This is a genomic window from Streptomyces sp. ISL-12, assembly GCF_018614415.1.
Lineage (GTDB): Bacteria > Actinomycetota > Actinomycetes > Streptomycetales > Streptomycetaceae > Streptomyces.
In genome coordinates this window covers 1-49,862 of the sequence record NZ_JAGGOO010000080.1, presented here as the reverse complement: position 1 = coordinate 49,862, position 49,862 = coordinate 1, and the positions used below count along the sequence as shown (strand labels likewise).

41 protein-coding genes and 1 pseudogene are annotated in these 49,862 nt (G+C 72.1%); 18 read left to right on the top strand and 24 right to left on the bottom strand.

What is annotated here, in order from left to right:
- From J7I94_RS22545 to J7I94_RS22525, 5 genes and pseudogenes are all read right to left on the bottom strand, one after another.
- Positions 1 to 474, bottom strand: a pseudogene (locus tag J7I94_RS22545) (D-alanine--D-alanine ligase A); the annotation flags it as partial.
- An 81-nt stretch (positions 475 to 555) separates the two neighbouring features.
- Positions 556 to 1,137: a sigma-70 family RNA polymerase sigma factor gene (locus J7I94_RS22540; protein ID WP_215169339.1), complete on the bottom strand. Its 582-nt coding sequence runs from the start codon at positions 1,135 to 1,137 to the stop codon at positions 556 to 558.
- A gap of 249 nt (positions 1,138 to 1,386) precedes the next feature.
- A complete protein-coding gene (locus J7I94_RS22535) occupies positions 1,387 to 2,166 on the bottom strand; it encodes a M15 family metallopeptidase (RefSeq protein ID WP_215169345.1) in 780 nt (259 codons plus the stop codon).
- A gap of 89 nt (positions 2,167 to 2,255) precedes the next feature.
- Entirely contained in the window at positions 2,256 to 3,485 is a 1,230-nt protein-coding gene (locus tag J7I94_RS22530; protein WP_285442719.1) for an MFS transporter, read from the bottom strand.
- Positions 3,486 to 3,707: 222 nt separating this feature from the next.
- The gene (locus tag J7I94_RS22525; RefSeq protein WP_306522339.1) at positions 3,708 to 4,499 is read right to left on the bottom strand and encodes a DUF3152 domain-containing protein; all 792 of its coding nucleotides are present in this window, start codon (positions 4,497 to 4,499) and stop codon (positions 3,708 to 3,710) included.
- A 365-nt stretch (positions 4,500 to 4,864) separates the two neighbouring features.
- Between J7I94_RS22525 and J7I94_RS22520 the strand changes: the two genes are divergently transcribed.
- Both J7I94_RS22520 and J7I94_RS22515 read left to right on the top strand, forming a co-directional pair.
- Positions 4,865 to 5,992: a serine hydrolase gene (locus J7I94_RS22520; protein ID WP_215169332.1), complete on the top strand. Its 1,128-nt coding sequence runs from the start codon at positions 4,865 to 4,867 to the stop codon at positions 5,990 to 5,992.
- 227 nt (positions 5,993 to 6,219) lie between these two features.
- A complete protein-coding gene (locus J7I94_RS22515; protein WP_251075560.1) occupies positions 6,220 to 7,203 on the top strand; it encodes an NAD(P)-dependent oxidoreductase in 984 nt (327 codons plus the stop codon).
- Between the two features lie 548 nt (positions 7,204 to 7,751).
- On the opposite strand, the gene J7I94_RS22510 is transcribed toward J7I94_RS22515, so the two are convergent.
- Positions 7,752 to 8,213 (bottom strand): DUF3237 domain-containing protein, encoded by a 462-nt coding sequence (locus J7I94_RS22510; protein WP_215169331.1) that lies wholly within the window; start codon positions 8,211 to 8,213, stop codon positions 7,752 to 7,754.
- A 510-nt stretch (positions 8,214 to 8,723) separates the two neighbouring features.
- On the opposite strand from J7I94_RS22510, the gene J7I94_RS22505 reads away from it, so the two are divergent.
- From J7I94_RS22505 to J7I94_RS22495, 3 genes are all read left to right on the top strand, one after another.
- Positions 8,724 to 9,350: a hypothetical protein gene (locus J7I94_RS22505; RefSeq protein ID WP_215169329.1), complete on the top strand. Its 627-nt coding sequence runs from the start codon at positions 8,724 to 8,726 to the stop codon at positions 9,348 to 9,350.
- A gap of 85 nt (positions 9,351 to 9,435) precedes the next feature.
- The gene (locus tag J7I94_RS22500; RefSeq protein WP_215169327.1) at positions 9,436 to 10,134 is read left to right on the top strand and encodes a response regulator transcription factor; all 699 of its coding nucleotides are present in this window, start codon (positions 9,436 to 9,438) and stop codon (positions 10,132 to 10,134) included.
- A gap of 189 nt (positions 10,135 to 10,323) precedes the next feature.
- Complete coding sequence (locus tag J7I94_RS22495; RefSeq protein ID WP_215169325.1) at positions 10,324 to 10,683, top strand: peptidase inhibitor family I36 protein; 360 nt, start codon at positions 10,324 to 10,326, stop codon at positions 10,681 to 10,683.
- Between the two features lie 76 nt (positions 10,684 to 10,759).
- Here J7I94_RS22495 and J7I94_RS22490 read toward each other — a convergent pair whose 3' ends face one another.
- Together J7I94_RS22490 and J7I94_RS22485 are read right to left on the bottom strand one after the other, a co-directional pair.
- Entirely contained in the window at positions 10,760 to 13,159 is a 2,400-nt protein-coding gene (locus J7I94_RS22490; protein WP_215169323.1) for a fibronectin type III domain-containing protein, read from the bottom strand.
- A gap of 157 nt (positions 13,160 to 13,316) precedes the next feature.
- Positions 13,317 to 13,904, bottom strand: coding sequence for a helix-turn-helix domain-containing protein (locus J7I94_RS22485; protein WP_215169321.1), 588 nt, complete (start codon positions 13,902 to 13,904; stop codon positions 13,317 to 13,319).
- Between the two features lie 84 nt (positions 13,905 to 13,988).
- On the opposite strand from J7I94_RS22485, the gene J7I94_RS22480 reads away from it, so the two are divergent.
- Positions 13,989 to 14,942, top strand: coding sequence for an NAD(P)/FAD-dependent oxidoreductase (locus J7I94_RS22480; RefSeq protein ID WP_215169319.1), 954 nt, complete (start codon positions 13,989 to 13,991; stop codon positions 14,940 to 14,942).
- Positions 14,943 to 15,200: 258 nt separating this feature from the next.
- On the opposite strand, the gene J7I94_RS22475 is transcribed toward J7I94_RS22480, so the two are convergent.
- The 4 genes from J7I94_RS22475 to J7I94_RS22460 all read right to left on the bottom strand — a co-directional run bounded on the left by J7I94_RS22475 (position 15,201) and on the right by J7I94_RS22460 (position 18,477).
- Positions 15,201 to 15,854, bottom strand: a complete 654-nt coding sequence (locus tag J7I94_RS22475) for a GNAT family N-acetyltransferase (protein ID WP_215169317.1) — start codon at positions 15,852 to 15,854, stop codon at positions 15,201 to 15,203.
- Positions 15,854 to 17,500: an MFS transporter gene (locus J7I94_RS22470; protein WP_215169315.1), complete on the bottom strand. Its 1,647-nt coding sequence runs from the start codon at positions 17,498 to 17,500 to the stop codon at positions 15,854 to 15,856. Before J7I94_RS22470 ends, J7I94_RS22475 begins: the two co-directional genes overlap by 1 nt.
- A gap of 159 nt (positions 17,501 to 17,659) precedes the next feature.
- On the bottom strand, positions 17,660 to 18,199 hold the full coding sequence (locus tag J7I94_RS22465; protein ID WP_215169313.1) for a CAP domain-containing protein: 540 nt from the start codon (positions 18,197 to 18,199) through the stop codon (positions 17,660 to 17,662).
- A complete protein-coding gene (locus tag J7I94_RS22460) occupies positions 18,196 to 18,477 on the bottom strand; it encodes a hypothetical protein (RefSeq protein WP_215169311.1) in 282 nt (93 codons plus the stop codon). The genes J7I94_RS22465 and J7I94_RS22460 overlap by 4 nt, the downstream gene beginning before the upstream one ends.
- A 378-nt stretch (positions 18,478 to 18,855) precedes the next feature.
- Here J7I94_RS22460 and J7I94_RS22455 point away from each other — a divergent pair, with 378 nt between their 5' ends.
- The 4 genes from J7I94_RS22455 (at position 18,856) to J7I94_RS22440 (ending at position 23,850) form a co-directional block, all read left to right on the top strand.
- Positions 18,856 to 19,644: an ABC transporter ATP-binding protein gene (locus tag J7I94_RS22455; RefSeq protein ID WP_215169308.1), complete on the top strand. Its 789-nt coding sequence runs from the start codon at positions 18,856 to 18,858 to the stop codon at positions 19,642 to 19,644.
- Positions 19,644 to 22,217, top strand: coding sequence for an ABC transporter permease (locus J7I94_RS22450; RefSeq protein ID WP_215169306.1), 2,574 nt, complete (start codon positions 19,644 to 19,646; stop codon positions 22,215 to 22,217). Before J7I94_RS22455 ends, J7I94_RS22450 begins: the two co-directional genes overlap by 1 nt.
- A gap of 84 nt (positions 22,218 to 22,301) precedes the next feature.
- Entirely contained in the window at positions 22,302 to 23,264 is a 963-nt protein-coding gene (locus J7I94_RS22445) for an ATP-binding protein (protein ID WP_215169304.1), read from the top strand.
- 10 nt (positions 23,265 to 23,274) lie between these two features.
- The gene (locus tag J7I94_RS22440) at positions 23,275 to 23,850 is read left to right on the top strand and encodes a TetR/AcrR family transcriptional regulator (RefSeq protein ID WP_215169303.1); all 576 of its coding nucleotides are present in this window, start codon (positions 23,275 to 23,277) and stop codon (positions 23,848 to 23,850) included.
- A 606-nt stretch (positions 23,851 to 24,456) separates the two neighbouring features.
- On the opposite strand, the gene J7I94_RS22435 is transcribed toward J7I94_RS22440, so the two are convergent.
- Positions 24,457 to 25,302, bottom strand: a complete 846-nt coding sequence (locus J7I94_RS22435) for a helix-turn-helix transcriptional regulator (RefSeq protein WP_215169301.1) — start codon at positions 25,300 to 25,302, stop codon at positions 24,457 to 24,459.
- Positions 25,303 to 25,465: 163 nt separating this feature from the next.
- On the opposite strand from J7I94_RS22435, the gene J7I94_RS22430 reads away from it, so the two are divergent.
- Both J7I94_RS22430 and J7I94_RS22425 read left to right on the top strand, forming a co-directional pair.
- Positions 25,466 to 26,263 (top strand): SDR family NAD(P)-dependent oxidoreductase, encoded by a 798-nt coding sequence (locus tag J7I94_RS22430; RefSeq protein ID WP_215169299.1) that lies wholly within the window; start codon positions 25,466 to 25,468, stop codon positions 26,261 to 26,263.
- A gap of 120 nt (positions 26,264 to 26,383) precedes the next feature.
- Complete coding sequence (locus J7I94_RS22425; protein ID WP_215169297.1) at positions 26,384 to 27,094, top strand: GNAT family N-acetyltransferase; 711 nt, start codon at positions 26,384 to 26,386, stop codon at positions 27,092 to 27,094.
- A gap of 24 nt (positions 27,095 to 27,118) precedes the next feature.
- Here J7I94_RS22425 and J7I94_RS22420 read toward each other — a convergent pair whose 3' ends face one another.
- Positions 27,119 to 27,376, bottom strand: a complete 258-nt coding sequence (locus tag J7I94_RS22420; RefSeq protein ID WP_215169295.1) for a hypothetical protein — start codon at positions 27,374 to 27,376, stop codon at positions 27,119 to 27,121.
- Positions 27,360 to 27,710: a hypothetical protein gene (locus tag J7I94_RS22415; protein ID WP_215169293.1), complete on the bottom strand. Its 351-nt coding sequence runs from the start codon at positions 27,708 to 27,710 to the stop codon at positions 27,360 to 27,362. The genes J7I94_RS22420 and J7I94_RS22415 overlap by 17 nt, the downstream gene beginning before the upstream one ends.
- A 220-nt stretch (positions 27,711 to 27,930) precedes the next feature.
- Here J7I94_RS22415 and J7I94_RS22410 point away from each other — a divergent pair, with 220 nt between their 5' ends.
- Positions 27,931 to 28,092, top strand: a complete 162-nt coding sequence (locus J7I94_RS22410; protein WP_215169291.1) for a hypothetical protein — start codon at positions 27,931 to 27,933, stop codon at positions 28,090 to 28,092.
- Between the two features lie 143 nt (positions 28,093 to 28,235).
- Positions 28,236 to 29,219 (top strand): VOC family protein, encoded by a 984-nt coding sequence (locus tag J7I94_RS22405; protein ID WP_215169289.1) that lies wholly within the window; start codon positions 28,236 to 28,238, stop codon positions 29,217 to 29,219.
- A gap of 87 nt (positions 29,220 to 29,306) precedes the next feature.
- On the opposite strand, the gene J7I94_RS22400 is transcribed toward J7I94_RS22405, so the two are convergent.
- Both J7I94_RS22400 and J7I94_RS22395 read right to left on the bottom strand, forming a co-directional pair.
- Positions 29,307 to 30,404, bottom strand: coding sequence for a zinc-binding dehydrogenase (locus J7I94_RS22400; protein WP_215169287.1), 1,098 nt, complete (start codon positions 30,402 to 30,404; stop codon positions 29,307 to 29,309).
- 12 nt (positions 30,405 to 30,416) lie between these two features.
- Positions 30,417 to 32,051: a long-chain-fatty-acid--CoA ligase gene (locus tag J7I94_RS22395; protein ID WP_215169285.1), complete on the bottom strand. Its 1,635-nt coding sequence runs from the start codon at positions 32,049 to 32,051 to the stop codon at positions 30,417 to 30,419.
- Positions 32,052 to 32,664: 613 nt separating this feature from the next.
- On the opposite strand from J7I94_RS22395, the gene J7I94_RS22390 reads away from it, so the two are divergent.
- Together J7I94_RS22390 and J7I94_RS22385 are read left to right on the top strand one after the other, a co-directional pair.
- Positions 32,665 to 32,952 (top strand): hypothetical protein, encoded by a 288-nt coding sequence (locus J7I94_RS22390; protein ID WP_215169283.1) that lies wholly within the window; start codon positions 32,665 to 32,667, stop codon positions 32,950 to 32,952.
- 41 nt (positions 32,953 to 32,993) lie between these two features.
- A complete protein-coding gene (locus J7I94_RS22385) occupies positions 32,994 to 33,137 on the top strand; it encodes a hypothetical protein (RefSeq protein ID WP_215169281.1) in 144 nt (47 codons plus the stop codon).
- Between the two features lie 34 nt (positions 33,138 to 33,171).
- Here the strand turns inward: J7I94_RS22385 and J7I94_RS22380 are convergent, their stop codons facing one another.
- Both J7I94_RS22380 and J7I94_RS22375 read right to left on the bottom strand, forming a co-directional pair.
- Positions 33,172 to 33,894 carry a response regulator transcription factor gene (locus J7I94_RS22380; RefSeq protein ID WP_215169279.1) on the bottom strand — a complete coding sequence of 241 codons (723 nt, stop codon included), beginning with the start codon at positions 33,892 to 33,894 and terminating at the stop codon, positions 33,172 to 33,174.
- Complete coding sequence (locus J7I94_RS22375; protein ID WP_215169277.1) at positions 33,891 to 35,192, bottom strand: sensor histidine kinase; 1,302 nt, start codon at positions 35,190 to 35,192, stop codon at positions 33,891 to 33,893. Before J7I94_RS22375 ends, J7I94_RS22380 begins: the two co-directional genes overlap by 4 nt.
- A 181-nt stretch (positions 35,193 to 35,373) precedes the next feature.
- On the opposite strand from J7I94_RS22375, the gene J7I94_RS22370 reads away from it, so the two are divergent.
- A complete protein-coding gene (locus J7I94_RS22370) occupies positions 35,374 to 37,884 on the top strand; it encodes an FtsX-like permease family protein (RefSeq protein ID WP_215169275.1) in 2,511 nt (836 codons plus the stop codon).
- A 201-nt stretch (positions 37,885 to 38,085) separates the two neighbouring features.
- Here J7I94_RS22370 and J7I94_RS39365 read toward each other — a convergent pair whose 3' ends face one another.
- The 5 genes from J7I94_RS39365 to J7I94_RS22345 all read right to left on the bottom strand — a co-directional run bounded on the left by J7I94_RS39365 (position 38,086) and on the right by J7I94_RS22345 (position 48,316).
- Positions 38,086 to 39,291 carry an RICIN domain-containing protein gene (locus tag J7I94_RS39365; protein WP_215169273.1) on the bottom strand — a complete coding sequence of 402 codons (1,206 nt, stop codon included), beginning with the start codon at positions 39,289 to 39,291 and terminating at the stop codon, positions 38,086 to 38,088.
- An 85-nt stretch (positions 39,292 to 39,376) separates the two neighbouring features.
- Positions 39,377 to 42,427, bottom strand: coding sequence for a hypothetical protein (locus J7I94_RS22360; RefSeq protein WP_215169271.1), 3,051 nt, complete (start codon positions 42,425 to 42,427; stop codon positions 39,377 to 39,379).
- Complete coding sequence (locus J7I94_RS22355; protein ID WP_215169269.1) at positions 42,424 to 43,281, bottom strand: type VII secretion system-associated protein; 858 nt, start codon at positions 43,279 to 43,281, stop codon at positions 42,424 to 42,426. The genes J7I94_RS22360 and J7I94_RS22355 overlap by 4 nt, the downstream gene beginning before the upstream one ends.
- Before the next feature lie 406 nt (positions 43,282 to 43,687).
- A complete protein-coding gene (locus J7I94_RS22350; protein ID WP_215169267.1) occupies positions 43,688 to 44,728 on the bottom strand; it encodes a sugar-binding transcriptional regulator in 1,041 nt (346 codons plus the stop codon).
- 222 nt (positions 44,729 to 44,950) lie between these two features.
- Positions 44,951 to 48,316, bottom strand: coding sequence for a right-handed parallel beta-helix repeat-containing protein (locus tag J7I94_RS22345; RefSeq protein ID WP_215169265.1), 3,366 nt, complete (start codon positions 48,314 to 48,316; stop codon positions 44,951 to 44,953).
- A gap of 98 nt (positions 48,317 to 48,414) precedes the next feature.
- Between J7I94_RS22345 and J7I94_RS22340 the strand changes: the two genes are divergently transcribed.
- Complete coding sequence (locus J7I94_RS22340; RefSeq protein ID WP_285442718.1) at positions 48,415 to 49,656, top strand: S8 family serine peptidase; 1,242 nt, start codon at positions 48,415 to 48,417, stop codon at positions 49,654 to 49,656.
- The last annotated feature ends 206 nt before the right edge of the window (positions 49,657 to 49,862 follow it).

The following is a 49,862-nucleotide window of genomic DNA, read 5'->3' as shown; positions in this document are numbered from 1 at the left end:
GTCCTGGCCGACCGCCGAGGCCAGCACGCCCGAGCCGACGTACGGCACCCCGGACAGCTCAAGGAGCCCCTGCAGCGTGCCGTCCTCCCCGTAGGGGCCGTGCAGGACGGGGAAGACGACGTCGACCTCGCCGAGCGCCTTGGGCACCGAGCCCGGTTCGCTGTAGACGACCTCGCGGCTGGCGGGGTCGACGGAGAGCACCACCGCGCTCTCGACCGAGTCGGCGAGCTGCTCCACCGTCGGCGTGCGCCGCTCGGTGATCGCCATGCGTTCGGGCTCGTCGGCGGTGAGGGCCCACCGGCCGTCCGTCGTGATGCCGATCGGCAGGACCTCGTACTTGGTCCGGTCGAGGGCGGCGAGGACGGCGCCGGCGGTGACCACGGAGATCCCGTGTTCGGAGCTGCGCCCGCCGAACACGACGGCGACCCGCGGCTTGCGGGACGGCTGCGGATGCGAGGAGGTGGCTTCAGCCATGTGATGTGCTTCTTTCGCTCGGTCGCTCGTGAAAACAGGGGTGAGGGGGAAAGCCGCGGATTCGAATGGGTCGGGGCCCTGTCACACAGCCATGTCCCGGGTGACGCCCCGAGTCACCAGTGCCGACCTCAACGCCCTCACCGCGTGGTAGGAGCGTGACTTGACCGTTCCACTGGGGATGCCCAGCTCCTCCGCCACCGTGCTGATGCTCAGGTCGAGGATGTAGACACGCTGCAGGATCTGCCGGTGGTTGTCGCTCAGGTCTCTCATCGCGTCCCGGATGATGAGCTCGGTGAGGACGGAACGGGTGTGGTCGGTTGCTTCGTGGTCATCGGTCTCCACGTCGGCCGCAGCTTCGAAGCGGCTCCCGTGTGACCGGAACTCGTCTATGGCCAGATTCTTGATGACGGTCTTCAGCCATGGTTTGACGCGCAACTCTCGTTCCGGCCTTCTGCGCAGCTGTAGCCAGGCCCGCAGCATGGCCTCCTGCAACAGGTCCTCGGCGCGGTGCCAGTCACCCCCCAGCTTGTGGTGAGCGAACCGCCGCAGGTCGGCGCCATGTTGCTGATACATGCCGACGATGGTGTCGGACGACTCGACATCGAACGTCGCATCGTCCTCGGACTTCTTTTCTGACGGCAACTCTCTGACCTCCTCGTGCACCCCGAATTCCCGCTTGGAGGTACTCGCAAGTTTCTTGTCATCTCATTGAGTCGCTGCTTGTCAGGACTGGATGACATCGGACGAGAGGTCAGTTGTCTTCGATATCGAGAACGGTGAGCCTCACAGAACGCGATATTACTGAGGGTGCCCGGCGCCCATCGACGGATGAGCACTGATTGGTCATCATGTGAGCACTACCGCGCTGTGCCTCCCCCTTGGTGGGGCAGGCGCAGCGCGCTAGCGACGGCGTCAGCCGCTCAGCGAGGCCCGGGAGACGGGGAAGTCGAAGTAGGTCGCCGGGAAGGGCTCCGCGGACAACGTGAAGTGCCACCACTCTTCGGCGAGGTTCACGAACCCGACGGACTCCAGCCCGGTCTTCAACCGCATCCGGTTGGCTGCCTGCGTCGCGCCGACGCGGGGGTCAAGGGTGTGGGACAGCGTGTCGAAACAGTCGAAGCCCGTACCCATGTCTATGGAGTTGTCGGGGAATCTCTGCTTCGCGGGCGCGTAGCACGGGACGAGTTTCTCGCCGGGTACGTAGGGGCGGGTGGTCGTGACCGGCAGCTTCACCAGCGTCAGGTCCACCGTGCTGCCGCGACTGTGTCCGGACTTGGCCGCGATGTACCCGTCGGTGAAGAGATCCGACTTCTCGACCTGCGGGTAGAACTCGTCTTTCATCAGCTCGTCGTCGAGGTCCTCGGCCCAGCTGACGAACTGATCCACGGCGCGCTGTGGCCGGTAGCAGTCGTACACCTTGAGGCTGTATCCCTGTGCGAGGAATTCCTGCTGTGCCTCCGCAAGGGCCTGGGCCGCCGCAGAAGTGAGGATGCACAGTGACTCGTCGTAGCCGGCTATCTTGCTGCCGACGAAATTGTGAGTGGTGTAGTACCGAATGTCCTGAAGAATTGACGGAGCGACGTCCTTCAGCGACACGAATGCGGCCGGAGCTGTCTCGTCCGTGGCGGCCTGCGCCTTGCCGGGCCCGCTCAGGGTGGTCAGGAGAATGGCTGAGGCAAGGGCGAACAGCATAGTGAAACGCCGGATTGTGTTGCTCTTCTTGGTGGTCACGATCGAATACTGAACATCATGTGGCGAGTCGAGGCAACCCGACCTCGTATTCACGACGCCCGCTCGGGGATCAGCTTTCTCAGTCTGGCGAGTGGCGCCAGTGAAAGGCCCATGACCAGCAAACCGAAGAGCTCGGTCGATCGGACGAGGCCGTAGCGGCCGGCCAGGATCCCGGCGGCCAGTACCGGCACGCACATCGCCAAGTAGGTGATGGTGTACACGGCGGCCATCAGACCGGCCCGCTCCGTCGCGTCCGCGGTGGCCGTCACAAGGCGTACACCGCCCTGGAAGGCAGGACCGAAGCCGAGACCGGCGATCGCCGTGCCCGAGTAGAGGACGGCACCGGAGTCGATGTGCACGGCGACGAGGGTGACGCCCACTCCGCAGGCGACCAGCAGCGAGCCTCCCAGAGCCGTCCGTTCTGCCGCTGCTTGCCGGGTGAGCAGGACGGCCGGCACCGCGCAGGCGGTGAGCACGGACACGATCAGCCCGTTGCTCACCGACGATCCGGTGACCCGCTGGATCAGGTCGGGCCCGAGGGACAGATAGAAACCGCCCAGTGCCCAGACAGCGACGAAGACCGGAGCCGTGAGCATGAGGGCGGGACGGGTCGACCGAGGTGTCCGTACCCGGGGGCGCAGGGAGCGCAGAGCACCGGGCCTGCGGGCCCCCGGCTCGGGAACGAAGAGCAAGCCGACCACCTGTGCGGCCATGGCGGCGAGCAGGACGGCGTACACGACGCCCGTGCGGGCGGGCCAGAGATCCAGCAGCACACTGGTGACGAGGGTCCCGGACGCCATGCCGACGAGCGGAGCCACGCTCACGAACAGGGCCCCTCCTCGCTCCGTGACGTCCAGCAGGGCGGCCCCCAGAGAACTGGTCGCCGCTCCGGTCGCCAACCCCTGCAACGTCCTGGCGACGACGAGCGAGGTCATGCCGTCGGCTTGCAGGAAGAGCAGCATCGACAGCGCTTCGAGCGCCAGGGAGCCCCAGATGACCGGACGCCGACCGACGTGATCGGAGAGTGCGCCGACCGTCAGCAGCGATGCCAGGACGCTCAGGCAGTACGCGCCGTAGATCAGTGTGATGGCACCTGACGTGAGGTGCCATCGCATCTGATACTCGTGGTACAGGGGCGTGGGGGCGCTGGACGCCGCGAGGAATGTGACGAGGACGACGGATAAGAAGACAGCCGCGTTGCGGTCGCGCGTCACCTGTCTGTGCGGTCGCACTGGTATCGGTGACACGCGGACCGTCTGCTGGCTCAGCTCATGCGGCATCGCGTTCCTTCTTGCAGGCAGGGGCAGGCTTCCGGAAGCCGTAAGAGGGGGCCCGGGTGCGTACACGGGGGCGTGAACGCGTCCGTGCGGGCGTTCACGGTGAGAACGGGCGGAGTCGGAGGACGGTTCACTCCGGGAAGGGGCGCGCCGCACAGCGGTGACGGTCATGCTGTGTGGCAGGTGTCCGAGTACGCGGTACCCGTCCGTTGCCGTGCCGGCCGGTCAGGCTGTCGGTGGGCCGCTGATGTACACGCCGTCGCTGTCGTAGGGCCAGGCGTTGGCCGTGCAACCGTGCAGACCTTTGATCTGCTGCATCATCACGGGTGCGGGTCGTTGCTCCCCGGGGCATGTCTCGTGGCCGTGGCCGAGGCGATGCCCCACCTCGTGGTTGATGATGAGGGCCCGGTAGTCGTGCAGGGAGCCGTCGAACTGTGGTGATCCGAGCATCCAGCGCTTGAGGTTGACCACGACGACGGAGCCCACCGAGCAGTTGACCTCGCCCTGGGTGTCCAGGCCGGCGGCCCCGCAGGTGGCGTCGACCGTGCCGGGCGAAGCCACCTGCACGGTCAGTTCCGCCGGCTCCGAGGAGACCAACTGGAACGCCTGGCCGCCGGCCGTCCAGCCGCGAGGATCGGCCAGGACGGAGTTGATCTCCCGGGCCGTGTCCGCCAGGGACAAGTCCAAGGAGGTCTCGACCTGCACCCGGTACCTCATGGGAGTGCCTGATCCGACCGGACCCAGGCTCTCCTGAGCGGTGGTGAACTCTCCCGATCCGGTGAGCGGCACAGTCGGGGTCGGGGTGGCTGTCGATGGCGTCGGCCGCGGGGTCTTCGCCGGCCGAGCCTGTGCGGTCGGGACGTCGGGCGGGGTGCTGACGGCGTCGTCGGCAGGAGGTGTCTGACCTTGGCACCCACTCGTCAGGGGAACGAGCGCCAACAGCGCACAGCCCAGTAGCGCGGCGTTGAGCCGCCCCCTCTTGAGGTTCTTGGTGCGATCGAACAGGTGTCGCCGCATGGTTTCTCCCTTGGAGCGCGAGGTGCGCTGGTGTGCGGAAGGTGTACGCATGGGCGTAACGGCTCGGGGTGGTACGAGGTTCAACGTGCTTGATCCTGCGGCTGGCGCACTAAACCCACCCTGCGTGAGACGACGGACCGCAGTCCGCGGGGTCCCTCGGATCGAGTCGAGCAGACCTCTTCTGAGCGGTCACATCTGAGCGGGGGGCTGGCACCACCGTGATACACGGGCCGGCCCCCTCGCCCGCCGGGCCGCGTACGCACATGCTGATCACGGCTCCGGATCAGTGTCTGACGCACTGACTACCAAGGAAGGACCCGTCGTTGATGACGCGACACATTCATCGCTTCCGCGGAAGCGTCCTCATGAGGGTGACCACCGCGGCGGTCCTGGCGGGAGTTCTCGCCGGCAGCGCACTGCCCGCTCAGGCGGTCACTCAGCACGGTGGCCGGTCGGCGGACCTGCGCCGACTGCAGGACCTGGTGCACGAGGACGGGTTCCCGGCCGCCCTGGCCGCGGTGAGAGGCCGGTGGGGACAGACGTCGGACCTCACCGCGGGCGTCGGCGAGCTGCGCGGCCGTACCGAGGTCCCCGTCGACGGGATGGTCCGAGCGGGCAGCAACACCAAGACCTTCACCGCGGTGGTGGTGCTGCAACTGGTGGGGGAGGGCGTGGTCCGTCTCGACGCCCCGATCGAGGACTACCTGCCCGGACTGGTCCGAGGCGAAGGTATCGACGGCAGCCGTATCACCGTGCGTCAGCTGCTGCAGCACACGAGCGGGCTGCCCGACTACGTGTCCGGCCTCGACGACTTCTTCGCGATCCGCGACACCCACTACGAACCGACTGAACTGCTCGACCTGGCGCTCTCGCGGAAGGCGCACTTCGCACCCGGTACGCGGTGGGAGTACAGCAACACCAACTACCTGCTGGCGGGGCTGCTCGTCGAGGAGATCACCGGGCGCACGGTGGCGGAGGAGATCACTCGCCGTGTCATCCGCAAGGCCGCTCTGCGGCACACGTACTTCCCCGCTCCGGGGGAGCGAACCATCCGTGAAGCACATCCGCACGGATACCACGCCACCGCCCCCGGCGCTCCACTGCGTGATCTCACCGTCTTCGACCCGTCCTGGGCAGGGGCGGCGGGACAGTTGGTCTCCACACCCCGTGATCTCAATCGTTTCTTCACGGCGCTCATGGACGGAAAGCTGCTGCGGGCGGAGCAGTTGCGCCAGATGCGCACCACGGTCGCGGCACCGGGCACCTGGCCCGGTGCCCGGTACGGGCTCGGCCTGTTCAGCACCCCGCTGAGCTGCGGAGGCCTGGTCTGGGGCCACGGTGGTGACATCCCGGGATACGAGACGCGGGGAGGAGTCACCGAGGGCGGACGCGCGGTGACCGTGGCGGTGACGGCCTTGCCGTCGGCGGTACCGGAGCCGGAAGCCGCGGCCGCACACGTGCTGGACTTCGTCGACCGGGCACTGTGCGGGTGACATCGCGAGGGCGTGTCGGCACGGCGGAGGGACACGGCGCACGTCCCTCCGCGCGCCGACTCGCAGTCAGTCGCCGAGCGGCGGTCGCGAGCCGCTCCGCGGTCGTCCTGTGACGCGCTTCATGCGAACCGTGGTTCGTGACGCACCGTTCAGGCAGTGGCATGACCAGATGTCGGCCGTGGCGGCTCCGGCCTCCGCCCGCGTGGCACACGAATCGGAAGTAGCTGATGCACACCATGAAGGACGGCGCGACCGTGTGGCTCCCATACCCCCGGGAGCAGATTCCCGGCCTGCCGGACGACTTCACCTACGGCCACTGGGACGGCTCCGGTCCGTTGCCCGGGGATCCGGGTGAGGTCCGGTTCCTCACGGGACCCCCAGCGCCGGGCGCGGACCAAGCGCTGCGGACGGTGCTGCCCCGCATGGGCCGACTGGAGGTCTTTCAACTGCTCAGCTCGGGATACGACTACGTGATGCCGATGCTGGACGACATGCCACCCGGCACGAAGCTGGTGACGGCGCGCGGAGTGCACCGTGAGGCTACCGCGGAGCTGGCCGTCACCCTTCTGCTGGCGCTGTGCCGCGGGCTCGACCAGTTCGCCGTCCGGCAGGCCGAGGGACGCTGGCGCCCTGAACCGCGGACCACTCTGGTCGGCAAGCGGGTACTGGTCGTGGGGTACGGCGCCGTGGGCGCGACCGTCGCGGCCCGGCTCCGCGCGTTGCGCTGCGAGCCGGTCCTCGTGGCCCGCAGCGAGCGCACCACCCCAGCGGGACATGTGCACGGAGCGGAGCAGTTGTCCTCGCTGCTGCCCACGGTGGACGCGGTGGTGCTGTGCGCACCGCTGACGGAGTGGACCCGTGGCATGTTCGACGCGGACACCCTGGCGCTGCTGAGGGACGGAGCCTTCCTGGTGAATGTCGCGCGCGGGGAACTGGTGGACACCGGCGCCGTCGTCCGGGAGGTGCGCGGCGGCCGGCTCCGGGTCGCGCTCGACGTGACGGACCCGGAGCCCCTCCCCGGCGGCCACCCCCTCTGGAACCTGCCCGGCGCGCTGATCACTCCGCACGTGGCGGCGTTCACGGACGCGTTCCCCTCGATGTCCGTGGAGTTCCTCTGCCGGCAGTTGCACCGATACGCGCGGGGTGAGGAGTTGGAGAACGTCGTCCTGACGACGACAGCCGGGCCTCTGGGCGGTGAGCGGGCTGCCTAGACACCCGCGGACCGCCGCCGCGCGCCTCGGCGCGCCGGAGGCGGCAGAACCGGACACGGAACTCGCGCAGGTCCTTGGAAACGTCGAGCGCGGCGGGCACGAGACCCCTGGTGCTGCTCGGCCGGCCTTCGCACGCTCTCGGATACGGGCCGAGTCGCCCGCGGCCGCGCCCGGCGACGGCGGTGCGGCGGGCCTTGTCGCCCGACCGGTCACCGGTGGTGTCTCGTTGTCCGCACAATGACGGGTGCCGTCGTGAGGAGTACCTCCATGACGACTGGCGTTACGGCTCGCCGACGTCTCATCCGAGGCGTTTCCCCGGCCGTCGCACCGACACTGACGGCACCGGCACCCTGACGGCACCGGCACTCCTCGCCGTGGCCGAGCTGACTCAGTCCCGCGCGACGAGCGGGCGAGTTTCGCCGCGGCCTATGAGAGGTGCGCGAGAACCTCTCAGCCACATCCCGAACTGTTTCTCCCGCGGCTTCCGCTCGCGGGAGAAACAGGAGGAACCGGCGTCGGGCGCCACCGGGGCCCGCGCCAGTGACCCATCAGGAGAGGGCGACGCTGTACACCCGGAACTCGACGCGCAATCCGGGCAGGAGTCTTCCTTCACCGACGAACACCGTCTGGTTCACCCAGGCGTACCGCTTGTCCCCGGTTTCCATACGCGGTGTGATCATGAAGTACTGCTCACCGAAGGCGGTCGGTTCATCGCCGCCTGAGAGGACTGCCTTGATCCCTCTCGTCATCTCGATGAGCCCGAAGTACTGGACGTAGATGGCCGCCCCGTCGTGGGTGTCGAACGTGCTGCGCACGTCGACCCGGGCGTAACCGTCGTCGCCCACGAGCAGCCAGTCACCTCCGCCGGCGGTGATGGTTCCCTTCAGCCTGTCTCCTGTGATCCCTCCTCCCACTCCCTCAGCGATGACGCGGTCGCCGAAGGGACCGTCACCGACGGGCTCTGTGGCGAGGTCGACGTAGAAATCGAACTCCTTGACCAGGGTGGCCATGTCTTTCTCCTTCTTGGCGCAGTGAGTCGGACGCGCCGCGGGAACCCCAGCACATGCGTCGGATCAGCACGGACAGGGCCTCGTCGGGTGTGGTCATCGTGGCGATGTGCCGCGGCGCGTCGTCCGCCCCCGCTTCCCCGCAGCCGCTGTACAGAACAGCGCGGTGAACGGTGTGACAGCGCTCCACCGGAGCCGGAGTCTCAGCACACACCGCCGTCACCGGCCTGCGCACTCATCATGCCTGTTACTCATGCTCCATCAGGACCCGGATAGTGCTCACCACTGCTCAACACCGGGGCGCGCGACGGGCGACGGTCCGGCGAAGTGCGCCGCTGAACCGGCCGTCGGGAAAGGGCCAACACGTATCAACTGTTCGAGCGAGGTGACAACCCGGTCATGGGTCGCTGCTGCTGCGGCATCGAGTCCCTGGGCCGGTGCATGGTGATCAGACATTCCATGACGAGGGCACAGCCTTGAACGGTGTTCCCTCGACTACGACGAGGAGATCTCATGCTTACCCATCGCCGTTCCCGTGCGCGTCTGCTGGCCGCTGTCGTCGTCGCGGGCGTAGCGCTGCTCACGGCCTGTGAGGGCGACTCCGACCAGGACACTGCCGCGAGTGAGGTGTCGAGCACTGTCTCGGCCCCGGCGTCGGCGTCCGCGTCGTCATCCGCGTCCGCGGCGGACGGCGGGGAGACAGCGGCATCGGGTGACGGTGCGGCCGCGAACTCCTCCCGGCAGCAAGAGGGCTACGCGGCCGACGAGGACTCGGCTGCCGACGACAGTGCGGCCGACGAGGACGCCGCGGCGGACGACCGTGCCGGCGGGGTGAGCGGTGGGATCAGTGGAACGTTCGCCGGCGGCACGATCGAGTACTTGGCGCCGGGCACGTACATCGTGAGCGCCTCCGGGAAGGACCAGCAGTTCTTCGTCTCGGACAGCACCGCTGTCTACGGGGCGGGAACGCTGTGCGGCAGTTACAGCACGCGTGCGACCACACGGTGCTCCCTCGGCGACCTGGAGGCGAGCACCAGCAGCGGGTCCGTTGCCGCGGACGTGGTGGTCAAGCAGGGCGTCGCCACCCGGATCACCGAGCGCCCCGCGCCGGACGAGGGTCCGGCCGCAGACGGGCAGTAGTGTGCGCGGCGCGCGGGCATAACGGTTTTCGCCCGGGTCCGGCGGACGTCCGGTCACCGGCCCGGGCGCTGCCGATACTCGCCGGATGGCTCGCGTGCTGCTGATCGACAAGGATCCCGCGCTGTGTGACGAGGTGCGACAGGCACTCCTGCCCCTGCACGCCGAGGTGTTCGTCGCGTCGACGGGGCAGAGCGGACTGGCGAGTGTCCGGCAACGCTGTCCCGACCTGGTGTTGCTGGGCGCGGACCCGCCGGACATCAGCGCGGTGGACGTCTGCCGCGGCATCCGAGCGGCAGGCGCACTGCCCGTTGTCTTCCTGTCCGCACGGGAGGACGACGATGAGGCCATAGCAGCCTTGGACGCGGGAGCGGACTGGTATCTCGTCAAGCCCGTGGCTGCTCGCGTGCTGCAGTCCTATGTCGCCGCGGCTCTGCGACACCTCGGCCGGGTCCGGCCGGAACGTGCTCCGGCGGAACGGTACGGTGCCCTGCTCATCGACCGCGTCGCGGTGGAAGTGACCCTGGGCGGCCGGCGTATCCCCCTCGCCCACTCGGAGCGCATGCTGCTGTTCGCCCTGTCCGCGGCGCCGGACCGGGTGTTCAGCCGCGAGGACCTCCTGGCGGTCACAGGCGGAACCGACGGTGGTACGAATCCCCGGAACATCGACTCCTGTGTGAAGCGCCTCCGGTCGAAGCTGGGACAGTCACGTGGTGCGCCGGGCTTCATCGACACAGTGCGGGGACGGGGGTACCGATTCCGCGCGCGTCAGGACGGCTGCCTTTGACCGACGACTCACGGGAGCCGCTCAATACCTGCTCGCCAACTGCTCATCGGTTGTTCTTAGTTCGGTCGCGGCCGCCTGGCCCGAACGTCGGTCGTCGACACTGATCACCGGGGAGCACCGACTTCTCCACATCCCGTTCCGGGACCCCACGACGCGAGAGAGGCGTTCTTGATGAGCAGGATACGCAGCATGGTACGCACGTCCGGAGCCGCATCGTTCGCCGCCGCACTGCTGATGACCGGGGCGTCGGCCGCCTCGGCGTCGACGGACGTGGCGGCGTGCCCCCGGCCCACCCCCACGGTGGCCCCGATATGTGTCTTCGACGGAGCCGACTTCACCGGACTGCTCGAGAACAGGCTGGTGTGGACGCCCGTTCTGCCCGCCGACAAGAACGACAAGATCTCGTCGGTCATCAACGATTCCGACTACCGGCTCCGTGTCTTCGAGGACGACAACTACCAGGGAGCCTGGACCGAGATCGGCCCCCACCAGAGCTGGGTCGCTCCTGCCGAGTGGGACAATCGCATCTCCGGCTACTTCATGTACTGAGCCGGGCCACCCGCGCTGCGCAGACCGAGGGGGCGCGAGCCAGTACGTGACTGGCTCGCGCCCCCATGGCCTGTTGTCAGGAGTGCGTGTACGGCACGTCCGGGAAGTCCAGCCGGGCCTGCTCCAGCTGTGCTTCGTACGCGTCCGTCCACCCGAAGGCGGTCTCGGCCTGCTTCTGCAGATCGGCGCCGGCGGCCCCGCTCCAGAAGTGCACGAACTCGCCCATGTTCATGTCGCGGACGTAGGAGCCGTTGTGCTGGGCGAACTGCTCGGCCGTCAGCCGGAAGAACGCGTCGAGTGCCTCGCCCTTGCCGTGGTCGCGCCAGATGGGCAGGAACCAGTCACGGAACCACGCGGTGTTGGCTCGCGGATAGTTGTCGGTCTTGGCGATGGCCTTGCTGTACCAGCTCTCGGCGTCGGCGGTCAGCCCGGCTCCGAGGTAGGCGTCGTACTGGTAGATCTCCGCCCACTTGCTGTCGCCCCAGAGGCCGAAAGCGGGTGATCCGTTGACGCCGTAGGCCGAGAACTCCACGATGTGCGCGATCTCGTGCGACGTGACGTTCCGCGCCTGGGTGTCGGTCTCGCTCCAGTCAGCGAGACCTATGTCGATCACGTTGCGGTAGTCGTGGGACGCGTCGAAGACGTTCGAGGGGTGACCACCGCCGTACTTGCCCTTGTGGAAGATGGCGGCGAGCTGCGGGTTGCTGAAGCTGCCGTAGTTCTGCTTGGTGTACTTCCACAGCTTGGTGACGTAGCCGTTGAGCCAGGTCTGCGAACGGTCCATGTCATCGTCGAAGTAGATCGCGACGTCGTCGTTCTCGTGGACCTTGTCGAGCAGTTGGACGTGCTCCAGCCAGTGCTCCTGCCAGGTGGCCGGCATGGCGCTCGACGGGGTGGTCACGCTCACCGGCGTGGTGTACGCGGACTGACCACCGGCGTTATCCGCCCGCAGACGGTAGTGGTAGGTGGTGTTGCCGGTCAGACCGAGGTCCGTGTACCGGGTGGTGCCGTTCGGCACGACCCGGGACCAGTCCCAGTCGGTGCCGTTGAGGGAGCGCTCCAGCCGGAAGGACTGTTCGAGACGGGAGTTGTCCGTCCAGCTCAGGACGGCCTGGTCGCCGGAGACGGCCTTCACGGACAGGCCGCTGGGTGCCTCGGGGGCGTCGATCTGGGAGCCGGAGTTGCCGGTGCCCGTCAGTTCCCACTCGGCCACCTGTGTCTGGCCGGCACCGTTGTTGGCGGTCACGTCGAGACGGAAGTAGCGGTAGGAACGGTCGGTGCCGACCGTGTAGGACTTCTTCTGGTACCGGCTGGTGAACCATTCACCGCTGCGGGTGTCGAGGTCGGTCCACGTGGAACCGTCGACCGAGCCCCGCAGGGTCCAGTTCTTCGGGTCCCTCTCCGGACTGTCGTTCGCGGAGGTGACGGTGTAGCCCGTCAGTCTGGAGGTGCTGGCGGGCTGGTACTGGAGCCACGTGGTGGTGTGCTGCGTCAGGTACTTGGTGTACTCGCTGTTGTCCGCGGCCCGCTCCCCGCCCTCCGCTCCGCCCGTGGCGTACTGGTCCGTGACCTTGCCGGGCAGGTCGGTGATGTCGAACACGCCCACCGACAGCTCGGCGGTACCGGAGTACTCCGACAGCCCGTTGCCCGCTCCCACCGCGCGGACGCGGTAGGCGTAGGCGGTGTCGGTGTCCAGCGCGGGATCGGTGTAGGTGTGCACGTCGGCGCCGGCTGTGGCCAGTGGCTCGAACGGGCCGCCCTCGACGGAACGCTCGATCTGGAAGCCGGACTCGGCGTAACCGGTGTCGTAACTGGAGTTGTCCGCCCAGTCCAGTACGGCGGCGTCACCGTCCAGCGTCGCGGTCAGCTTGGAGGGGGCCGCCGGGACGCCGTTGCCGCCCGCCCAGAGCTCCCACTCCGCGAGCTGGGAGTCGGACGAACCGTTGGTCTCGCTCACCACGAGCCGATAGTGGGTGTAGGCCGTGCCGGGCGTGACGCTGAAGCCCCGGGTCTGGTTGCGCGCGGAGAACGTCTGGTTCGTACGGGTGTCGATGACGGTCCAGGTCGATCCGTCCACGGAGCCCTGCAGCGTCCAGTCCTTCGGGTCCCGGTCGGGGGCGTCGTTGGCGGAGGTGAGGGTGTAACGGTCGATCGTCGCGGCGGTGGCCGACTCGTACTGCACCCACATCGCCGATCGGATGGTGAAGTACTTGGTCGTGATGTCGTCGTCGATCAGCATCGACTCCGACTCGGCTCCGGTCTCCTTGTACTGAGCGGTGATCTTGCCGCCGTTGCCGGTGATGTCCGTGCCCGGGTCCGGCGCGGTGGTCACCGTCGCGGTCCCTTCCTCGGCGTGGGCTCGGGCGGTGTTGGTGGTGAGGAGTGTGGCGCCGACCGCTGTGGTGAGCAGTGCGGCCGTCAGAGGTCTGACGCTGGATCTGAGTCGGCTGCCGGAGCCGGCGGGGGAAAAGCGCACCTCGGGTCCTTTCCGTATGTGTGGCTGTGCCACTGCGGAAACGGATCAGGGGGCGCCTCGGTTTACCCGCGGTGGTGCCTTCGCCGATGTGCGGGACCAATCGTGTGCCAGGAACCGCCGAGGGCCGGTGTGCCGTGGACAGCGAGGCCCGTCCGGGTCACTTCCACGCCTTCACGCGCACGCGCTCACCCTGGGCTCCGAAGAGGCTGAGGAACTCGACGGGCTGATCGCCCAGGTTGCTGAAGGCGTGCGGGAGACGTGTGTCGAACTCGGCGGCTTCCCCGGCCTGGACCACGAGTCTCTCCCCGCCTGCCGTAATACCCAGTCGTCCGAACAGGACGTAGATCCAGGTGAAACCCTGATGGGTGTGCAGTTCCGGCGCCTCGGCGTCTGCCGGGCCCGCCGGCAGAACGTGCTTGTGCGCGTGCGGACCTCCGTAGTGGCGCACCAGCGGGATCGCCGTCCGGCCTTGCTGGGCGACGGCGACCGGGCGCAGATGGATGCGGGGGTCACCGGTCTGGGGGGCACCCACCAACTCGTCCAGCGGCACGTTGTACGCGGCCGCCAGCGGCAGCAGCAGATCAAGGGTGTACTTGCGCCGGCCCGACTCCAACCGGGACAGCGTGCTCGGGGAGATGCCGCTGATGTCGCTGATGTCGTCCAAGGTGGCCTGATGCTCATGCCGCAGTGCCCGCAGGCGTCCGCCGACCGACTGCAGGAAACCCTCTACCTCGTCGTGGTTCACCCCCTCATCTTGCCAAGTCGGCAAGCGGCCTTGGACGCGCCCGCCCGACGGCCGCAAGATCACCGGCGAACGGAAGGAAACACCATGACCGACGAACACATCCTGTACGACGCCGCTGTCATCGGCGCGGGCGCGGCCGGCCTCAACGCGGCGCTCACTCTCGGGCGGGCCCGGCGCTCCGTACTGGTCATCGACGCCGGGCAGCAGCGCAACGCCCCGGCACGGTCGATGCACAACTACCTGGGGCACGAGGGCATCACCCCCACCGAGTTCCTGGACATCGCGGGACGCGAGGTCTCCCGCTTCGGCGGGGAGCGCGTGACCGCCTCGGTGACCGCCGCGGCGCGTGAGACGGAGACGAACTTCCGCCTCGAACTCGACAACGGCGCCACCGTACGCGCGCGGCGGCTGCTCCTGGCCACCGGACTGGTGGACGAGCTGCCCGACGTGCCCGGCATCGCCGAGCGCTGGGCACGTGACGTACTGCACTGCCCGTACTGCCATGGGTGGGAAGTACGGGACCAGCCCATCGGTGTTCTGGCCACGAGCGCGGTGGGCGTGGAACAGGCGCTGCTGTGGAGCCAGTGGAGCGACCGGGTCACCCTGCTCGCGCACACCGGGCCGGTCCTCGACGGCACCGCACGCAAGCGCCTGGCAGCGCGCTCGGTGCGGGTGGTCGAAGGCGAAGTGCGCTCGCTGGACGTCGTGGACGACCGGTTGACGGGGGTGCTGCTCGCGGGCGGGCAGCGCGTCGACCTCACGCGGATCGTGGTCGCCCCCCGTTTCACCGCCCGCGTCACCGGGTTGGACGGGCTGGGCCTGGAGGTCACGGACTGGGAGATGTTCGGGCAGGTGGCCGGCAGTTTCGTGGCGGCCGGCCCGCAAGGTGCGACCAGCGTCGCCGGAGTGTTCGCGGCGGGCAACGTCACCAGTGTCACCGAGACGGCGATCGGTTCCGCGGCGGCCGGGCTGAAGGCGGCGGCCGGGCTGAACCTCGACCTCATCACCGAGGACACTCAGCGGGCCATGACCGTCTGACGGCCATCCCGTGAGCGGGGGCACGGGAGCCGTGGCCCCCGCGCCGCGTGCGGCACCTGACGGTTCACGAACGCCGACGGGTACGGGTCAGGCCGCGGCCACCGCGGTCCCGTCCGGTGTGCCGACCGGACGGGACCCCGAGCCGTACGGCGCGGTGTGTCGTCGCGGCCGGGTCCGGCGGGCACGCGGCGAGGGGCGACGCCGTAGAGCCGGTGGTCGTGGCACGTCGACCTCCCGCCGGTGGACCTTCGGCGCCGGTCACACCGACGTCGGAAGGGGGAGGTCGTCCGGTGCGGCCCCGTCCCGCCGCGGCAACGGCAGCCTCACGGTGCACTGGCTTCCCTGAGGGGTGACGACACCGCCGAGCACCCGGGCCAGCGCCAGGGCGGGCCGGTTGTCCGACAGCACCAAGGCGTGCAGCTCGCCGTGCCCGCGCTGCCGGGCGACGGCCACCGCCCGCGTGACCAGTGCCGTCCCGAGTCCCCTGGACTGCCAGGTGTCGTCGATCAGGAGGGCGAGTTCGGCGGGGCCGCGACCGGCTTCACCGGCGGCGGAGGAGCCCGGCGTCCGGTCGGTGTACAGGACGTGCGTCACGGCGACGACGTGTCCGGGAGCACCGGCCGGGTGGGTGACCCAGGTGAGGCCGGCCGACGGAGCGGCCAGAGCGCGCCACTCCGCTGCCGTGAGGCGCTGTCTGCCGGAGAGGTAGCGCAGCATGAGGCTCTGCCGTGAGCAGCGGGCGTGCAGGGCGTTGACGTACGGCAGGTCACCGTTGGCCGCGAGCCGCGTCCGGGTCGTCGCCCCGTCGCGCAGCCGGGTGGCCCACCCCGTGGCGGTGTCCGGCTCGGCCGGGGGGACGGCTGTTCCCCGGACGGCCGCGTTCCGCAGGGACCCCGTGGTGGCGCCGCCCATCAGGAGCCCTGCCGGTGCGGGGTGCCGGAGAGTTCCACGGCCGGGACGGGACGTGGGGGAGGGACGCGACCGGGGAAGGCGGGCGGTGACGGCCGGGACGGTTCCGGCATCCAGCGCGCCGTCACGACCACGGCGACCCCCACGGTGACCGAGGCGATGAGGAAGCCCAGCCGCATGGCGTCCACGTAAGCGTCCTGAGCGAAGGTCCGCAGGTGCGGCAGGGCGGCACGCAGCGACGCGGGCAGGGCCGGGTCGGCGGCGAGCGCGTCGAGGACGCCGAAGGTGTGGGTGAGGGACTCCGACGCCGTCTCCCGCACGGCCGCGGGCAGCGCACCCGCCACCTCGTCGAGCGTGTTCCGGTAGGCCGCCGACACGGCGGACCCCAGCACGGCCACACCGAGCGCCGAACCGATCTGCCGCAGAGCGTTGCTCAGGCCGGCCCCCGCGGCGGCCTGACCGGCGGGCACGCGACTCGTCGCCGCCGTGGTGGCCACACCGAGGACGAGCCCCATCCCGAGGCCGGACGCGGCGAGCACAGCCTCGTAGATCCACAGCGGCGTGTCGGCGGTCACGAAAGCCTGGCCCAGGCAGGAGCCGCCGATCAGGACCAGGCCGTTCGACACGGTCACCCGGACACCCACCAGGTCACGCACCCGGCCGCTGAGAGCGGCTGCCAAGACGGTCCCCACGGCGATCGGCAGGGCGCTCAGACCGAGCTGCATGGGGGAGAACCCGCGGACCCCCTGCGCGTAGAACACCATCAGGAACGTCCCGCCGGTGAGCGCGAAGTACGCCAGGGCCAAACCCAGCGTGCCGACCGCGAAGGCGGGGTCGCGCAGCAGCCGCACGTCAACGGCGGGGGCCGCGGCACGCCGCTCGTACCGGACCAGCGCCGACAGCAGCACCACGCCCGCCCCCAGGGGCAACAGCGTTCCCCCGCCGGACCACTGCCCGCTCTCCCCGGCGTGAATGACGGCGTAGACGACCAGGCCGGCACCCCCGGCGGAGAGCACGACACCGGGAACGTCGACGCGGAGGCGGCCCGGGGCGCGGGAGCCGGGCACCAGGAGCAGCAGCATCGCCGCACAAGTGATCACGACCGGCACGTTGACCAGGAAGACCGAGCCCCACCAGAAGTGCTGGAGCAGCATCCCTCCGGTCAGCGGACCCAACGCGATGGACAGTCCGCCCAGCGCCGACCAGACACCGATGGCCCTGGCGCGCTCCTCCTCGTCGAACATCTCGTTGATCAACGCCAGTGACACGGGGGGCACCACCGACCCGCCGACACCCATCACGGCTCGCCACAGGACCAGCTCACCGGGGGTTGTGGCGAACGCCGCCAGGGCCGATGCCACCGTGAACACAGCGAGCCCGGCCAGCAGCACCCGCCGGTGTCCCCAGACGTCGGCCATGACGCCCGCCGTGAACATGAGGGCCGCGTAGCACAGGATGTACGAGTCGAGTACCCACTGCAGCTCCCCGTTGGACGCCGAGAGATCGGCCTGGATGGTCGCCAACGCCACGTTCAGGATCGTGTTGTCCATCATGACCACGAGGAAGCAGCTGCCCAGCGCGACCATGGAGAGTGCGCGCCTGCTGTCCGTGCCGTGGACGGTGGCGCGGACGGGGCGGAAGGCAGACATAGGAGTCCCGGGGTGGTGGAGTTCGGTCGACCGGACGGTACGGCGGTCCGCGAAGCGGAAGAGCCCGTCAAAGACGCGGCATGTGCTCACGCTATCCGTGAGATTTTCCTTGCCTCCGCGAATTGAGCAGCAGATGAACGGAAGTTGAGACGGTGCGGGTCACACGTATCCGAAATTCTGTGTCCACATGGGACCCAGCGAGGTGACGCACACGCCGACGCCGATCACACGGAACTCCCGGCGCAGGATATTGCGCCGATGCGGGGGGCTGTTCATCCAGTCGGCGACCACCGCTTCCGGCGTCGGCTGGCCGAAAGCGATGTTCTCACCCCCGGGCAGTGGGAAACCGGCCGCGAGCATGCGTTCCGCCGGCGAGGTACCGTCCGGAGCCATGTGGTCGAAAAAGCCGAGGCGGACCATTTCCGCGCTGTGACCGCGGGCGGACGTCCGCAGCCGCTCGTCACCGACAAGGACCTCCAGGCCTCGTGCGACACGCTCCCGGTTCACCAGCACGGAGACCGGATCTTCCAGCAGACGTCGTACGGCACCGCCACCGACGGTGGACGCGTCCGCCGTTCGACGAGGCCGCGGCGGGCTGTCCTGGTCTCTCGCGGCGGGTCCGCCCAGGAAGCGGATGCGTCCTTCGCCGCCGTCCCACTGGGAATCCCAGTCGTCCGCGTCCGGGGCGTACATGCTCATCCCTTGAGCCGGTCCACCACTTCCTTGGCTTCCAGCAGACCCGCCCCCGTGGCCTCGCGGTACTTCTTCATCGCCGAGATGTCGTCCCCGGCACGGACGAGGGCGGTGACATCCGTCGGCACGAGTTCGTCATCCGGCACGTTCCCCTGCTTCAAGAGGAGATCGATTTTCTGCTCCAGGCGTATCATTCGCCGGTCCAGCCGGCGTGTCCGGTTTTCCAGCGTCGCCATCGTGGTGAGGCCCACGAGGATCGCGAGAAGGCCTGTGAGGACGTCCATGTGCAACCAGTTTCCTTCGAGCCCGGTAAGGGACCTTGCGGGCGGACGGCTGCACATCGTATCGGGCACGGGTGCGATCGCGAACGGCTCGCGCGTGCGCTGACGCTGCGGGCAGTGCTCATATTCCGCTCACTCATTGCCCAGCCGCGCCGGCTCCCGGGAACGGTGCGCGCTCCTTCCAGCGGCCCCCTCCCCAGGGAGGAGTCCGCCCCCCGACGAGCTTGCGCCGACGCCCGATTCCCTCCTCCCTGCGGCGGAGCCCGTCCACCTCCTCGTCTGCGTGGCGGAGCCGCCGAACAGCCGCCGGGACGGAGGTTGCCGCCGCGAACCGCGGGTGGACTGTGAGGACCACTGACCGAACCGACAGAAGGTCCCCGCATGCTCGGAGCACGCAGCCGCACAACGCCCCCCGGCACGCCCATCGGAATCGACTCCACCCGCAGTGCCGTACGTCTGACCCAGGTGACCAAGGCCTACGGCCGCGGACCGGCCGCGGTCGTCGCGCTCGACCAGGTCAGTACCGGCATCACCGCCGGCACCTTCACCGCCGTCATGGGGCCCTCGGGCTCGGGCAAGAGCACCTTCCTGCACTGCGCCGCCGGATTGGACCAGCCGACGTCGGGGGTGGTGCAGCTCGGTGGGCAGGACCTCGGAGACCTGGGGGAACGGCAGCTCACGGAGTTCCGTCGGACCCGCATCGGGTTCGTCTTCCAGGCGTTCAACCTCCTGCCCTCCCTCACCGTGGAGCAGAACATCACCCTTCCCCTGCGACTGGCCGGGGCCAAGGCCGAGCGGGAGGCAGTGCACGCCACCGCCTCCGCCGTGGGACTCACGGGGCTGCTGGACCGGCGCCCCGCCGAGCTGTCCGGGGGCCAGCAGCAACGCGTCGCCATCGCCCGCGCCCTCATCACCCGTCCTGAGGTGATCTTCGCGGACGAGCCCACGGGCGCACTCGACCCCGACACGGCCGAGGAGATACTCGCCCTGCTCCGGCAGGCGGTGACCGACCTGCACCAGACCGTGGTGATGGTCACCCACGATCCGGCCGCCGCCCAGCGCACCGACCGGGTGATGTTCCTGGCCGCCGGCCGTGTGGTCGACTCCGTCGACACACCGTCCGTGGCCCAGGTGAAGAGCGTCCTGAGTGAGCTGCGGAGGAGGTACTGATGCTGCGTCTGGCCCTGGCCACCTTGCGGTCGCGCGGCGGTGCCTTCGCCGCCACGTTCACGGCGCTGCTGCTGGCGGCGGCCGTGGTGAGCGCCTGCGGGGTGCTCCTCGAATCGGGGCTGCGCTCCGCACTTCCGCCGGAACGGTACGACAAGGCCCCGGTGATCGTGGCCGCGAGCCAGTCCGTGGAACTGGAGGTCGAGTCCGCCGACGGATCGGCCTACCGAAGCGCGCAGCCCCTTCCCGAACGCCCGCGCCTCGACGCCGCCCTGGCCGGCGACCTCGCCGCGCTCGACGGTGTCGAATCGGTCGTGCCCGACCGTCGCGCGACAGTGCGTCTCCTGGCGGGGGACCGGTCCGTCACCGGCGCCAACGGCGCCGTGCCCCAGGCACACACCTGGCAGAGCCGGGTCCTGGGCGGCTTCCGTCTCACCGAAGGACACCGCCCCGAGGGGCCCCGACAGGTCGTGCTGGACACCGACCTGGCCGAGCGGGCCGGTCTCCACGTCGGCGACGACGTCCGGCTGATGTCGGCGGCCGCGCCCCGCACCTTCGAGGTCACCGGCCTCGTGGCCCTCGACGGAGGCCGCACACCGCGGCAGTCGGTGCTCTTCGCTTCCACCGCCGCGGTCGAGGGGCTGTCACCGGCCGCGCGCACCTCGGTCGACGCGTTCGGTGTGCTCACCGCCCCGGGCACTGCCGCGGGGCAGGTCGCCTCGGAGGTCGAAAGGACACTGAAGGACACGAACGCGTCCGTGTACACGGGCGAGGGGCGAGGCGAGGCGGAGTTCACCGATGTGGCGGTCGGCGCGGCCACCCTGGTGGAGCTCGCGACCGCGATCGGCGGCAACGTCCTGCTCGTGGCGGTCTTCGTACTGTGCGCGACGACATCGCTCGCCATCCGGCACCGGCGCCGGGAGATGGCTCTGCTGCGCGCGATCGGCACCACCCCGCGGCAGCTGCACCGTATGATCGCCGCGGAGTCCGCCGTGGCCGGCCTGGTCGCGGGGCTGCTGGGCTGCCCGCTCGGCGTGGGCGTCGTGTACTGGCTCAGCGACCAGTTCGCCGGGCGCGGGATCGTGCCGCCGGACTTCCAGCCGGTGGTCGGACCGCTGCCCTTCCTCACCGCTGTGACGGCCACCGTCCTGACCGCGGTGGGAGCCTCCTGGTTCGCCGCCCGGCGCGCGGCGCGCATCCGCCCCACCGAGGCCCTGCGCGAGGCGACGGGCGAGCCCGACCGCCCCAGCCGCGGCCGACTGGTGACCGGCGGGGTCCTGCTCGCGCTGGCGGTGTCCGTACTGGGCCTGGGCCTGGCCTACCGCACCGACTTCCTGACCTTGGTCGGTATGGCGAACTCGCTGGTCCTGCTGCTCGTGACAGCGGCAGCGGTCCTCGGTCCGCAGCTGGCCCGCGCCGCCACCGCCGTGCTCGCCCCGCTGCTGCTGCGTACCGGCGTCGCCGGCTGGCTGGCGGCGGCCAACTCCCGGGCACGGGCCGCCCGGACGGCGGCGGCGGTCACCCCGCTGGTCCTGTCGGTGTCCTTCGCCGCGACCGTCGTCTTCACCCAGACCACCCAACTCGACCGGGCGGCCCACGAGATCCGTTCGGGAACAGTGGCCGACCACGTGCTGACCTCCACCTCGGGGGTCTCTCCCGATCTGGCGCAGCGGGCCGCGGATCTGCCCGGGGTGTCGGCCGCCACCGGGGTGGTCCGCTCCAAGGCCGTGGGCGTGGGCTCACTGCTCGGTACGGAGGAGACCGTGTCCCTGACCGCGCAGGGCCTCCAGCCCGCCGCTCTGTCCGCCACGATCGACCTGGACGCCCGGGAAGGGAACCTCTCCGCCCTTGCCCCGGACACGGTCGCCCTCAGCACGACGGCGGCGTCGTGGCTCGGCCTGGAGGTCGGGGACCGGGCTCATCTGTACCTCGGGGACGGCACTCCCTTCACCGGCGAGGTGATCGCCGTGTACGGCCGGGGACTCGGCTTCGCCGATCTCACCTTCGACCACGACCTGCTGCTGTCGCACACCACCGCGGGCGTCGACCAGTCGGTACTGGTCCGATCGGCATCCGGGGCCGGCGACGTCGCGGAAGAACTCTCCGCCCTGGCCCACTCGTATCCGGGCACGGCCCTGAGCGGCGCGCTGGCGGTGGACGACCTGGTGGCCGAGCAGAGGGCCATGGCGTGGGTGAACTACGTGGTGGTCGGACTGATCATCGCCTACACCGCGCTCACCGTCGTCAACACCCAGGCGATGAACACCGCCTCCCGGCGCCGCGAGTTCGCCCTGCTGCGGCTGACCGGGACCACCCGTGCGCAACTGCTGGGGATGGTGCGCCGGGAGAGCGTGGCGGTGGTGATCACCGGGGCGGTCCTGGGAACGCTCCTCGCCGTTCCGCCGCTGTCCTTGGTCGCACTCGCCCTGACCGGAGGGCCGTTCCCCACGGTGCCGGTACCGGGCTGGCTGGCGATCGTCGGCACGACGGGTCTGCTGGCGGTGGCCGGGGCGATGCTGCCCAGCCGGCTGATGCTCCGCGCCCGGCCGGTGGACGCCATCGGGACGAAGGAATGACCGCGTGACAGGCGGCCGAGGGGCAGTGGCGAGCTGACCGCAGGAGTCCCCTGCCGGCTCTTACAGGTGAGTGATCCGATGCACATGAGGGAACAGCCTGTGTGTTCACCGGGCGGTGACACGGTCCACGGCGAGTTCTCGGACGCCCCAGGACTCCTCTTCGTCGGCCGGACGGAGGAGCGTGCGGTGTTCCGGTCGGCGCTTCGCGGCGAGCGCGAAGCGCCGGCGGTGCTCTACCTGCACGGCATGACCGGTTCCGGGAAGAGCGCGTTGCTGAGGCGGTTCGCCCGTGACGCCGCCGGCGCCGGCCGGACGGTGCTCGAAGCCGACGGAGGCCGGTTCGCCGCACCGCGAGCCCTGACGGCCGCTCTGGGGAACATCGAGGACCTGACCGGTCCCGTGCTGCTCGTCGACGAGGTGGACCGGTGCGAGGGGCTCGCACCGTGGCTGCGCGAAGGCATCCTGCCCGCCCTGTCCGAGGACGCGATCGTCGTCCTCGTCGGCCGCCGGAGCCCCGAACCGGCCTGGACCGCCGATCCCGGATGGGCCCGCCACGCCCGCACGCGCCGGCTGACACGCCTGGCGGACGACGAGGCGGACCGGCTTCTCGACAGCCTCCTCGTGCCGAGGCCGCTGCGCACCGCCGTCAAAGCGTTCGCCGCGGGCCACCCGCTCGCCCTGCGTGCCGCCGCGGCCGACGCACTGACCCGTCCCGTCCCCGTCGCGGGGACGGGGACGGGGACGGCATGGTCGCCCGCTCCGTCGACCACCTCTTTCCTGTTCGGCCGCCTCGTCGGCCCGGCACCCACGGCCCTGCAACGCAGGACACTGGCCGTCGCGGCCGCCGCGAGGGTGGTCACCGAGGGGCACCTGCGGGCCGACGTGGGGAGTCAGGCCACGTACGCCTTCCAGTGGCTCCGCACCCAGCCCTACACGACACCGGTGGCGGAGGGTCTGCGGATGAGCGAGGTGCTCGTCCACGTCGTGCTGGCCGAGAGGGCGCGGCAGGACGCGTGTCGCGAGGGCACAAACTTGCCTTACTGGTAAGTTAAGGTTCATGAGTCCCCGGAAAAGCACCCGCAACCAGCTCATCGCCAGTGCCGAGGAGGTCTTCTACAGCCGAGGCATCGGTGCCACCAGCGTGGACGTCGTCGCGCAGGAAGCCGGCGTGTCCAAACCGACGGTGTACGCCCACTTCGCCGGCAAGAGCGAACTCGCGGCGACGGCACTGCGTCACCGGCACGACCAGGCGGCCGCGGAACTGGCGGACTGGCTGGCCGGAGTGGAAGAACCCGGCGACCGGCCGCAGGCGGTGTTCTCCTGGCTGGCTCACCGGTACCGGACCAAGGGCAGGCGAGGCTGTGCCTTCCTCAACGCCGCGGCCGAGACGGTCGACCCCGAGGACCCCGTGCACCACGCCGTCCGGGCGGAGAAGCGCTGGCTGCTGGACCTGCTCACCACCTTGTGCGCCGAGGCCGGTACGGCGGCGCCCGAACTGCGCGCCTCCCAACTCCTGCTGCTCATCGACGGAGTGGCGGGGCGCGTGGTCGTCGAGGGGCCACAGGCCGCCGCGCGGGCGGTGAGCGACGCCGCGGCCGCCGCGGCCGTGCTGCTGGCGGCCGGTACGTCATGAGGCGCGCCGGGGACCGGGTCGCGCGCCGGACCGCCCTCCTGCTGTCGGGCCTGGCCCTCTACGGGGTCAGTACGGCCCTGCTGGTCCGCGCGGGTCTGGGAACGGATCCGTGGACCGTGCTGACCCAGGGCGTCGCCCACGCCGCGGGGCTGTCGCTCGGAGCCGTGATGGTTCTGGTCTCGGCCGTCGTGTTCGTCCTCTGGATACCCCTGCGGCAGCGTCCCGGCATCGGCACCCTCGCCAACGCTGTCCTCGTCGGCCCCGTGCTCGACCAGGCGCTGCGGGTACTGCCCACCCCCGGGCCGTGGCCGTGGCGACTGCTGTTCCTGCTCGCCGGCCTCGTCGGCACGGCGGTGGCCACCGGGCTGTACGTCGGCGCCGGCTGGGGACCGGGCCCCCGGGACGGCCTGATGACCGGGCTGGCACGGCTGGGTGTTCCCGTTCTCGTCGCCCGTACCCTCATCGAGGCATCGGTCCTGACGGGCGGGTGGCTGCTCGGCGGTACCGTCGGCATCGGCACGGCGGTGTACGCCGTCGGTATCGGACCGCTGGTCGCCTTCTTCCTGCCGCGTCTGGCCCTGAAGCCGGGTGAACCGCAGGCCACCACTACGACGGGCTCCGCGAGAACTGCGTTCCGATCGTCCGCAGCAGTGCGAGTGCGTCCTCGTCCGCCGACCCCGGGACAGCCGTGTACAGAACGACGCGCAGGTCACTGCCCTCGACGGTGAGCACGTCGCAGTCCAGGGTCAGGGGACCCACCTGGGGGTGACGGATCGTCTTGCGGCTGGAGGCATGACGAGCGACGGCGCGCGCCTGCCACAAGGACTCGAACCGGGGACTGGCTCGCCGGAGATCGCTGACGAGGCCGCTCAGCAGCGGATCGTCCGGGTGGCGTCCGACGGCGGCACGAAGGTCGGCGGTGGCCGCGGACTCGAATGCGGCGTCCTGCTCGGCGGTGGCGACGACCCGCGACGGCACTCCGGTGAAGTGGCGCCACAACAGGTTCTGGTCGCGTGCGGGACCCGCGGAGAGTTCGCCGAGCAAGGCGATCAGCAGCGGGTTGGCGGCGACCACCTGCCACGCGGCGTCCAGTACGAGGACCGGGGTGTCCGACATCCGGTCCAGCATGCGTCGCACTCCGGGCGCGAGGTGCCTGCTGATGCCGTTGACGCGCGGGTCGGCATGCCCCGCGAGCCGGAACAGGTAGGCGTTCTCGTCGTCGGACAGGCGCAGCGCCCGGGCCAGGGACTCCACCACCGACGGCGAGGGGTTGCCCGCCCTTCCCTGTTCGAGGCGGGCGAGGTAGTCCACGGAGAGTCCGGCGAGCATGGCCACCTCCGCGCGACGCAGACCGGGTGCGCGTCGGCGGCCTCCCGTGGGCAGTCCGACGGTCGCCGGGGTGAGGCGGTCGCGCCAGCCGCGCAGAGAGCGGGCGAGTTCTTCGCGTTCCATGACTCCATGGTCACCCACTTCGCACGGACGAGGGTCGCCCTGTCAGTGCTAGTACAACGCGGTCTCTGGTACCGGACCGGCAGGCATCCCATCGTTGAGGACAGCGGCCGTCGCAAGCGCTGCGAGCCGCTCCCCAAGTCCACCACCGTTACGGAGTGACCCCATGACCACGCGTTCCAACCGCAACCCCGCGCCGCTCACGCTTCGGGCCCGGCGCCTGGAGAACAAGGTCATCCTCGTCACCGGCGCGTCCGCCGGCATGGGCGAGGCCGCCGTGCGGCGCTTCGCCGCCGAGGGAGCGACGGTCATCGCCGGCGCACGCCGCGTGGACCGTCTGGAGCTGCTGGCCGCCGAACTGTCGAGCGAGGGCACGGAGGTGATCGCCGTTCCACTCGACGTGACCGACGAAGCGTCCGTCGAGGCGGCGGTCGCCACCGCCGTCCGCCGGTTCGGCCGCCTCGACGGCGCCCTGAACGCCGCCGGCGTGACCAGTGACGGCACCCCCGTGCACGACAAGCCCACCGACGTCTACGACCGGATCATGGAGGTCAACGCCAAGGGCGTCTTCCTGTCCATGAAATACGAGGTCCGCGCCCTGCTCGCAGGCGGCGGCGGGTCGATCGTCAACGTCTCCTCCATCGGCGGGATGGTCGGTGTGGCGGGCATCTCGGAGTACGTGGCGTCCAAGTGGGCGGTCAACGGCCTCACCAAGAGCGCGGCCCTGGAGCTGGCCCCGCACAACGTACGCGTCAACGCCCTCGCGCCGGGCTCCACGCGCACCGAGATGTGGGACATGCTGCCCGCCGCGATGCAGGACCACCTCGCGTCCATGTCCCCGATGAACCACGTGGCACCCGCCGACGACATGGCCCGTGCCGCCCTGTTCCTGCTCTCCGACGAGAGCCGCTGGACCACCGGGGCCGTGCTCCCGGCGGAGGGCGGCCACCACGTGGGCCGCTGACCCGGCCCGCAGACGCTCCGCGCGTGAGCAGAAAATGGACAGCAACCGGCCGACCGTTGCCTGTGGTCGCGCGTTAGCGTCCCGGGACCGGAGTGATCACACCGATCCAGGGAGGTTCCCATGCCACAGGTCACGGGTCACTGGCTCGACAACCCGGCCCTCACCTCCCTGACCGGGCCCCACGCCCGGTTCGCGGAACGCCGTGGACGCGTGCTCCGCTATCCGCGTGAGGTGTCGGGGTTCGTGGCCCTGCCCGACGCCCCCGTGGCGGCGGACTGGGAGGACCTCGCCGCGCTCGCCGGTCCCGGGAACCGTGCCCTCCTTCCCGCCTCGGCGGCCGTGCCACCGGCAGGCTGGGACGTCGAGTGGCGGCTCGAAGGCTTCCAGATGGTCCTGGACGGACGCGACGACGCGTGCGTCCCCCACCAGGAAGTGCTCCGGCTGGGCCCCGCGGACGTACCGGAGATGCTCGCCCTCGCCGAGCGGACTCGCCCCGGCCCCTTCCACGCGCGGACCATCGAACTCGGCGCGTACTACGGCATCCGCCGGGGCGGCGAACTCGTGGCCATGGCGGGCGAACGGCTGCGTCCGCCCGGCTGGGCGGAGACGAGCGCCGTCTGCACCGCCGTCGCCCACCGGGGACAGGGCCTCGCCGCCCGGCTCGTCCGCGCCGTCGCGGCCGGCGCCCGGAGCCGCGGCGACCGCTCCTTCCTCCATGTGACGGCCGACAACACCCGGGCCGTGCGGCTGTACGAGTCCCTGGGGTTCCGCGTGCGCTGCCGGACGGCCTTCACCATGGTCCGCGTGCCCGCACCGGCCCGGAGGGCCTGACGACGCCGGGCAACGCCGCTGACGCTACGGCAGCAGGTGGTGTTCCATGGCAAAGACGGCCACCCCGGCGCGGGAGCGCCGTCCGGGCTTGTCGTAGACGTGCGAGGCATGCTCGGCGACGTGGACGACACGTGCGGCCAGGGGGCAGGCGCGGGTCCTTCCGGCCGTGCGGGATGCCGAGCCCGTCCCAGCGTTCGTAGACGTCGTCCAGCGCCGCGAGGTGGGTGTGCCCAGTCCGAGCCCCTTGCCGAGCACCCGGCTCGTCTCACAGCCGTTGCGCATGGCTTCCGCGCCGGCCCTCGGCAGTACCTCGGCCAGGACACCGGTCGGTTGGTGCGCGGTCTGCCGGGTCGAGGTGTTTCAGCGCGCACCGGAACGCGACCTCGTCACCGAAAGGGGCCGCCGGCTCCGGTGCGTAGGACGTGCAGCCGACCGAACGCAGCAGGGCCGTCTCGTGGACGGTCCGGCACGTGTCCGCTCCCGCGCCGAGCGCGTCCCGTGCGAACACGGTCGCCATCACCCAGGCGCGCAACCCCTTCTCCACGGCCATGCCGGCCGCCATGTCGGTGGTGAGGGAGAACGCCGCCAGTATCTCCGCGACCCGAATCGTCTCCATCCGCACAGGTCGATCAGCCGATGTGCCGGGGCCACTGGCCCGTGAAGGACGTGCGGAGCGTGGAACACGACATCCAGTGGGTCGTCCCGCCGGGCCTGCACTACGGAGGCACCTACCGGTGGCCGGGAGGCGGTCCTGGACAACGTCTTCGCTCGTTTCGTCCGGAGTGGCAGGGCTTCGCCGTGCACCCGCCGAAGTCCTCCCCGCCGGGGAGGCGGTCGTGGCGCTGGGGCACTACAGCGGCACCAACCTGTCCACGGGCAAGGCGATGCGGATCCGCTGCGCCCATGTCCGGCGCTTCGAGCACGGCGTGCCCGTCCACTTCGAGACCGTCCTCGACACCCACACCGTGGTGCGTGCCATGGGGCACCTGCCCGCCTGAGCAGAGGTGAGCGCGCGGTGAGCCACAGATGACCTGGTCGGCCGGGGTGCGTGAAACCTAGGCTCGTCCCAGCCCGTCCTGCCGTCCGGGCGGACGGGCCGGCGCAGGCACGTTGCTCGATCTCACACAGGACAGGTGCGGACATGACTGGCACGACGAACGAGGGAGCAGCGTCCGAGCTGCCGTTCTCCTTCTCCCACACGGCCTTGGTCGTCGACGACATGGAAGCGGCGGTGAAGCGGTTCTCCGACGTTTTCGGTGTCGCCTTCACCATGCCTGTGACGAGTGTCTTCCCGTATGTGCGGGGGACCGCCGGTGTCACCCAGGAGACCGTGCGGACGTGTGTCTCCCTCACCCAGGAGCCCTACTTCGTGCTCGTCGAGGCACAGGACCGGGAAGAGGGCGTCTACGCGAGGAACCAGGCGGGCTCCCTCGCCTACTGGGGCTGGTGGGAGGAGGACACGGAGGCACGGCTGAGGCATCTGCGGGCGGAGGGCGTGGGGATCACCGCGACCTACGCGATCGGACCCGACGCGCCACCCTCCATGATCGTCACGGAGCGCGACCTCTGCGGTACCCGGCTCTGTTACGTGGGCACCGCGCTGCGGGACGAGTGGGCCGACCGGGTCGGACGCGAACACGGCGGTGGCCCGCTGCCCGAGTCGTACTACCACGTGGGCATGGTCATACCGGACATCGACGCGGCGATCGAGCGGTGCGCCGCGGTGCTCGGCGTGCCCTTCACCGAAGCGGCCTGGACCGAGAGCCCCCACCAGGTGGAGGGCGATGTGGTGCACACGCCCTTCCGCCAGCGCCAGGCGATCTCCCGCACGCGCGAGCCGTACATCGAGCTGATCGAGGCGACGGGCGACGGTGTCTTCGGGCCGGACCGCGCCGGAGCGCTGATGTACTACGCCTGCTGGGAGCCGGAGATGGCCCGGCGCGTCGCGCGGCTCACGGAACAGGGTTTCACCATGGACGCCGTCATACGGATGGACGCCGACTCCGATCCGATCGCCGCCATCACGTCCCGTGACGCGACCGGCATCAGCATCGAGCTGGCGCACCCCGGCGCCAAACCCGTGATGGAGCACTGGGCGAGCACCGGGCGGCTCCCGCAGTACTGACGGGCCGGCCGGGGCGGTGGTCCGCCCCGCACCGACACGGCACGGGCCGGCGCGCACAGCGCCGGCCCGTGTTCGTACTCCTCCGGCTCAGGGCACGACGAGTGCCTTCACGACGCGCTGCCGGGCCACGTCCTCCAGTGCGTTCTGCGCCTCCGCCAGGGAGTACTCCCGGCTGATGAGCTCGGTCCAGCGGAACCGGTCGCGGTAGCGGGCCATCACCTGGACGGCCCGGTACAGGTGACCGGCGTCGCTTCCCCAGCAGCCCCGGACATCGAGGTGCTTCTGGTTGAGGTCGAGATGCGGATTGAAGGACGCGGCGCCCGCGTCCGTGTACTGTCCGACCACCACGTACCGTCCCGCGTCCCGGGTCAGGCGCATGCCCTCGGGGACCGCGTCGGCGACGCCCGTCGCCTCGATCGTGACGTCGGCGCCCCGCCCTCCCGTCAACTCGAGGACCCGCTCCCGGCGTTCGTCGACGGTGGTGCGGGTGATGTCGATGACGGCGTCGGCCCCGAATCGGGACGCCGTGCGCAGCCGGACCTCGGGTCCGCCCACCACCACGACCCGGCCCGCCCCGCGCAACTGGGCGAGCACGGCGGCACACAGGCCCACCGGACCGGCGCCCTGGACCACCACGGTGTCACCGAAGGCGATGTCCGCGAGGGTGACCGCGTGCAGGGCCGTGGGCATGCCGCACCCGCCGGCCAGGAACTCCCGCCAGCCGAGCTCCTCGGGGAGCGGAATCACATGCACCCCTGGCTTCAGGTGGATCTGCTCGGCCCAGCCGCCGAACAGTCCGTCGTCCGCCGACAGGGTCACGCCGTACACCTTGCGTTCGGGGCAGCGCGTGGTGGCGTGGCCCACGGTGCAGTACCAGCAGCGGCCGCACGTCCCGTACACGTCGAGGAAGGTGACCACCTGGCCGATGGCGAGCGGCGCCCCGGACACGTCCCGTGGCGTGCCTGCGCGGGTGTCGACGGCGGCGACGCGGCCGACACTGACGTGCCCCGGGATGATGGGGTAGGGGACTCCCGCGAGCTGTCCCTGCCACAGGTGTGTGTCGGTTCCGCAGACCTCGCTGCCCAGAGTCCGCAGGAGAACGCCGCCCGGTTCGAGCGCGGGCGGATCGATGTCCCGCAGCTCCAGCGGCGCGCGGGGCTCGGGCATGACGACGACGGCGACCATGATGTCTCCCTCTCAGACGGTGATGACGGTCAGTGCGGCGTTCCGGTGCCGCTCGCGGATCTCCTTCTTGTCGTGCTTCCCGGTGGAGTTCCTGGGGATCGACGGCAGGAAGGACCAGTACTCGGGCACCTGCCAGCGCTGTTCCAGCCGCTCGGCGAGGAACGTCTTGAGCAGCGCGGCGTCCACGGGTTCCGCCCCCAGGACGACGCACGCCAGGGGGCGTTCTCCCCAGGTGTCGTCGGGTATGCCGACCACGCAGGCCTCGACCACCGCGGGATGTTCCGCGAGGTGGTTCTCCAGCGTGAGGGAGGAGATCCACTCGCCGCCCGACTTGATGACGTCCTTGAGCCGGTCGGTCAGATCGAGTTGGCCGTCGTCGAGGATGCGTCCCACGTCACCGGTCCGGAGCCAGCCGTCGTCGAACGCACTGCCGTGTGTCTCGTCCTCCCCGTGGTAAGAGGCGGTCACCCAGGGCCCCCGCACCTGCAGTTCGCCCACGGCCTGACCGTCCCAGGGCAGCTCCTGTCCGTCGGCACCGACCAGTCTGGCCTCCACGGACGGGGTGAAACGGCCCTGGGTCACCGGCGTCCCGGCGCCCCCGCGCGGGCCGCCCGGCCGGTAGAAGGAGCCGAGCGGTGAGGTCTCCGTCATGCCCCATGCCTGCAACAGGGCGATGCCGTGCCGGTGCGCGTAGGCCCGCACCATGGACGCGGGAACGGCGGCACCCCCGGCCACGATCTCCCGCAGGGACGACAGGTCGGCCTCGGGGTTCTCCTCGGCGTGGCGCAGGAGGGCGCCCCAGACCGTCGGGACGCCGGCGCCCTTCGTCGGCCGTGCCTCGGCGATGAACGCGGCGAGCGGTGCGGCCGTGAGGAACCGGTCGGGGAGGGCCAGCGAGGCACCGGTGACGAACGCCGCGTAGGGGAGGCTCCACGCCAGCACGTGGAACTGCGGGACGACGGCCAGCGCCATGTCCTCCCGGGAGAGCGCGAACGCGTCGGGCAGACACGCCTCGACCGAGTGGAGGTAGACCGACCGGTGACTGTAGACGACCCCCTTGGGGCGGCCGGTCGTCCCGGAGGTGTAGCACATAGCGGCCGCGGACCGCTCGTCGAGGTCCGGCCAGTCGTAGGTGTCAGCAGCGCCATCCAACAGTACCTGATAGTCGTGCACTTCGGCTCCGGGGGCGGCTTCCCGCAGCGCGGCGAGGTCGGCGGGGCCGTTCACGATGACGTGCCGCACGGCTTCCAGGTGCGGCAGCAGGGGCAGGAAGGACGGCACCAGCGAGTGGTCGACGATCACATACGCGTCCCCGGCGTGACGCGCGATGTGTATGAGCTGTTCCGCGGGCAGCCGGATGTTCAGCGGATGCACGACGGCGCCCATCGCCGGTACGGCGAAGTACGCCTCGACGTGCTGCTGGTTGTTCCACATGAAGGTGGCGACCGGATCGCCCTCGTCCACGCCCAGGGCGCGCAGGGCGTTCGCGAGCCGGGCGGCGTTGCGCGCGGTCTGCGCGTACGTCACCTCTTCGTGCCGCGCGCCCCCGGGCCCGGCCGTCACGATCCTGCTGTTCGCGTGCACCCGTGCTCCGTGTTCCAGGATGCGTCGTATCTGCAGGTGCGTGGTGTGCATGGTGCTGCGCATGGGGTCTCCGGGGTGAGGGGTGAAGTGGTTCCGGTGCCGCTCCGGCACGACGGCCGCCGGGTCGCACAGGAGGGACCGGGCGGCGGACCGCTGCTCCGCGAGCGTAACCAGAGCGGCGGTCCGCGCGACGCCCCCGCAGTTCGGACGAGCTGTTCGAACATTGCTCTGTTCCTGCTCATCCCACGTAGCGAGGGGCTTCGACGCCGTCGCCCGGGGATACCTGTGGGCCGGTGTGGTGGAACCCAGAGCATGGGAGCGGGGCGGCGGGCACGTGGCTGCAGACGAACGTCCGTCGGCCTCGCCGGAGTCCGTCGGCAGCTGTCACCCTGTGTGCCATCGGCCGCCCGCGCGGCCGAGGACTGCTACTCGCACGACTGGCTGAGCGTCGTCCCTCCCGTGCTCCTCGCGATGCCGCTCGGCGCGCTGGTCGTCGCCGTGGGCAGCGCGGTGGTGCACCCCCGCCGCCGGTGTCAGCGGCGGGGGATACCACCGGCGGCGTCCGTGCGGGAGGCGTGGCGGCGACTGCGGCGCGCCGCCGCGGGGCGTACTCGTCCTCTACGCCCCGCGTGCCGCCCTCCTGCTCGCGGCGACGCCCGCCGCCGGGGCGGCGGCGGTGGGGGCGGCAGCCGTCCTGGAGCTGTCCACCGATCTCGCCCGCTTCCGCAGGGGCGGCCCGTTCGGGACACCGGCCGGGCTCGCGTGGATGCCGGCGCCGGTGCCGGTCGTTCCGCGCCTCGGATTCCGGCCGGTTCCCGCCGCCGTCGTCATGGACGGTGTGACGGCCCGGACCGCGCTGCGGCGCTCGTGGTCACTGGTCCGGCGCCGGCGCGTCCGGCCCTGGTTCCTGGCCGTGGCCGAACTTGGCATGTCCGTCGCCGACGCCGTCCGGCTGTCGGCATGACGGGCCGTCAACCCCCGCGTCCCGTTCCGCGCGAGGTGGACTTGACCCATGTCACCTCGAACGGGCATGTCGCCGAGGCGGCGGCGACAGCGCCGCCGGCGACGACGCTCACGCTGTTCCGCGTCACGGTCCGCCTCCGCCCGGTCCGGACGCTGCTCACCGCCGTCCACGTCCGCCCGCGGTGAACGGCCGGAGGCGCGGGCGGAGTGTGGTCCCCGGTCACCTCCGGCCCCGGCGATGTCCGTCGCTCTCCTCCCGGCCCGCGCACACGCCGTTCTCCCACGCCCAGGCGGCGATCTCCACCCGGTTCCGGGCGGCGAGCTTGCGCTGGACGCTGCCGAGGTGGGTCTTGACGGTGGACAGGGAGACGTACAGTTCGGCCGCCACCTCCTCGTTGGTGCGGCCACGGGCGACCAGGCGTACGACGTCCAGCTCACGCGTGGTGAGCGGTTGCCCCGGCAGGTCCGGGCCGGTGTCCGCCGCACCCCGCCGCCCGTCGCCGGTGCAGTCGCCGGCCTCGGTCATGTGCCTCAGCAGCCGGACCGTGACGGCCGGGGAGATCAACGCGGTGTCGGCGGCCACCGCGCGCACCGCCTCCACGAGCAGCGCGGGCGACCCGTCCTTCAGCAGGAACCCGCAGGCGCCGTGACGCAGCGCCCGGTACACGTACTCGTCCAGGTCGAAGGTGGTGGCGATGAGGACGCGCAGCGGATCGGGCGCCTGCGGGCCGGCCAGCAGGCGGGTCGCCTCCAGGCCGTCCAGACCCGGCATCCGGATGTCCAGCAGACACACGTCCGGGCGGAGCCGCCGCGCCTCGCGCACCGCGGTCGCACCGTCGGCCACGGAGGCGACGACCTCCATGTCGGGCTGAGCGCCGAGGATCATGCCGTAGGCGGAGCGGATCATCGGCTGGTCGTCCGCGATCAGGATGGTGGTCGTCATGTGTCCAGGGTGGCAGCCGGGCGGCGGGTTCCGGCCCCGGCCTCCGCGCCGGACGCGACGGCGGCCCGGTCACCGCCCGCCGGGCCGATCTCCGGCAGCGGCCCGGGGAGGGGGATGCGTGCCTCGACGATCCAGCCGACGCCCTCCCGCGGCCCCGCGGTGACCGTGCCGCCGACCATGGCGGCGCGCTCCGACAGCCCCGTCAGGCCGAAGCCGGTCCGTGACGCACCCGCCGACGGGACGTTCCGGCCGGTGTCCGGCCCGTCGTCGGTCACCGCGACGAGGACGGCGGGCCGTTCGGTGCCGTCCTCCTCCAGCCGTACGTCGACGGTGACGGCCGTGGCCCGGCCAGCGTGCTTGCGCACATTGGTCAGCGCCTCACGCACGATCCGGTACACCGTGGCGGCGGTGCCGACCGGCAGGGCCCCCGCGGCGAGACGCGGTTCCAGCGCGAGCGTGGTGGGCGGACCGGTCTCGGAGAACCGGCCGGTCAGGACGCGCAGTTCGTCGAGTGTGCCGTCCGGGTCCGGCGGAGCGCCCTGGTCCCTCGGGGCGCGCAGGACGGTGACCATGGACCGCATCGACCGCATGGCCTGGGAGCCGGCGTCCTCGACGGCGGCCAGCAGGCCGTCCAGCTCGTCGGGCGACGGCGGCCGGCCCGCCGCCGTCGTGTACCGCACCGCCTTGGTCTGGGCGATGATCGCGGTGATGTGGTGGCCGACGAAGTCGTGCAGGTCACGGGCGTACTCAAGTCGCTGCTCCTGGAGTTCGGCCGTCCGCTCCCGGCTCCGGTAGCGGTCGAGGAGCCGCAGGTAGAGACCCAGCACGGTGCCGAGGACGGCGCCGAACCAGAGGACGGGCACCACGAACGACACCAGAACCGGGTACTCGGACGGAGGACAGCGCAGGAACTGCGCACTGAGCGCGGTGAACGCGCCCGCTGCCAGTGGCACGGCGCCCCGCGCCCGCAGCAGCCGTACGGCGCGGGTCACGACCAGCAGCAGGGCCGCCGATTCGACGACGCCGAAGGTGTTCTCGGCACGGGCGTCCACCTGACTGTTCACCAGGGTCACCAGGCAGGAGACGAGGACACCCGAGGTGGCCACCGCGGCGAAGCGGTCCGGGCGCGCGACGACGGCCGCCAGGACGAGACCGCCGGACACCGTCCATGCCGTGGCCAGCGGCACGGACCCGGTCTGCGCGCCCTCGGCCGCCACCACGGCCAGCAGCACCAGCGCCGTGCAGAGCGCCGCGATCCGCCGGCCCTCCGCCGGGGGGAGGTCGAAGAACTGGTTCATGCGGACGGAGCCTACGGGGGCCCGCCACCGTCCCGCCTCGGCCGTTCGGCCGAGGCGGGACGGCATGAGCGTCCGGTGTTCGGTCGTGCGGCTGATCCGTGCGCCCACCCGTCTGACGCAGGATCGGACCGTCCGCCGGACCACGGCGCCGACGTACCCCTCCACGGCTCCGGAAGGCCCCATGTTCCGTATCGTCCTGCGCTCCGTGCTCCGCGACCGGCACCGCTTCGCCCTGCCGGCACTCGCCGTACTGATCGGCGTGGCCTGCGTCAGCGGTTCGCTGCTCTACACCGGCTCGCTGGCCCGGGACGCGGAGCGCCTCCAGCGGGCCTGGCGCCCCGATGTGTCGGTGGAGGTGCGTGCCACCGGAGAGCGGGCGGCGACCGACGAGGCTCTGCGGCGCCGGCTCGCGAAGCTGCCCGGGGTGGCGGCGGCCCGCGGCACCCTGCGCGGCCGGGCCTTCCTGGTGGCACCGGACGGCACCCTGGTCGGGGAGCCGTCCGCGGACACCGGCGTGGACCACCTTCCCGGCGCGCGGGGTGTCGACCCCCGCTACCCGATGACCGGTGGCCGCGGCCCGCACGGCCCCGACGAGGTCGCCGTGGACCGGTGGGCGGCGGACCGAGCCGGGTACCGGGTCGGCGACCGGGTACGGGTGGTCGTCGCCGGTGAGGTCCGCACCGCCCGGCTGACCGGTGTGTTCACCGTGCACGACCCCGCCACCGCGGCCGGCGGCACGGTCACCGCCTTCGACGCGGCCACCGCCCGTGCCCTGTTCGCACCCGGTCCCGGCCGGTACGAGTCGGTGACCCTGACGGCTGCCGGGGGCACGTCCGAGGCGGCGCTGGCCCAGCGCGTGGCCGCCGTCGTGCCGCGCGGCCTGGACGTGGCCACCCGCACGGAACTCGACACGGAGGCGGCGCGGTCCCCCGACCGGAAGAAGCTCGGCACGATCCTGCTGCTGTTCGCGGGGATCGTCCTGTTCGTCTCCGTCTTCCTGGTGGGCAACACCTTCTCCATGCTCAGTGCGCTGCGGGCCCGCGAACACGCCCTGCTGCGCGCGGTGGGCGCGGGCCGGGGCCGGGTGCTCGCGCTGGTGCTCGCGGAGGCGGCCCTGGTCGGCGCCGCCGCGGCCGTCGCCGGTCATGCGCTGGGCGTCGGTGTGGCGGAGCTGCTGGGAGCCCTGTTCGGTCCGGCGGCCGGTCCCGCGAGCGCGGTCCGGCCCGACATCCTGGCCCCGCTTCCGCTGGTGACCGCCCTCTGCCTCGGCGTGGGGTGCACCGCGGTCTCCGCCTGCCTGCCCGCGCGGCGGGCCGCCGCCACCGCCCCCGTGGCGGCGCTGCGCAGCGGTCTGCCGGTCGCGGCGGGCGCCTCGCGGCGCCGCTCCCGGGCGGGTGGCGTCTGCGTCGTACTGGGCGTGTCGGCGCTGGTCACAGCCGGTGAGGATCTCGGTGTCCTCTGTCTGGCCACCTCTGTGCTGCTGGCCGGGCTGGTCCTGCTCACTCCGTTGTTCGCACGGAGCGTCACCCGTGTGCTGCGGGCCCCGGTGCGCCGACTGACCGGAGTGCGCGGCACCTTGGCCCTGGCCAACGCCCGCCGTGATCCGCGGCGTACAGCGGCGACCTCCGGCGCCCTCACCGTGTGTGTGGCGCTCGTCGGCGCGGTCACCGTCGCGGTGTCCTCGCTCAGCGCCACGGCGGAACAGCAGGCCATGACGGCGGTACCCAGTGACCTGCGCGTCACCGCCGTCGACTTCGCGGAGATCGGCGCGGGAACGGCGGCACGGGTGGCGCGGCTGCCCCACGTGGCGGCGGCCGGCTCGGTGCGCGAGGCGGGTTTCGCTCTGCCCGACGGCTCCCACCTGTGGACGGCCGCCGTCGATCCGCACGCGGTGAACGAGGGCCGCCTGGTCGGTCTCCGCGTGCGCTCCGGCGACCTCTCCGGCCTGTCCCGCGGCATCGCGGTGACAACGGACCTGGCCGAGGAGCGGGGCTGGCGGGTGGGCGACCGTGTCACCGGCCGGCGGCTGTCCGACCCGGGCACACCCGACGGCCCGCCACTGGACCGGGAGATCGTCGCGGTGTACGACGGTCCCGAGGCCCTCGGCCCCGCTCTGCTGCCGGAACGGGCGGTGACCGGGGGCGGGCTGCCGGCGGCCGAGGTGAACGCGGTGCTGGTGCGGGCGGAGCCGGGACGGACGAGCGCCGCCAAGGCGGAGATCCACCGGGCGCTGCGCAATCCGATGCTGCTCGTCGAGGACCGGGCGGACGCCGTACGGGCGGCCCGGCACGGCTTCGGCTCACTGTTGTCCGTGTTGTACGCCCTGCTCAGCGTCACCCTGGTCGTGGCGGCGCTGGGCGTGGCCAACACCATGGGCATGGCGGTCTTCGAACGCGGACGTGAGATCGGCCTGCTGCGCGCGGTCGGCCTGCGGCGCGGTGAGGTGCGGTCGATGCTGCGGGTGGAGGCGGTGGTGGTGTCGGTGCTCGGCGCCGGACTGGGAGTTGTCGCGGGCACCGCGGCCGGCACGGCCGCGGCGGCCGGAGCCGGTGCCGTGGTCAGTGTGCCTTGGCTGTTCCTGCTCGCGGTGTTCACGGGAGCGGGCGTCATCGGTGTGCTCGCCGCGCTCGGCCCCGGTGTCCGCGCGACGCGGGTTCCGGTGACGCGTGCGGTGGGCGGCGAGGTCGGATGAGCGCCCGGCCGGTGCCGCGGCGGGCGCGGACCGGCGGCTGACGCGGACGTGACCGGCCCGTCCGGTGCCCGCGCCGGCCGCTACCCGCCGCGGGTACGGCGAGAGGCCGTGCCCCGCGGCGTGGCCGAGGCGAAGAGGACAGCCCGCCGGCCGGACGTGTGCCGGCCGGCGGGCTCCGGCCCGGCCGAGGTCAGCCGCGTGTCACGCGCGGCTCCACCGCTGGTTGGGCTGACCGTTGCAGAGCCAGGTCGTGACCTTGGTGCCGTCGGACTTCCCGTGCCACACGTCCAGGCAGTGCCCGGAGTGCTGGGAGACCAGCTCTCCGGCCGCGTCCAGCCGGAACTGCTGCCACGCCTCACCGTTGCACGGCCACACCTCGACCTTCGCCTCGGTGGACTTGGTCCCGTCGAAGAGGTCCAGGCACATGCCCTTCGTCCGGATCGTCCCGTCGTTGGCGAACTTCCACTGCTGCGCCGCGGAACCGTCGCACGCGCGGATCACCAGCTGGGTCCCGGCCGTGGCGCTGCCGGTCAGGCACTTGCCGGTGTCGGAACTCACGAGCTTGAACGTGCGCACCGAGGGAGCCGCGGAGGACGGGGCGCTCGTCTCCTGCTTCAGCACCGTCACCGACCGCCGGGAAGCGCTGCGCGGTTGGGTCGATGTCCCTGGGGAGGGAGACGCCTGCGCGGTGGCCTCCTGGTCCTTGTCTCCGCCCCCGCTCTTCTTCTGCTTCTCCTCCGGCGCAGGGGACTTCGTCGCCTCGGCCGAGGGGGCCGAGGGCTCGTCGGACGGCTCCTGGGCCGCGTAGTCGCCCAGCGGGACGTCCGCGACGTCCTCCTCGGGACGCGGGGCGGTCTGCCCCACCGACACCGTCCGGTCCTGCTTGTCGTCGTCGTCCGTGGCCAGGATCAGCAGCGGCATCCCGATCAGGACCACACCGGCCAGCCCGGCCGCGGCCAGCAACGGCTTCTTGGGGTTGCCGCCGCGCACCCCGTCGCCGTCCTCCTCCCGGTCGCCCCGGGCAGCGGTGGCGGCGGTCGGCGCCACCGCCGCCATGGACGCGGTCTCCGCCGTGTCCGCCGCGCGGCCCCGGGTGCTCTCCTCGGCGGCCGGGACACTGTCCGACCGGTCGGCCCGGCGGCTCAGCAGCGCGGCCAGTCCACCCGCACGGGCGGACGACGAGGTGGCTGAGCCGACCGGCGCGGCGGCCTCCGGCTGTCGCTCGTCGGGCCGCCGCTCGGTCTCCGCCGAGACGGCCGCCGCGTTGCCGGCCGCCGGTGCCAGGGCGGCACCGGGGTCCGCCGGGACCGCGGACATGGCCACGGCACGGCGCACGTCCGTGCCCGGGGTCCCGCCGCCGGCCGCCGATGACGAGGCGTCGGGGGACCGTGTCTGATCTCGTGACACTTGTTCTCCTCTGGCTAGGTAGGTCGTTCGCTTGCCCGCCGGCCCCTGGGACCGGGACGCGCGGGCGAGGGGGGCGGACGGCGGGTCACGCGTCCGTCCCCACGTGGCCGGTGCAGCGCTCCGGCCAGTTCGTGTCCCGCTCCACGGGGAGCGCACTCCCCAGCGCCTCTTCGAGGCGGGCCAACGCCTTGCGGTCGAGCTGGCTCAGCTCGGCCACCTCGTCCACGTACGCCGTCGTGGTGGGCGGGAGTTCGCGCAGCAGAACGGTGGTCGAGCCGGCCACGGTCCGCGTGCCCAGTACGCGGAACCCGCTGCCGGGCGCGAAGACCACCTCGTCCAGGCTGTCCCGCGCCTCGTCCGGGCGGTCCAGGAGCTGGCGCACCTTCCGTCCGGTGACCGACCAGACGGCGTAGGCCACAGGACGCCCGCCGGGCAGCGGGGCGGTGGCGGCCAGTGCGCTGAGCGGGCCGGGCTCCTGGAGCAGCCGGCCCACCTCGGGCGGCTCCCCGTGCCCCTCGGCCGGTGCGCCGCGCAGGGCTACTCCGCGGTAGGAGGGAAGCCTGCGCAGCGCCGATGCCAGACAGGCGGCGTAGGCCGACAGCCTGCCCTCGCCCGCGCGCAGGTCCCTGAGCAGTTCGCGGTGGTCGAGCGGACCCTCGGTGGTCGTGAGATAGACGTGCGCGGCCACCAGGTCGGCCCGCGCCGCCTCCATCTGCTGGCCGCGCAGGGCCGGCATCCGGGTGAGTACGCGTGCTACGGCGGCGGCGTGCTGTTCCCAGTCGGTGACCAGGTCGCGCAGGGCCGTGCGGTCACTGTCGCTGCTCATATGGCCCGGCAGCACCGACAGTGCCGCGCCCGCCGGTGCACGCGGGGGCCGCGGCGCCGGCTCTTCGCGCGGAAGGGCCGGTGGCCGGTCCGATGTCCGGTTCTGGTGGGCGTCCGGTGAAGTCCCTCCGGAGGTCCCCTCTGTGCCGGTGGGCGTGGTGCGCCGGGCCTCGGTGGAGGGAGGCCGGGGGGAGGGCTTCCCGGTATCCGAACGGGGCGTCGGCGCGTCGGGGGCCGCGCCGCTGGGAACGGGGACGGAGACGGTGCCGGTGTCCGTGCCGGGGTTTTCGGGGCCGGGCGGCGGGGTTCCGGCGGGCGGCTCGGCCGGACGTGTGCCCCGCTCCGGGGAGACGTTCCCGTCACCCTCCGGGCTCGTGGGCGGGCCGGTCGGCGGCCGCCCCGGCTCGCTGCGACCGGACGCCCCGGGGCCGTCGCGGCGCATGGGCCGAGCGGACGGCGCGGCCGTCCTTTCGGCGGACTCCTCGGCGGCACGCCGTTCCCACGGTGCTCGTGGCCCGGTCCCCGAGGGCTCGGCAGTCCGGTGGCCGGCCGCGTCGACCGCGGCGGACGGCGGGGACACGGGGCCCGGGTGCGGACCGGCGGAGGCGGCGGAAGCGGGCTCCCGGGACGGCAGGGGGACACCCGCGCCACCGGCGGACCGGGAGCCGGTTCCCGAGAGCACGTCGAGCAGGGACTCGCGCGACGTCATGTCACCGCTCGTGCGAGGACGTGCCCCGGACCACTCCTGCTCACCGTGGTCCGGTGTCCCCGTGCGGACCCGGCCGTCGTCTTCGGCGACACCTCCGTGCGGCACTTCCGTCCCCGCGGACGGAAGCCGGGGGGTGGGCGTCGGGCCCGGGCGGGGACCGCCGTCGCCGTGCGGCACCGGCGCGGTCCGTGGCGTCGCGCCGTCCCGCCGCACCGTGCCGCGGGTGACGGGGGAGGTGACGTAACGGATGCCGAGGACGGCGTGCCGCGCCGCGAGGCGGCGCAGTCCGCTCTCACCGCCGAGGAGCCTGCCCCGCACGAGCAGCGTGACCCGCGCGGCGGCCCGCGGGCCGAACGCGATGAGCAGCCGCGTCAGCGCCGGGAGCACGGTGTCGTCCACCGGCTGCCCCGGAAGCCCCAGTTCGACCGTGCAGGTGTCCGGGTCCACGGCCAGTTCGGCCAGGGGCGGGGGCGGCCCCCCGCCGTCCCACACGACCAGCCCCGCCCGGGTGGCGGTGGCGTTCCACCGGTCCGTCAGCGCTACTGTGCCCTTCCCCGGACGGCCCAGGGGGAGGGGACGCCCGTCGACCACTCGCGGCGGGGGCGGCTGTCCGTCCGGGCCGGCGGGGCGGCAGGCGACCGCACCCACGAACGGCCGCCACCCCGGCCTGCCGTCCGAACCTACGACGGTCGGCCAGGCACCCGGCGGTCCGTCCGCGTGCTCGGGCAACAGCGGTACGCCGGTGAGTACTTCGACCTCGGTGGCGAGCATGTCGGCCACCGACTGGGCCAGCCTCAGTACGTCCCGCCGGCCGCCGGGGGCCAGCCGGGCGGCAGCGCGCTGCGCGGCCGGCAGCGCGCTGAGGACGGCGGCCACCTCGGCGGCCGAGACATCCTCGGCCCGGGGCGCACCGACCACCACGATGGGCCGCGCCGGGTCCATCGGCATCGCGAAACACAGGTGCAGCGGGTCCGGCCGCGGTGACTCGGCGGGGCGGATCAGTACGCCGGCGGGTATCTGCTCCACCAGACACCCGCCGTCCGTCCGTGCCGGAAGCCGGCCCAGCGCGGACTGCCAGCCAGGAGCCGGAGCGCGGGGACCCAGTCTGCGGGGCCCGGCGTCGGGCGTGAAGTGCCACCAGGCGCCGGCGGCCGGGGTCTCGCCGTCCACGAACAGTGTTCCGCCCGGGGTGATCAGGACCGGGCCGTCGGGCGCGACGACGTCCAGCTGCCACGCGTCGGCGATCCGGCGGGCCACGCTGGCGCGGTCCGCCCGGTCGTCCCCGGATCCGGGCATGACCAGCCGCACCCGCCGGGTGCCTCTGTCGCGCAGTGAGTCCAGCAGCGTCGCCAGCCGGGTCCAGACGCCGTGCCCGGACGGGCCGTCGTCGGGCGTGCCGACCAGCACGGTGACGGTGTCCGACTCCGTGCTCACGGCGCGCGCCACCTCGGCCAGGCCCGTCAGGCTCAGCGCGTCGTCCTCGAAGGAGCGCACCAGCAGCAGCCCGTCCACGTCCTCGACCAGCGGGGCGGCGGCCGGACCGGGCGCGGGGGAGCCGGAATCCTTGCGCCGTTGCGTACGGGCGGATGACCAGCGTCTCACCCCTGCGGCCCACCGGGTGCCGCGGTGGAGCCGCCGTCCAGGTCCGGCCGCTCCGCCGTTTCCCGCACGCCGGGAACGTCGGTGCCGGTGCCGGCCGCACCGGCACCGGGGGCGTCCGAACCGGCGGTGGCGACCCGCCGCGCCGCCGGCAGCGCGTCCGCCTCCGCAGAGGCCGCCTGCTCGGTGTCCGCCGTGTCGGCGGCCTCGCGCAGGGCCTGCGGATCCAGTGTCATGCTGACCGGCCCGGACGGGTTGAGGTACAGCGCGTGTCCCTCGGGGACCCGCGGCAGCAGGTCGTCCGTGTGGAGCAGTTCGAAGGCGAAACGCCCGGTCGTGTGCAGGAACACCGGCGAGGTGAACAGCGGGACGACGGGCTCGCCTTCCGGGGTGGTGGCGGTCAACGGGACGCCTGCCGGGCTGGTCAGCACGGCCACCTCGCGGCCGGCCAGGGCCTGTGCGACGGCCTCGCCCGGGCCGTAGCCGGTCGCCGCGAGCTGCACCGCGGCATCGACCTCGTCCTCCGGTTCAGGCCAGCCCAGGGCGCGCGGCGAGGGACGGTACTCGGGGTTGTCCTGCCACTCCTCGATCTCACCGTCGAGCCCTGACCGCCAGCGGCCGACCGTCGCCCACTCGGGGGGCTCGCCGTCACCGGTCCAGGCCGGGTCCACCATGCCCAGCCAGTGGTCCGGAGCGAGCCTGCCCGCCTCCCGGATCTCGTCGGGGACGGGCGGCCCGTCCGCACCCGGAGAGGGTCCGGCCCCCGGTGTGCCGTCGCCGGGCGCGAGACCGGGAGCGCCGGCCGCGGGCTGATGGGCTTCGTCGGGGATCGTCTCGTCGGGTGTCTGTTCGGTCATCACTGTCCTCGATCGGATGGGTGCGCGGTGCCGGTACGTCACGAGAGCCGACGGCGGGCCGTCCTCGCGCGCGGCGGGGCGGCTGAGGGACGGGAGCCGTACAGGCAGCACGACGGCCGCAGGGGGGGGAGGAACCGTGGCGTGACCGGGCGAGCAAGGCCGGGCCGATGTCCACGGAGAAGAGCGGGGACGCGGGTCTCTTGCCGCTCCGTCCCCGGAGTGCCGTCCGGGACGGAGCGCCGCCGGGCCGGGCGTCCTTCCGCCCCGGGCCCAGGACCGCGTGATCCTGCCGCCGCAGTGTAGCGACCATGACTGCTCCGTGCTCGACCGGGGGTGCGGTGCACGACTCGGACCGGCGTCCGACTGCCCTGCGCCGGCAGGCTGTTGGCGCCGTCCGCAGGCAACCTCAGCGAGCGGGGGGCCGGGCCTCCGGCCGTGGTGTGCCGCCCCGCGGACGGGGCTCCCCGGAGTGCAGGACCTGTGCCGCTGTCTCCGCGTCGGTGACGACGCCGGTCAGGCAGCCCGACCGCAGTGCCGCCGCCAGCGCTGTCCGCGTGCCGGGACCGCCGGTGACGCCGATCACCTCCGGAACGGCCCGCAGGGTGTCGGCGTCGACGCAGATCATGCGGTCGTTCATGTCCGTGGGCACGGTACGGCCGTCCTCGTCGAGCACCAGGCCGCAGATCTCCGCGCGGGCCCCCAGAGAGCGGTACACCGCGCGCTCGTGCGGCGTCGACGCGTCGTACAGGGCGGAGCCCGCCTCCCACCCGCCGATCGGGACAACAGCCCGGGTCACCCGGGCGAACCGCTGGAGGGTGTCGGCGATCGACGGCTGACGCGCCAGGATGGACGCCGTCAGCGCGTTGGGCAGGACCAGCGGCGTGTGCAGCGTGAAGGCCCTGCCGTCGGCCGCCGCGGCCAGTCGGCGCACCGGCGCCACGGCCTCCTCGCCGAACGGGTCGGGCGCCGCCGTGCCCGCCAGTTGCACCACCTCACAGGCGGGCAGCCGGTCGACGGCCGAGGTGAGCGCGTCGGTCACCGGGCCGCAGGCCAGGCCGATCACATCGCCGGCCCGGGCGAGTTCGGTGACCAGCCGGGCACCGGCCTCCGCGAGCCACGGCAGGACAGGGGCCGCTTCGGCACGGGCACCGTCGCGCGCCAGGTCGACGACCACCGCGTGGCGCAAAGCGAACCGCTCTCGCATCCGCCGGGAGAGGACGGTGTCCATCTGTGCCGGGACGCTGATGTCGATGCGCACGATGCGGTGCGCGACGGCCGCGTCGAGCAGGCGGGCCACCTTGAACCGGCTGATGCCCAGGGCATTGCCGATCTCGACCTTCGACTGCTGCCCCAGATAGAACCGCCGGGCGACGGTGGCGGCGAGCAGGATGTCCACGGGCGGCGGCGCCGTCCCGGTGCCCTGGTCCTGTTCCTGGCCCTGTGCCATGCCGCCCCTCCTGTGGTCTCGGGCGTACTGCGCACAAGGCCCCGGTCCGGTCTCGGGCGCCGCTGCCGGGGGAGCCGCCGGTACGGGAGGTCGGGGGCGGGGACCGGCCAGTACGGTCCCCGCCGCCTTCGGTGCTGGCAACACGTCGCTCCTTGCCTCGTACAGGAAACGGTTCACGGGGAAAACACTCTGCGCGCAGAACGGACCGCGAGGCGCCGCGGTTCACCGCGCGATCGATGTTTCCGCTGCCGGCCCGGGCCGCGGGCGGACCCGGACACCGTCCGGCGCGGGCAGGTCCTCGGGCAGCAGCGCGGTCAGCTGGTCGACGCTCGGTGCGGCGACCGCGGCGAGCCGCCGGGCCTGCCGGGTCATCATCGTCTCCAGCAGCTGCCGAGCCAGCCGGGCGTTGCCGAAGGACCGGTCCCTGGGCAACGCGTCCACATGGGTGCGCAGCGCGGCCAGGGTGTCGGCGCCGCAGGTGTACCCGGACGTCGCGGCGTGCCGGGAGACGATCGTGACGAGCTGTTCCGTGGTGTAGTCCTCGAAGGCGACGAACTTGGAGAAGCGGGAGGAGAGTCCGGGATTGGAGGCGAGGAACCGCTCCATCTCCTCGGTGTAACCGGCCACGATGACGACGATCTCGTCGCGGTGGTCCTCCATCAGTTTCAGCAGGGTGTCGACGGCTTCGCGGCCGAAGTCGTTGGCGGCTCCGCCCTCGGGTGTCAGGGTGTAGGCCTCGTCGATGAACAGCACACCGCCCAGCGCGCTGGTGAACACCTCCTTGGTGCGCTGCGCGGTGTGCCCGATGTACTGGCCCACCAGATCGGCCCGCGCCACCTCCACCAGGCGGGAGCCGGGCAGCACGCCCAGGGAGTGCAGGAGCCTGGCGTAGAGCCGGGCCACGGTCGTCTTGCCGGTGCCGGGCGGCCCGGTGAAGACCAGATGGTGACTGATACGGGGACTGGGCAGTCCGGCCGCGATCCGCTGGCGGGCGTTGGACAGCAGGCTGACCAGGTCGGTCACCTCGTGCTTGACGGACTCCAGCCCCACCATGGCCGTCAGTTCGGCCATCGGGTCGCCGTCGTCGTCCGCGGCCGGTGAGCCGTCGCCGCCGACGGCGGCCGCCTCGGCGTCCCCGACATCCGTCGGCAGCAGCAGGACCAGGTCCTTCTCGCCGGGGTCCGGGGTGGCCGCGAGGCGGAAGGCCTGCCGGTCGACCATCTCCTCGAAGACCGCGCGGGCCGCCCGGCCGTTGCCGAAGGCGGCGTCGCGGGTCATGCCCTCGAAGCGGAGTACCAGCGCCTCCTGGGTCAGGGGTCCGAGTTCGTAGCGGTGCTGCGCGCACATGTGCTCGGTGATGGTGACCAGTTCGTCCACCGTGTAGTTGGTGAAGCCGATGGTGCGGGTGAAGCGCGAGGCGAGGCCCGGGTTGGCGGACAGGAACCGCTCCATCTGCTCGGAGTACCCGGCCGCGACCACGACCACGTCGTCGCGGTGGTCCTCCATCAGTTTCAGCAGGGTGTCGACGGCTTCGCGGCCGAAGTCGTTGGCGGCTCCGCCCTCGGGTGTCAGGGCGTAGGCCTCGTCGATGAACAGCACACCGCCCAGGGCCCGCTCGAACGCCTCCGTCGTCTTGATGGCCGTACCGCCGATGACCTGGGCGACCAGGTCGGCGCGTGACACCTCCACGAGATGACCCGAGCGCAGCACACCCAGTTCGGCCAGGATGCTGCCGTACAGCCGGGCGACCGTCGTCTTGCCGGTGCCCGGTGGCCCGGCGAAGATCAGGTGGCGGCTCATCGAGGCGACCGGCATGCCGAGTCCGCGACGGCGCTCGGCGAGCTGGTTGAGGTTGACCAGCGTCTCCACCTGGTGTTTGACGTTGTCCAGCCCGATCAGCGAGCGCAGCGCCGCCAGCGGACCGTCATCCCCCGGCTCCCCGGTTCCGCCCGGCGCACCGGAGGCGGCCGGCACACCGGCGTCCTCGCCCCAGGCGTCCGGGTCGCCGTTGTCGGAGCTGGTGAGGGCTTCGACGGTGAGCCCGGCACCCGCCACCGCCTGCCGCAGCCCCGCTCCGCGGTTGTCGCGCACCACGCACCGCAGGACGGAGACGTCCTCGGCGCTGTCCACCCGGACCCCGTCCCCGGTGCTCCCCGTCACTTCGCAGGCGGTGAGCACTCCCCGGCCCCCGGCGAGCACCTGGATGCCGTGGGCCCTCGCCCCGCTCACCCGGACCCGTTCCAAGGTCACCTCGGCGTCGCGGCCCACGCTCACGCCCGCGTCGGCGCTGCCCTCGACGCCGCAGTCCCGCAGCACGGCCTGACCGTACGCGCCGACCAGTACGCCGGTCTGTCCGGCACCGCGCACCACCGTGTCGTGGATCTCCGGAGCGGCGTAGTCGTCGATCTTCAGACCGGCTCCGGCCGCGGCCTCGATCTCGCAGTGCTCCAGCCGGCCCCGGCCGTCGCCGGTGACCTCCACGCCGTGTCCGCCGGAGCCGGTGATCCGCGCGTGGCGCAGCAGGGGGTCGGCGAGGGCACGGACGAGGACGCCCGTCGCGGCCGCCCCCGACACGCTCAGGTGGTCGAACTCGGCGGTGGAGTCGTCCGTCACCAGGACGGCGGCGTCCGGGGCGGAGCAGTCGCGCACCACCGTCTCCCGCAACAGGGGCGAACTGCCCTCCAGGACGCGGACGGCGGAACCCTCGGCGCGCAGGAACTCGCACGCCTCGTAGGTGCCCCGCGAACGGTCCATGACCAGCAGGCCGCTCAGCTTCGTACGCCGGGTGACGCAGCGGCGCAGCGCCGGGTCGGCGCCGCCGGTGACGACGACGGCGTTCTCCGCGAGCGACTCGAAGACGCAGTCCTGGATCTCGGGACGGGCCACGCTGGTCACCAGCAGGCCGACGGACGTGTGATGCACGGTGGTCCGGATCACCCGGGTGGAGCTGTGCCCTTCCAGGGCGATACCGGGTTTGTCGGTACCTGATATGTCGCAGTTCTCGACGGTGCCGGTGGCCTCTCCGGTGGCCAGGACACCGTTGGCCCGAGCACCGCGGATACGGCAGTCGCGGATCAGGGGCCGGCCGGTCTCGCCGATGACCACCGCCGAGGTGCCGAAGTTCTCGAACCCGCAGTCCTCCACGATGCTTTCCGCCTCGGAGGTGTCCACGAATCCGGCGCCCCCGGGATTGGACACCCGGCTGCCGCGCGCGGCCAGGGAGCCCTTGGCGCGGGCCAGCAGCGCCGTCCACCCCGCCCCCACGACGGTGCAGGAGTCCAGGGCCACCTGGCCGGTCGGGATGTCGACGACCGCGAGTTCCTTGTCGCGGCCGCGCAACGTCACACCGCTGAGCATGACAGCGTCCGCCAGCAGCGTGACGGCGCTCCCCGTGCCGGGGCAGATCTCGACCGCGCCCGGATCTCCCTCGGCGACGATCGTCACCCGGTTCCTGATGACGAGGTTCTCCGCGTACCGGCCGGGGTGGACCCGGATGACCGCGCCGGTGCGGGCCTGCGCCAGAGCCTCACCGATCGTCCGGAGTCCGTCCGGCCGGTGCGCGCCGACCATCAGTAGTTGCCGTGACACGTGCCTCAGACCTCCTGTTGCTGTGGGGAACCCAACTCGTCGCTGTTCCACCGGTGTTGACGACCGGCTGGATGCTCGCCACGCGTATCATCCTCGCCATGGCCTTTTTCATGACATACCGCTATACGTCCTGTGCGGTGGCCGCGGCTGTGCTGCTGTCGGCCACCGCGGTGCCCGCCGTCGCGGCACCGGGCGCCGGTCCCCGGGTCCAGGACCCGGGGACCACCCTGCTGCCGCCGCTGCCGGTCCGCCTGGGGGAGGGACGGCCCTGCACCGGCGCGTCGGGGACCACCGCGACCGGTGCCGTCTGGTCGCAGACGACCCTCGGTCTGTCCGCCGCCCAGCGGGTCACCCGGGGCGCCGGGGTGACCGTGGCGGTGGTCGGCACCGGTGTCTCCCCGGACGCCCCCGCCCTGGCGGGCAGGGTGACGGTGACCGCCGGAGCGGGCGACGACTGCGTCGGACACGGCACCTTCGCGGCCGGCCTCATCGCCGCCGCCGAACGCAAGGGCAGTGGCGTCGTCGGCGTCGCACCGGAGGCGGACGTGCTCGCGCTGCGCGGCACCGACGACCGCGGGGTGCCCGACGCCACGCTCGTCGCGGACGCCATCCGCACGGCAGCCGACAGCGGGGCCCAGGTCATCTACGTGGGCCACACCCTGCGCACGGGCCGGGAAGAGCTGACCGACGCCGTCGCCCACGCGGCCGGCCGGGGCGCGCTGGTGGTCGCGCCCGCGGCCCCCGACGCCGTACCGGACGAGGAGCTCGGCCCGGAGGGGGAGCAGCCCACCGGCCCCTACTGGCCGGCCGCCGCGCCCGGCGCCCTGGCCGTGGTCGACTTCGGCGCCGGCGGCACCCGGCAGGAGAGCGCTCCGCCCGCCTGGGAACCGGACCTGGCGGCCCCGGGCAGCGGCATGGTCAGCGTCGGCCCGCGCGGCTCGGGCCACTACATCGGCTCCGGCGCCTCGCTGGCCGCGGCCGAGGTGGCCGGCGCCGCCGCGCTGGTCCGGTCCCGGCAGCCCGGGCTGAGCGGTGCCGAGGTACGCCGGCGGCTGCTGGCGACCGCCTATCCGGCGGACATCCCCCGGCTCGATCCCACCGCGGCGCTGACCCTCGTACGGGACGCGGACGACCGCGGTGAGCGGTCCGCCGGGGCCCCGGCCGCGCGGCTGTCCGACGCCGCCGATCCGAGCCACCGTCACCGTGCCCTCGCCTTCACCGGCGCGGTGACCGGGTTCGTCCTGCTGATGGGCTGGGCGGCGATGGCGATACCCCGCGGCCGGGCCAGGGGCTGGCTGCCCCCGGACCGCCCGGCCGGCCGCGCCACGCCCCCGTCATGAGGCCGACCCGCACCCCCGCCACCGGCCACCGCCCGGCACCGGGAGGTGGGCCGGTGCCGGCCGTTCCCGCGGCGGGGCGGGTGCAGGGGGCCGCGCGGAGGACTCGTGCGCCGACCGCACCGGGCGCCGGGCCGACACCGGCCGCCCTCGCGCTCCCCGGCAACAGGGCCGCCGGGGCTCGTCCTTGAGGGTGCGGCCGGGCCGGC

Coding starts and splice junctions, on each gene's coding strand:
- J7I94_RS22495 (WP_215169325.1), top strand. CDS start 10,324: ATGGTACGCACGTCCGGAGCCGCATCGTTCGCCGCCGCACTGCTGATG.
- J7I94_RS22530 (WP_285442719.1), bottom strand. CDS start 3,485: ATGCCGCATGAGCTGAGCCAGCAGACGGTCCGCGTGTCACCGATACCA.
- J7I94_RS22400 (WP_215169287.1), bottom strand. CDS start 30,404: ATGGTCGCCGTCGTCGTCATGCCCGAGCCCCGCGCGCCGCTGGAGCTG.
- J7I94_RS22430 (WP_215169299.1), top strand. CDS start 25,466: ATGACCACGCGTTCCAACCGCAACCCCGCGCCGCTCACGCTTCGGGCC.
- J7I94_RS22475 (WP_215169317.1), bottom strand. CDS start 15,854: ATGGGCGGCGCCACCACGGGGTCCCTGCGGAACGCGGCCGTCCGGGGA.
- J7I94_RS22460 (WP_215169311.1), bottom strand. CDS start 18,477: ATGGACGTCCTCACAGGCCTTCTCGCGATCCTCGTGGGCCTCACCACG.
- J7I94_RS22355 (WP_215169269.1), bottom strand. CDS start 43,281: ATGACCGAACAGACACCCGACGAGACGATCCCCGACGAAGCCCATCAG.
- J7I94_RS22450 (WP_215169306.1), top strand. CDS start 19,644: ATGCTGCGTCTGGCCCTGGCCACCTTGCGGTCGCGCGGCGGTGCCTTC.
- J7I94_RS22455 (WP_215169308.1), top strand. CDS start 18,856: ATGCTCGGAGCACGCAGCCGCACAACGCCCCCCGGCACGCCCATCGGA.
- J7I94_RS22535 (WP_215169345.1), bottom strand. CDS start 2,166: ATGCTGTTCGCCCTTGCCTCAGCCATTCTCCTGACCACCCTGAGCGGG.
- J7I94_RS22500 (WP_215169327.1), top strand. CDS start 9,436: ATGGCTCGCGTGCTGCTGATCGACAAGGATCCCGCGCTGTGTGACGAG.
- J7I94_RS22435 (WP_215169301.1), bottom strand. CDS start 25,302: ATGGAACGCGAAGAACTCGCCCGCTCTCTGCGCGGCTGGCGCGACCGC.
- J7I94_RS22350 (WP_215169267.1), bottom strand. CDS start 44,728: ATGGCACAGGGCCAGGAACAGGACCAGGGCACCGGGACGGCGCCGCCG.
- J7I94_RS22465 (WP_215169313.1), bottom strand. CDS start 18,199: ATGAGCATGTACGCCCCGGACGCGGACGACTGGGATTCCCAGTGGGAC.
- J7I94_RS22515 (WP_251075560.1), top strand. CDS start 6,220: ATGCACACCATGAAGGACGGCGCGACCGTGTGGCTCCCATACCCCCGG.
- J7I94_RS22425 (WP_215169297.1), top strand. CDS start 26,384: ATGCCACAGGTCACGGGTCACTGGCTCGACAACCCGGCCCTCACCTCC.
- J7I94_RS22375 (WP_215169277.1), bottom strand. CDS start 35,192: ATGAACCAGTTCTTCGACCTCCCCCCGGCGGAGGGCCGGCGGATCGCG.
- J7I94_RS22525 (WP_306522339.1), bottom strand. CDS start 4,499: ATGCGGCGACACCTGTTCGATCGCACCAAGAACCTCAAGAGGGGGCGG.
- J7I94_RS22395 (WP_215169285.1), bottom strand. CDS start 32,051: ATGCGCAGCACCATGCACACCACGCACCTGCAGATACGACGCATCCTG.
- J7I94_RS22380 (WP_215169279.1), bottom strand. CDS start 33,894: ATGACGACCACCATCCTGATCGCGGACGACCAGCCGATGATCCGCTCC.
- J7I94_RS22420 (WP_215169295.1), bottom strand. CDS start 27,376: ATGCGCAACGGCTGTGAGACGAGCCGGGTGCTCGGCAAGGGGCTCGGA.
- J7I94_RS22340 (WP_285442718.1), top strand. CDS start 48,415: ATGGCCTTTTTCATGACATACCGCTATACGTCCTGTGCGGTGGCCGCG.
- J7I94_RS22445 (WP_215169304.1), top strand. CDS start 22,302: ATGAGGGAACAGCCTGTGTGTTCACCGGGCGGTGACACGGTCCACGGC.
- J7I94_RS22370 (WP_215169275.1), top strand. CDS start 35,374: ATGTTCCGTATCGTCCTGCGCTCCGTGCTCCGCGACCGGCACCGCTTC.
- J7I94_RS22470 (WP_215169315.1), bottom strand. CDS start 17,500: ATGTCTGCCTTCCGCCCCGTCCGCGCCACCGTCCACGGCACGGACAGC.
- J7I94_RS22480 (WP_215169319.1), top strand. CDS start 13,989: ATGACCGACGAACACATCCTGTACGACGCCGCTGTCATCGGCGCGGGC.
- J7I94_RS22440 (WP_215169303.1), top strand. CDS start 23,275: ATGAGTCCCCGGAAAAGCACCCGCAACCAGCTCATCGCCAGTGCCGAG.
- J7I94_RS22520 (WP_215169332.1), top strand. CDS start 4,865: ATGAGGGTGACCACCGCGGCGGTCCTGGCGGGAGTTCTCGCCGGCAGC.
- J7I94_RS22405 (WP_215169289.1), top strand. CDS start 28,236: ATGACTGGCACGACGAACGAGGGAGCAGCGTCCGAGCTGCCGTTCTCC.
- J7I94_RS22505 (WP_215169329.1), top strand. CDS start 8,724: ATGCTTACCCATCGCCGTTCCCGTGCGCGTCTGCTGGCCGCTGTCGTC.
- J7I94_RS22510 (WP_215169331.1), bottom strand. CDS start 8,213: ATGGCCACCCTGGTCAAGGAGTTCGATTTCTACGTCGACCTCGCCACA.
- J7I94_RS22415 (WP_215169293.1), bottom strand. CDS start 27,710: ATGGAGACGATTCGGGTCGCGGAGATACTGGCGGCGTTCTCCCTCACC.